This is a genomic window from Nocardiopsis sp. NPDC058631 (assembly GCF_042716955.1).
Lineage (GTDB): Bacteria > Actinomycetota > Actinomycetes > Streptosporangiales > Streptosporangiaceae > Nocardiopsis.
Map to the genome: position 1 here is coordinate 1 of NZ_JBHXQY010000023.1, position 54,589 is coordinate 54,589.

Here is a 54,589-nt window from a genome sequence, read left to right on the forward strand (position 1 = left end):
ACCCGCAACCCGTGGGACCTGTCCACCACCCCTGGCGGCTCCAGCGGCGGGTCGGGCGCCCCCGGCGCGGGGGGGGGGGGGCCGCGGGCCCCCCCCGCCGCCGCACGCCTCACGGGGTCGGGGCCACCTCGGAGAACCCGAGCCGCAGCCGGTGCCGCCCGGGGGCCAACCGGTGCGCGGGGAGCACGCCCGGACCGCAGGACGCCGAGCCGATGCCGTGGTGTTCCAGGTCCAGGTGCAGGTGGATCCGCCCGTCCGGCACCAGCTCGTGCGGGTGCCGGGCCGCGTCGAGGGCGGCCGTCCCCCATCGGCGGACCGAGAGTCCGAAGACCGGGTCGCCCTCGATCCGCAGGCCCGACCCGTCCGCCGCCCGTAGGACGGCCCACCTCACGTCCGCACGGTTGCCGTTCTCCTGGGGCCGCAGGTAGGGGGTCTGGAGGCCGTCCACCGAGCTGGTGAACCGGCCGACCCTCGCGGCCTGGTCGACGTCGCGGTAGGCCTCGCCGGGGCCGCGCCCGAACCACTCGACCCCGCCCAGGAAGGACGGCACGGCCATGCGCACACCGAAGCGCGGCAGGGGGCAGGGCCACTCCCCCTCGGCCTCGGCCTCCGCCGTCAGGACCAGGCGTCCGGCCTCCGCGGTCCAGCCGTAGGCGACGAGCATCCCGAAGTCCCCGCCCGCGGGGGCCAGCCGCTCGCGGACGAGGTAGGCGTCGCCGTCCCACCCCGCAGAGAGGCGGCGTGCGGTGAGCCGGTCGAGCCCGGCCTCCCGCCAGGGGCCCTCCACGGACACGCCGTGGCGTGCCTGGTCGTTGTCGGTGGGGGCGCGCCACAGGTCCACCACCGGGGACTCCACGGGCAGCCCGCCGACGGAGCGCAGGGCGCCGGTCCCGGCGTCGAGGATCCCCGGCCCGAGGAGGACCAGGGCGCTGCCGTCGTCGGCGGTGCCCGTGCCGCCACCGGACAGCGGCGGGACGGCGGCGCCCGGCACCCGTTCGGTCACGGCGAGCGCGGGCTCCCCGGCGTGGAGGCGCGCCTGGCCCCAGGCGAGTTCGTGCCCGGCCGGGGCCCACGGCTGGTCCGAGCCCAGGTGGACGGACACCGTCAGCCACGCCTCACCGCCGCCCGGCGGCCCGGGTGCCTCGGGGAGGGGCACGCGGGTGCCCGCGCCTGGGCCGAGCACCGGCACGGCCAGCTCGCCCTCCCCGAACGGCACGCCCTCCTCCTCCGCACGCCACCGGAAGACCAGTCCGGACGTGTCCCGGAAGTCCCAGGTGTTGGTGACCTCCACCGCCCCGGCGTCCGGGTCGGGCACGACCCGCACGGGCTCGACGGTCTTCTTGTAGGCGTGCAGCCCGGGGCTGGGGGTGCGGTCGGGGAGGAGGAGTCCGTCCGCGACGAAGTTTCCGTCGTGCACCACCTCGCCGAAGTCGCCGCCGTAGGCGAACCACTCGGTGCCGTCCGGTTCGCGGCGGCGGATCCCGTGGTCGATCCACTCCCAGACGAACCCTCCCTGGATGCGCTCGTGCCGTGCGAACAGCTCCTGGTACTCCTCCAGCCCGCCCGGCCCGGCGCCCATGGCGTGCGCGTACTCGCACAGGATGAACGGCAGCCCCCTCCGGTGGGGGTCGGCCCCGGGGTCGCCGGTCGCCTCCTCCTCCCTCCGGCCGATGGCGTCCACCTCGTCGTGCGGCGGGTACATGCGCGAGTACACGTCCACGTAGGAGCTGTCCCGGTCGCCCTCGTAGTGGACCGGTCGGGAGGGGTCGTGTCCGCGCACCCAGGCGGCCATGGCCTCCAGGTTGCGACCGGTTCCCGACTCGTTGCCCAGGGACCACAGGACGACGCTGGGGTGGTTGCGGTCCCGCCCCACCGTCCGGGCGATCCGGTCCAGGTAGGCGTCCCGCCAGCGCGGGTCGTCGGAGGGATTGCCGCGCCATCCCACCAGCTCGAAGCCGTGGGTCTCCAGGTCGCACTCGTCCACGACCCACAGGCCCAGTTCGTCGCACAGGTCGAGGAAGTCGGGGTGGGGAGGGTAGTGGCTGGTGCGCACGGCGTTGACGTTGTGCCGTTTCATCAGCAGGACGTCCTCGCGCATGGTCTCCCGGGGCACGGCGCGGCCGTGGTCGGGGTGCCACTCGTGGCGGTTCACCCCCCGCAGCAGCAGCGGTCGCCCGTTCACGCGCAGCAGGCCGCCGGAGACCTCCACCGTGCGGAAACCGACGCGCAGCGGGGCCCGCTCCCCCGGGGCGGCGACCACCGCGTCGTAGAGGCGGGGCACCTCGGCCGACCACGGCTCCACCGCGCCGACCCCGTGTTCCACACCGGCCGCGGCGTCCACCAGGCCCAGCTCGGGGACGCTGACCAGGGCGTCGGGCGATCCCGCGACGTCGACGCGCAGGGTGCCCGTGCCGTCGGTGTGGTCGTAGCCGGCGTGCACGGTGACGTCGCCGAGGCCCTGTTCCGGGAGGGCGAGCAGGGTGACGTCGCGGAAGATCCCGGACAGCCACCACATGTCCTGGTCCTCCAGGTAGCTGGCGGCCGACCACTGGTGCACGCGGACCGCCAGGGTGTTGCGTCCGGGGCGCAGCAGGCGGCCGACGTCGAACTCGGCTGCCAGGCGGCTCCCGGTGGAGAAGCCCAGCTCTGTGCCGTTGAGCCACGCCCGGAAACAGGAGTCCACCCCGTCGAAGCGCAGCACGGCCGCCCCCTCCGGCCAGTCCCCGGGCAGGTCGAACTCCCGCCGGTGGTCGCCGGTCGGGTTCTCGTCCGGCACGTGCGGGGGGTCGACCGGGAAGGGGTAGACGACGTTCGTGTAGGCGGGGGTCCCGTGGCCGTGCAGCTGCCAGTGGGCGGGTACGGGCAGCGCCTCCCAACCGGAGTCGTCGTAGTCCGGCGCCTCGAAACCGTCGGTGCCGGCGGGGGCCCCGGGAAGCAGCCGGAAGCGCCACGTGCCGTTGAGGTCCAGGGTGGGCGCGTCGCTGCCGAAGCGGGCGCGGGGCGCGCGGGCACCGGCGGAGGGCGCGAAACCCTCCAGGTGGGCGGGCTTGCGGGTCGCGGGCACGTCAGACCTCCGTCAGGTGCAGGAGCAGGGCTTGGGACGGGTTGAGGTTGGGCAGCTGCACCCCCGAGCGGGTGAGTACCGCGCCGGACACGGTGGCCTCCCCCTCGGCGAACCATGCCGGGAGCGCGTGTTGCAGGGTCGAGGGCTCCCCTGCCTCCGGGCGCCACACCAGCCTGTAGACACGGTCCTCGCGCAGCCCGGGGAGCCGCACCCGCCCCGGGAGGGCGCGCGCGGACGTGGCCGTCCGGGCGTAGCGGAAGACCGCCTCGCCGCCGTCGGGGGAGACCACCCCGTCGAGCTGTTCGGAGGGGTCGGGCGAGTCGGCGTGCACCGGGTCGCCCGAGTGCAGGAGGGGGCGCAGCTCCTTGTAGAGGGCGATCCACGACGTCAGTGCGGCGAGTTCGTCCTCGGTGCACCGCGTGACGTCCCATTCGATGCCGGCGTGGGACAGGAGGGCGGCGAGGCAGCGAAACGACAGGTCCGCGACCCTGCCGGTGGTGTGGGACCCGGGTCCGCCCACGTGGCTGCCGACCAGTTCGGGAGGGAGCAGCAGGGAGGTCCAGCGCTGGATGGCCAGGCGTTCCAGGGGGTCGTTGCAGTCGGAGGCCCACACGCGGTCGGTGCGTTCCAGGATGCCCAGGTCGACGCGGCCGCCGCCGGAGGAGCACGACTCGATCTCCAGGCCCGGATGGCGTTCGCGCAGCCGGTCGAGGAGCTCGTAGACGGCGAGGGTCTGGCGGTGCGTGCCCGCCGCGCCGGTGGGGGCGTGCACGGGTTCGAGCAGGTCGCGGTTGTGGTCCCACTTGAGGTAGTCGGGCCGGTACTCGTCGACCAGGGCGTCCAGGTGCTCGAACACGTACTGGAAGGCCTCGGGCCGGGACAGGTCGAGGAGCTGCTGGTTGCGGCTCGGCGGTGGCAGGTGACCCCCGGCCGCGAGGATCCACTCGGGGTGGGCGCGCAGCAGGTCGGAGTCGGGGTTGGCCATCTCCGGCTCGACCCACAGGCCGACCTCCATGCCCAGGGAGCGGACGTGGTCGAAGAGGGGGTGCAGGCCGTCGGGCCACACCCCGGTGTCCACGGTCCAGTCGCCGAGCCCGGCGGTGTCGTCGCGGCGGCCCCGGAACCAGCCGTCGTCCAGGACGAACCGCTCGGCGCCGATACGGGCGGCCGTGTCGGCCAACCGCTTGAGCTTGTCGAGGTCGTGGTCGAAGTAGACGGCCTCCCACGTGTTGAGGACGACCGGGCGCGGTGAGGAGGGGTGTCCGGGCCTGGCCCGCAGCCAGCGGTGGACGCGTGACGACATCCCGTCCAGCCCCCGGTCCGACCAGGAGAGGAACACCCAGGGCGTGGAGTAGGACTCGCCCCTGGCCAGCCGGACCTCGCCGGGGTGCAGGAGTTCGCCGCCCGCAATGACCGCGTCGGAGTGCCCGGCGCCCTCGGGCAGGCGTTCGGCGAGGTGGACGTGGTCGCCGCTCCAGGCGGTGTGCACCCCCCACACCTCGCCGTGCCCGAACCCGAACCCCGGGGACCCGGCGGTGAGCAGCAGCGGGGCGTCGTGCCCGGTGCGGCCACGGCGGGAGGCGCGCATGCGCGTGCCCATGGAGAGGTCCTGGCGCTGGGGCGCGCGTTCGCGGCACCAGCGCCCGGTCAGGTCGAGGACCTCGGCGGCCTCGCGCGGCAGGGGCATGGTGACCCGGAGGGTGTCCAGGGTCCACGGGTCGTCGTCGGTGTTGGTGACCGTGTTGCGGGCGCGGACCAGACCGGAGGCCTCCAGCCTCAGCTCGCAGCACAGTTCCAGCCCGCCGGTCGCGGCGAGGACGGTGACCGTCCCGCCCGGGGCACCGCCGGCCGGTTCCGTTCCCTCCGGGGGGTCGACGGCCACGGACCGGACGGTCCAGGTGGGGAAGGTCGCCCGGCCCTCGTGGTGTCCGGCGATGCCGGGGTGGCCGCGCCACCCCTCCCCCTGGGTGGGCACCAGCGACACCCAGGTGGGGACGTCGATCCCGTTGTGGGCGGCGGGCGGTGCCGAGGCGGCGGCGAGCCCGGTGTCGTCGGGCAGGTCCGCGCCCCAGTGCAGGACGTGGGGCAGCCCCTCGTCGGGGATCCCGAGGACCAGCGCGGTCCCGGCCGCGTTCAGGCGAACGGTGCGGTACGTCATCCCTTGCTCGCTCCCAGAGTCAGTCCGGCCACGAAGTGGCGTTGCAGCGCGAAGAACACGACCAGTGTGGGCAGGGCGACCATGACCGACCCGGCCGACAGCAGGTTGTAGTCGACGAAGAACGCGCTCTGGAGGTTTTGGAGCGCGGTGGTGATGGGCAGCTTGTCGCCGCTGGACAGCAGCGCGAGCGCCCAGAAGAAGTCGTTGTAGATCCAGGTGACCAGCAGTGTGGCCAGGGCGGCGAGGCTCGGGCGGCACAGCGGGAGCACCACCTTCCAGTACTGCTGGAAGACGGTCGCCCCGTCCACTTTGGCGGCCTCCAGCAGCGACGTGGGCATCGCCTTCATGAAGTTGCTCAGGACGAACGTGCAGAAGCCGATCTGGAACGCGGTGTGGATGAGGACGACCCCGAGGTGGCTGTCGTAGAGCGACCCGGACTCGCTGATCCAGTAGGGCAGGGGGATGGCGTTGTAGAGGCGGAACAGCGGGACGAGGAGGGCCTGCGGGGGGAGGAGGTTCGCGGCGAGGAACACCGCGAGCATCACCAGGTTGAAGCGGCGCGAGTAGCTGGAGAGCACGAACGCCGCGCACGACGACAGGAACAGGGTGAGCAGCACCGCGGGGACGGTGATGACGAGGGAGTTCAGGAAGTACCCCGGCAGTTCGCCCTGCGTCCAGGCGTTGGCGTAGTTGTCGAGGGTGAACCCGCCCAGGGACAGGTAGCCGTGCAGGGCGGTGTAGTCGTAGTCGCGGAACGAGTTCACCACCGCCCACAGCACCGGGAAGAGCCAGGCCAGCGCCGTCACGACGAGGAACACGTGCAGCAGCGCCCGTGCCGGGCGGAACCGTCGGCGGGCGGGGCGTCCGGGCGCGGTGCGCCGGGCCTCCCGGTCCCGGGGTTCGGGGAGGGTCGTGGCGGTCACCTGTGGGCCCCTCTCAGCATGGTGGACACGTAGACGACGATGAACACCAGTGAGATCACCAGCATGATCACGGCCAGCGCGGAGCCGAAGCCGACCCTGCTGGCCTCACCGATGACGTTGGAGGTCACCAGCGCGGATATCAGCTCCAGGCCGTTCCGGCCGCGGTTGATGATCCACACGATGTCGAAGGCGCGCAGCGCGTCGATGACGGTCACGACGACCACGACCAGGTTGATGGGCAGCAGGGCCGGGAACACGACCTGGGTGAAGGTGCGCACCGGACCGGCGCCGTCGATGGCGGCGGCCTCGCGCAGGGACGGGTCGACGGCCTTGAGCCCGGCCAGGTAGAGCAGCATGATGTAGCCGGTGTGCCGCCATCCGGCCGCGACCAGCACCGCGTACAGGTTGATGTCGGGGTTGCCGAACCAGTCGACGGCGGGCGCGTCGGTGACCAGGGCGAGGAACGCGTTGAGCAGGCCCTGGTCGCGGGAGTAGATGAGCTGCCAGACGAACCCGACGAGGGCGAGCGAGAGCACCACCGGCAGGTAGAAGATGCTCTGGTACACCGACCCGCCGCGCATCTCCCGGTCGAGCAGCACCGCCAGGAACATCCCGAGCAGCGTGGGGACCGTGAACAGGGCCACCAGCCACACGAGGTTGTTGCGCAGCGCCGGTTCGAAGGGCGGGTAGATGGTGAACGCGTCCGTGTAGTTCTGGACGCCGATCCACTCGATGGTCTCCAGGCCCCCGATGCCGTCCCACCGGGTGAACGACAGCAGGACCGTGGCCGCCGCGGGCAGCCACACCAGTCCGATCACGAGCAGGGCGGGCACACCCAGCATCAGGGCGAGGGTGGCGCGGTCGCCGCGCCCGTGGCGGGGGCCCGTTCCCGGGCGCCGGGCGCGGCCGGTTCGCCGCGTCGGACCGGGGGGCGGGGCCGCGGGGCCGTCGGACCGGACGGCAGGGGGCGGTGGGGGGGCGTTCGACGCCATGCCTGTCTCCTTCACTTCTGGTTCACCGGCCGAAGATCGACAGCTTCTGGCGCTGGATCGTGTCGGTCAGGTCGGCGATGTCGTCGGGTTGGCGCAGGAAGCGCTGGAGGGCGGGGATCATGACGACGGACGCGAAGTCGGGCCGGGTGTCCCGGTCCATGTACTGGGTGAGTGCCCGGGCGCCCGCGACCATGTCGTTGACCTTCGCGTCGAGTGCGCTGAACCCGCCGGTACCCGCGTCCAGGTGGGTGGGGAGCGCCTGCGGGTCGATCGCGGTGTAGATCTCCTGGGCCTCCAGGGAGCCCAGGTGGCCGAGGAGTTCGCGGGCCCCCTCCGCGTTGCGCGGGTTCCCGGAGACCATGAACCCGTCGATGGGGGCCTCGACCACGTCGGCGCCGATCTCGGGGTCGAACTCGGGGAAGGCGAAGCAGTCCAGGTCGTCCAGGTCCTCACCCTCGGGGAAGACGTGGGTGATGAACATGCCGCACAGCATCATCCCGGCCTCGCCCCGGACCAGGGCCGTCTGGGCCTCGTTGATCCCCCGCCCCAGGGGGTCGGGCTGGTGGTGGGGCAGGAGTTCGGCCCAGGCCCCGAAGACGCTCCTGACCTCGGACGAGTCCCAGGAGTGGTCGCCGTTGAGCAGTTCCAGGTGGAACTCGGGTCCGTTGAGGCGCAGGTTGAGGTGGTCGAACATGCCCATCGCCGGCCAGCCCTCACGGATGCCGGAGGCCAGGGGTTCGAGCCCGTCGGCGCGCATGCGCTCGCACAGCCCGACGAACTCCTCCCGGGTGGCGGGGACCTCGTAGCCGTGGCGCTCGAACACGCTCCTGCGGTGGAAGACCGCCCAGGGCGCGGTGGAGTCGGGGACCATGTACTGCCTGCCGTCGGAGGCGGTGCACAGGCTCCTCACCTGGTCGGTGAAGGCGTCCTCGAAGTGGCGGGCCCAGACGTCGGAGACGTCGCTGATCAGGCCCCGTTCGGCGAAGAAGCGCATCCGGTATCCCGCGAACCATCCGATGACGTCGTCGGGGGTGCCCTGGAGGTAGTTGTTGATGCTCTCCTGGAAGGAGGTGGAGTCGAAGGTGTTGACCTCGACGGTGCGGCCGGAGGCGGCCTCGTACAGCCCGAGGCTCTCCTCGACCGCCTCGCGCTGGGCGGGGTTGGCACGGTTCGAGGCCATCGTGACCATGGTCGGGTCGTCGCGGCTCGGGGTGCCGCACCCGGCGAGGCCGGGCAGGGCCAGAAGCGCCCCGGCCCCGGCCAGTCCGCCCAGCAGGGCGCGGCGCCGCAGGCCCGGTGGCCCCGGAGGTCTGTGGTGCATCGAGGGCTCCTCCGAACGAGGTGTGAAGACGATCACATTCCTCCATATGTTCGGGATGCCATCCCCACTTGTCAACACTTATCAACGTTTCTGAACAGAGAACCGCGTTCGATCGGCCCTATTGACACCAACGTGGAACCTGCAAGACTGGAACAAACAAGTTCCAACATTTTCAATCATCGCTTGGGGGATGGATGCTGGCCGCGCAACGGCAGGAGCTGATCCTCGAACAGGTCAGGCGGACCGGGGGCGTCCGGGTCGCCGATCTCGTCGAGAGCCTCGCGGTGTCGGACATGACCGTCCGGCGCGACCTCGACGCCCTCGAACACCGCGGCTCCCTGCGCAAGGTGCACGGCGGCGCCGTCGCACCGGAGGGCGCCCGCACCGAGGAGCCGGGCTTCGAGGCCAAGTCCACCCGCCAGGAGGACGAGAAGCACGCGATCGCCCGCGCCGTCGCCGACCTGGTCGAACCGCACAGCGCCGTCGGCCTGTCGGCGGGCACCACGACGGCCCTCGTCGCCGAGTACCTGGCCCACACCCCGGGTCTGACCGTGGTGACCAACTCCCTGCACGTGGCCGAGGTGTTCCACCGCACCTCCCGGCACGACCAGACCGTCGCCCTCACCGGCGGCTTCCGGACCCCCTCCGACGCTCTCGTCGGACCGCTCGCGCTCGCCTCCATCCGCGGACTCAACCTGGACACGCTGGTCCTGGGCGTGCACGGCATGCAGGAGCGCGCCGGGTTCACCACGCCGAACCTCATGGAGTCCGAGACCAACCGCGCCCTGGTGGACGCCGCCGCCAGCCTCGTCGTGGCCGCAGACCACAGCAAGTGGGGCACCGTCGGGATCAGCACCATCGCGCCGCTGGACCGCTGCGACGTGCTCGTCACCGACTCCGGGCTCCCCGACGCGGCACGCGCCGCCCTCACCGAACAGGTGGGCCGCCTCGTGGTCACCGATGTCCGGCCGCGAGAGGAGCGGGGATGAGGAGCGTTTCGCGGGACGGCCCGTCGGAGCACCACCGCGAAGGGCCCACCGGACAGCCGGGCGCCGGCCGCACGGAGCCCCCGCACCCGGTACGCAGGACCTCCGCGAAACTGGCCGACGGCCGGGAGATCGTCTACTTCGACGAGGGCGGCGCCGTCCGCGAGCCCGCGCCCGACCCGCGCGACCTGCCCCCGTCCGCCACCGGGTCCGAGATGCGCCTGGACCCGCTGCTGCGCGAATGGGTGCTCGTCGCGTCCCACCGGCAGGGCCGCACCCACCTGCCATCCAGCGACGAGTGCCCCCTGTGCCCCTCGTCCGGCGGACGGACCACCGAGATCCCGGCGTCCTCCTACGACGTGGTCGCGTTCGAGAACCGCTTCCCCTCCCTCGTCGCCGACGACGGCCGGGAGCTGGAGGAGGTCGGCGAACTGGAGCCGTCCCGCCGGGTGGGCGCGGGCCGCTGCGAGGTCCTCGTGTTCGGGTCCGACCACCACGCGTCGTTCGCCGACCTCACCCCCCGGCGCGCACGCACCGTGATGGAGGCCTGGGTCGACCGGACCCGCGCCCTGTCAGCGCTGCCCGGCGTGGAGCAGGTGTACTGCTTCGAGAACAGGGGGCCGGAGATCGGGGTGACCCTGCACCACCCGCACGGCCAGATCTACGGCTTCCCCTTCGTCACCCCCCGCACCCTGCGCACCCTCGACTCCGCCGAGGAGTACCGGACGCGCACCGGCGGCGACCTGTTCGCCGACGTCCTGCGGGCCGAGCAGGAGGCGGGGAGCCGGATCGTCGCGCGGACCGAGCACTGGACGGCGTTCGTCCCGGCCGCCGCCCGCTGGCCCGTGGAGGTGCACCTGTACCCGCACCGGGCGGTGCCCGACCTGCCGGCCCTCACCGGTGCCGAACGTGACGACTTCGGGCTCCTGTACCTCGACGTCCTGCGCCGCCTGGACTCCCTGTACGACACGCCCCTGCCCTACATCTCGGCCTGGCACCAGGCCCCCGTGCGGGACCCCCGGCGCGGTCTGGCCCGTCTGCGCCTGGAGCTGTTCTCCGTCCGGCGCGCGCCGGGCAAGCTCAAGTACCTCGCCGGAACCGAGTCCGGCATGGGCGTGTTCATCAACGACGTCGCACCAGAGACCATCGCCCAGCGCCTCAGGGAGGTAGCACGGTGAAACTGCTCGTCACCGGCGGAGCCGGATACATCGGCAGTGTGGTGACCGCACTGCTCCTCCGGGCCGGACACGGGGTGACGGTGCTGGACGACCTGTCCACCGGGCACCGCGACGCCGTGCCCGAGGGCGCCCGGCTGGTGGTCGCCGACCTGGCCGACGCCGCCGACGTGCTGGACCCGTCGGTGGAGGCCGTGCTGCACTTCGCCGGGAAGTCGCTGGTCGGCGAGTCCGTCGACTCCCCCGAGGTCTACTGGCGCACCAACGTGGCCGGTTCCCTCGCCCTCCTGGACGCGGTCCGACGCCACGGCGTCCGCCGGATGGTGTTCTCCTCCAGCGCCGCCACCTACGGCGAGCCCGCCTCCCACGCGCCGATCGAGGAGACCGATCCGGCCGTGCCCACCAACCCGTACGGGGCGAGCAAGCTCGCCGTGGACCACATGCTGGAGTCCTGGGCCCGCGCGTACGGGCTGGGCGCGGTGAGCCTCCGCTACTTCAACGTGGCCGGGGCCCACCTGGGCCTGGGCGAACGGCACGACCCCGAGACGCACCTGGTGCCGAACCTGCTCCGCGTGGCCGCCGGGGAGAAGGAGCGCGCCGACGTGTACGGCACCGACTACCCGACCCGCGACGGGACGGCGGTGCGCGACTACCTGCACGTCGCCGACCTGGCCGACGCGCACCTGCGTGCCCTGGAGCGCGTGGTGCCGGGGACGTTCCGCGCCGTCAACCTGGGCACGGGAGGCGGGCACACCGTGCGCGAGGTCCTCGACTCCGTCCGCAGGGTCACCGGCCGCCCCGTCCCGGCGGTGGACTCCCCCCGCCGCCCCGGCGACCCTGCGGTCCTGGTCGCCGCCAACGGGCGCGCCCGAAGCGAGCTGGGGTGGACGCCGACCCGCACGCTCGACGAGACCGTCGCCGACGCGTGGGGGTTCGCCCGCTCCCTCCCCCGCACGTAACCCCGCAGGGCCTCCGACAGACGAGAGGACACCACCACATGAGCGACGTGTCGTCCGCGTTCCGCGCGGCGTTCGGCCACGGCCCGGAAGGGGTGTGGACCGCGCCCGGCCGCATCAACCTCATCGGGGAGCACACCGACTACAACGACGGGTTCGTCCTCCCCTTCGCCCTCCCCCTCGCGCTGACCGCCGCCGCGGCCCGGCGCTCCGGCGGCACCGTGCGGTTCCGGTCCCGGCAGGCCGCCGGGGAGTTCGGCGCCCCGCTGTCCGACCTGGTCCCGGGCGCGGTCGAGGGGTGGGCCGCCTACCCCGCCGGAGCGCTGTGGGTCCTGAGGGACGAGGGGTACGCCGTGGACGGTCTGGACCTGCTGGTGGACAGCACCGTCCCGACCGGTGCGGGGCTGTCCTCGTCGGCCGCGCTCACGTGCGCGGTGGTCATGGCGGCGGCCTCCCTGCACGGCGCGGAACTCGCCCCCGACCGGGTGATCCGGCTGGCCCAGCGGGTGGAGAACGACTTCGTGGGGATGCCCTGCGGAATCCTGGACCAGTCCGCGTCCATGCTGTCCACCGAGGGCCACGCCCTGTTCATGGACACCCGCACCATGGGCACCGAGCACGTGCCCTTCGCCCCCGGCGCGCACGGGCTCTCCCTGCTGGTGGTCGACACCCGCGCGCCGCACCGGCTGGTGGAGGGCCACTACGCCGACCGCCACCGGGCCTGCCGGGAGGCCGCCCGCTCCCTGGGGGTGGCGGCCCTGCGCGACGTCACCGACCTGCCGGGGGCCCTGGCCGCCCTGCCCGACGAGGTGTCCCGCCGCCGGGTGCGCCACGTGGTGACCGAGAACGCGCGGGTGCTCGACGCCGTCGCGCTGCTCCGCTCGGGTGACGTGCACGCGGTCGGCCCACTGCTGACCGCCTCCCACGCCTCCCTTCGCGACGACTACGAGGTCACCGTGCCCGAGGTGGACACCGCCGTGGACGCCGCCCTGGCCGCCGGCGCGCTGGGCGCGCGGATCACCGGCGGGGGGTTCGGCGGGTGCGTGATCGCCCTCGTCGCGGCCGACGCGGCGCGGACCTGCGTGAAGACGGTGCGGGAGGCCTACCGGGAGCGGGGTTTCGCCGAACCGGCGGTGTTCGAGGCCGTCCCCTCCGCCGGGGCCCGCCGCGTGGTCTGAGTCCGTCCGTCCCGTGGGAGGGGGTCCGGTCGACGGGGCCGGGAGCGCTTCCATGGACAATGGCGGCTGACCGAGAACAAGGGAGAACTGCATGGGCCTCAGGTTCGGACTGCTGGGCACGGGCTACTGGGCGGCGGAGACGCACGGCGCCGCACTGGACGCGCACCCCGACGCCACCCTCGCGGGGGTGTGGGGCCGCGACCCGGCCAAGGCCGCGGCGCTCGCCGACCGCTACGGCACCCGCGCGTACGACGACGTCGACGCGCTGCTGGCGGACGTGGACGCCGTGGCGATCGCCCTGCCGCCCGATGTGCAGGCCGACCTGGCTCTGCGTGCGGCACGGGCCGGGAAGCACCTGCTGCTCGACAAGCCGGTGGCGCTGTCGGCCGCGGCGGCCGGCGAACTCGCCGCCGAGGTCACCGCGCGGGGGTTGGCGTCGGTGGTGTTCTTCACCAACCGCTTCTCCGACACCGTCGAGGACTTCGTGCGTTCGGCCGCTGCCGAGGGCGGGTGGCACGGCGTCCGGGCGACGTTGTTCGCGTCGATCTTCCAACCGGGCAACCCGTACGGCGCCTCACCCTGGCGCAGGGAGCGCGGCGGTCTGTGGGACGTGGGCCCGCACGTGCTCTCGGTGGTGCTGCCGGTGCTCGGACCGGTCACGCGGGTGACGGCCATGTCCGGTCCCCGGCACACCACGCACCTGCTCACCCAGCACGAGGGCGGGGCCGTCGGCTCGTTCGCGGTCACCCTCGACGCCGCACCGGAGGCGAAGGCCTTCGAGATCGTCCTGCACGGCGAACGGGGCTGGGTCCCTGTGCCGGGCGGCGACCGGACGGCGGTGGAGGCGTTCGGGGTGGCGATCGACCGCCTGTCGGCCCAGGTCGGCGGGGCCACCGACGAACCGTGTGACGTGCGCTTCGGCCGGGACGTGGTCGCGGTTCTGGAGGCCGCCGAGAGGTCCGTGTCCCTCGGCCGGGCCGTGGACGTGGCCACCGGGTAGGAACCCGGTGGCCCGGCCCCGCCCCGGTCGGCCCGACCGGCCGGGGCGGGGGCCTAGGCCCTCCCCCGCGTGTTCTTGGAGTACATACCGTCCGCCAGGTAGACGATTCCGGCGGCGAGCAGGACCTGGATGACCAGGATGAAAAGGAACTGCGGCCAGATCATCGCCCCGATCCAGCCACCGAGGAAGGCCGCGACGATGCCCAGGAGCAGGGTGAGCCAGATCGGCAGGTGCTGCTTTCCGGGAACGATGAGGCGGCCCAGCGCTCCGATGATGAGGCCGATGACGATCGCACTGATGATTCCGGTGATCTCCACAGGTTCCTCCCAAGTAGGTGCCCTCCCCTGTTCCCGCCGCTGATCAGGGAAAACGCGGCCATCCCATCCCCTGAACGACTCTTTTGCCGCATTTTTGCCCCTTGGTTCTGCACGGCAGCGCCGGAGTCGGGCGACCTCGCGGGGCGGCGGGGACACGGAAGCAGGGGTCCCCGGGAGGGTGGCGGCACAGGTGGCACCGGCGCCGCACGCCGGCCGTCTCGGGGCCTCCCCGGATGGTTCTGCCGTCCGCAGAAGGGCCCCGGCTCCCTCCCCTGCGGACCGGGGGCGGCGTACGCTCGGGGAGACCGCCGTTCACCCACCGGGAGGCCCCGATGACCGACGTCCTACACTCCCTGGACGAGGCCCGGCGGGGTCACCGCGCCGAGGAACCGCCGGAGCCGCTCATGCGCGACCTCATCGGCGACCTCCTGCGGTGGACCCGGACCGAGCAGGGCCGGACCCTGCGCGAGGTGGCGGAGGACGCCCAGGTCTCGCTCCCCTACCTGTCCGAGATCGAGCGCGGCCGCAAGGAGGCCTCCTCCGAGGTCCTCGCCGCCGTGTACCGCTCCCTCGGCCTGAGCATGTCCGACGTGCTCGGCGCCCTGTACCAGCGGACCGTGGCGGCCCCGCTCCAGCGAACGGGTGCCCGCCCGGTCGAGCACCGGCCCGTGCGGGCGGTCCCCGCCGGCGCGCCCGCCCACCGGGCCGACATCATGTCCCTGGCCGCCTGAAAGCGGCCCCCGGGGCCGCACGCGGCGGCCTCGGGGCCGGCCTTCCTCACACCGGGGCGGCCTCCACGGCCCTCGGCGCGGTCTCGCGCGTGGTGATGATCCCGTCCACCAGCCCGTACTCCTGGGCCTGCCGGGCGGTGAAGATCTTGTCCCGGTCGGTGTCGGCGCGCAGACGCTCCACCGACTGCCCGGTGTGCCTGGACAGGATCTCCTCCACCTGTGAGCGCACCCGCAGGATCTCGCCCGCCTGGATCTCCAGGTCGGCGGCGACGCCCTGGCCCTCCCCCGAGGGCTGGTGCAGCAGGACCCTCGCGTGCTCCAGCGCCAGCCTCTTGCCCGGCGCCCCCGCCGCGAGGAGGACCGCCGCCGCGGAGGCGGCCTGGCCCATGCACACCGTGGCGACGTCGGCGCGCACGAACCGCATGGTGTCGTAGATCGCGGTCAGTGCGGTGTTCGAGCCGCCCGGGGAGTTGATGTACAGCTGGATGTCGGCGTCGGCGGACTCGTAGTCGAGGTGGAGCATCTGCGCCATGACCACGTTCGCGACGTCGTCGTCGATCGGCGTGCCCAAGAAGACGATCCTCTCCGACAGGAGCCGGCTGAAGACGTCGAAGGACCGTTCGCCGCGGGGGGTGCGCTCCACCACCATCGGCACCGTGTACCGCCCGCTCATCGCGTTCCTCCCGTCGTGCCCGTGGCGAAGCCGGGGGCGTGCGCGCCCAGCCGGATGCCGCCGCCGTCGACCTCGGACACGGACGTGACGACGTGGTCGACGAACCCGTAGTCCCGTGCCTGCTCCGCCGTGAACCAGGCGTCGCGGTGCTGGTCCCTGGAGATGGCCTCCTCCGTCTGCCCGGTGTGCCGGGCGATCAGCCGGATCATGGTCTGCTTGGTGTAAGCGAGGTTCTCCGCCTGGATGGCGATGTCGGCGGCGGTCCCGCCGAGCCCCCCGCTGGGCTGGTGCATCATGATGCGCGAGTGCGGGAGGCTGTAGCGCTTGCCGGGCGCGCCGACGCAGGCCAGGAACTGGCCCATGCTCGCCGCGAACCCCATGACCAGGGTGGACACGTCGTTGGGTACGAAGTTCATCGTGTCGTAGACGGCCAGACCCGCGGAGACGGATCCGCCGGGGCTGTTGACGGCCAGCGTGATGTCCTTGTGCGGGTCCTCGTCGGCGAGCAGGAGCAGCTGTGCGCAGACGCGGTTCGCGCTCGCCTCGTCGACCTGGGTGCCCAGCATCACGATGCGGCTGCGCATCAGGCGTGCCGCCATCTGGTCGTCGAAGGCCGTGCCCGCCACCTCGTGTGAGGCGGTGGGCCGTGCGTGGATGGACATGGAGCCCTCCTCGTCCGGTTCTGCCGGTGCGGGGCGGTCGCCCGTCCGGCCGGTGGTTCCAGCCTGCGGCGGCGGACCGGGCGGCTTCCACTGTTTCGGCCCGCCGCAGATCTGCCCCTGGCAGACACCGGCCCGCGTGCCCCGGCCGCCGGCGGGTCTCGCCCCGGTGGCCTCAGGAACGGGCGAGGCGGTCGACCACCCCGTGCACACCGGCGCGGATCCGCGCCTCGGGCATCCCCCGCACCCGCCGCTGGTGCACGTAGAGCGCTGCCTCCAGCGGTGTGAGCAGCGCGTCGGCCAGGTAGGCGGGGTCGGCGTCGGGGCGCAGCTCCGCGACCAGGGAGACCAGGTGCGCGTGGTGAGCGGCGTAGGCCCCGCTCCGGTAGCGGGCGTCGGCGGAGGCGGTCTCGGCGACGGCGAGGAGTTCGGCCTGGTCCTCCAAGCGGTCCACGAAGGCGTCGGCGAAGGCGTGCAGCCGGTCGAGGGCGGGCGCGCCCGGCCCGAGGGGCGGGGGTCCTTCGAGGAAGTTCCTCTGGAACTCGTACTCCTGGGAGTCGACCATCGCGTGGGTGAGTCCGGCCAGGTTGCCGAAGCGCCGGTAGACCGTGCCGACGCCGGTGCCCGCGCGGGCGGCCACGGCCTCCAGGGTGAGGCCGTCCGCTCCGTGGTCGGCGAGGAGTTCGCGCGCGGCGGCGACGAGGGCGCGGCGGTTGCGCGCGGCGTCGGCGCGCTCGGGACGCCCGGCCCCCGCCATGGGAAGCGCCCGGCGCCGCGGCGCGGGGCCGCTCACGGGGCCGTCTCCGGGGGTTCCTGGTGACCTGCGAACACGCGGCGATTATAGCCAGGCCCCACCGCCCCCTTGTAAGTGGAATTAATTCCACTTAGTATCGGCCGCGTGGGGGCCCTCCCCGCTCGTACCACCACCGCATCCACGCATCAGGGAGCCCGGCATGGCCCACGACAGCACTCGGACACCCCTCGCCGGACGGGTCGCACTCGTCACCGGCGGCAGCCGCGGTATCGGCGCCGCGATCGTCCGCAGGCTCGCCGCCGACGGCGCCGACGTGGCGTTCACCTACCTCAACGCGAAGGAGCGCGCCGACGCGCTGGTCGGTGACGCCGAGTCGAACGGAGTCCGCGCCCTCGCCCTTCGCGCCGACTCCGCCGACCCGGAAGAGGTCCGCGGCGCCGTGGAGCTCGTCCACGCACGCCTGGGAGGCCCGGACATCCTGGTGAACAACGCCGGAATCGCCGCCTTCGGCCCCTTCGACGACGCCACCGTGGCCGAGTTCGACCGGGCGATGGCCGTGCACGCCCGCGCCGCGTTCGTCGCCGCCCAGGCCGCCGTGCGGCACATGGGGCCGGGCGGCAGGATCGTCAGCATCGGGACCAACCTGAGCGAGCACGCGTCCCTGCCGCAGACCGTCCTGTACACGACGAGCAAGGCGGCCCTGGCGGGGCTGACCCGCTCGCTGGCGCGGGAGCTGGGACCCCGGGGAATCACCGTGAACCTCGTCCACCCGGGGTCCACCGACACGGAGATGAACCCGGCGGACGGGCCCGACGCCGAGGCCGAGCGGGCGCTGACCGCGCTGGGGCGCTACTCCGCCCCGGAGGACGTGGCGGCGTCGGTGGCCCACCTGGCCGGTCCGGGCGGGCGCAGCATCACCGGGACCTCGATCCTGGTCGACGCCGGGGCGAACGCGTGAGCGCGCCGCACCCACCCGAGTGGCTTCCGCTCTCCTGGCTGCTCCTCCTGGTCGCCGCCGCCCTGGAGGTGGTGTGGGCGCTGGCGATGAAGGAGTCGCACGGCTTCACCCGGCTGTGGCCGAGCGTGCTGGCGGTCGGCGCCGCCGCGACCAGCTTCACCCTGCTCTCCCTGGCACTGCGCGACCTCCCCGTCGGCACGGCCTACGCGGTGTGGGTCGGCCTCGGCGCGGCCGGGGTGGTCCTGGCCGGGATCGCGGTCCTCGGCGAGGCCGCCGACCCGCTGCGGCTCGGCTTCGTCCTGCTGATCCTGGCCGGCGTCGCGGGACTGCACCTCGTGGAGGGGCGGGAGCCCGCCCCCGCCGCGGCGCACGCGTCGCGCGAGGGGCCACCGGAGGTTTCCGGCTGAGCCCTTCCCCCCTCGGCCCCGGGTGCGCACGCAGCGCCGACCGGTTCCTCGCTCCGCAGGAGCCGGGCCCGCGCGGGCGGCCCGGGGTCAGGTGTCGTCCACCGCCGCGCGCAGGTCCCGCAGGAGCGTGAGCACGACGGGCCGCAGGGACGGCCTTATGGCGTCGAAGACCTGCCGCTGCTTGCGCTCCATCTCCTTGCGCCGGACGGCGAGGACTCTCTCACCCTCCTCGGTGATGGCCACCACGGTGCTCCGCTCGTCGCGTTCGGAGCGACGGCGCGCCATCATGCCCTTGCGCTCCAGCTGTTGGATCATGCGGGTGGCGGAAGGAGAGGAAACGCCCACGATCTGGGCGACGGCGCCGACGCTCGGGCTGTCCATGCCCCGTACCGCCTCCATGAGCAGGGCCTGCGTCAACGTGAGTTCCTCGGCTCCCCGGTGTCCGTGTCCGCTGCGCGAGCGCGCGTGGATCGCCGCGTTGATCAGTTCGGTCCAGGCACGCTGGAACTCTTCGAGCTCGGCACTGGGCTGCTCGGCACTGGGTTCGTGGGTCTCGTCGGGCACGAAACGGTCCTCGCAGGCTGGGCGGGCGTCGCGGGTCCTCCGACCCGCGCGGTGGTTTGACGTTTGTGTAGTCTAACTATTAAATAGCTTGGGCACGCAAGTTCATAAGCATCCATGCCCCCTCAAAACGTGGTGACACCCCGTCCATGCGTCCAGATCTGGACGAAGAGGTCCGCCGTAGGGGGCAGTGGACGTCCGTCCGGCACCGGGCGGGCCCGGACCGGTCCGGGAGGGGCGCATTGACAACAGTGCTGATCGCGCATTTCATCGCAGCGGCGATCGCACCCTTACTGGTGCGCCAGTGGGGCCGCAACGCCTTCTTCGCCCTCGCCGTCGTCCCCGGCGCGTCCACGGTCTGGGCCCTCTTCCAGACGCCCACCGTCCTGCGCGGCGGCGAGCTGTCGACCGCCGTCGAATGGGCCCCCGAGTTCTCGCTCCGGCTCGGCCTGTACATGGACACGCTCGGCCTGGTCATGACGCTCATCGCCGCCGGCGTGGGCACCCTGATCCTGGTCTACTGCGCCCGCTACTTCCACGACTCCGAGCCCGGCCTGGGCCGCTTCGCCGGGGTGTTCGTCGCCTTCGCCGGGGCCATGCTCGGCCTCGTCCTCGCCGACGACCTCATCCAGCTCTTCGTGTACTGGGAGCTGACCACGGTCTTCTCCTACCTGCTCATCGGGCACAACACGGAGCTCAAGGAGAGCCGCCGCTCGGCGATGACGGCCCTGACGGTCACCACGTTCGGCGGCCTGACCATGCTGGTCGGCATGATCGTGCTCGGCGAGACCGCCGGGACCTACGTGATCTCCGAGATCGTCGCGGCCCCGCCCTCGGGCACCGTGGTCAACGTCGCGCTCGGCCTCGTGATGATCGGCGCGATGTCCAAGTCGGCGCTGTTCCCGTTCAGCCTGTGGCTGCCCGCCGCCATGCGCGCCCCCACGCCGGTCTCCGGCTACCTGCACGCCGCGGCCATGGTCAAGGCCGGCGTCTACCTGGTCGCCCGGCTCACCCCGGCCTTCCCCGACTCCGCCGTCTGGACCTACTCGGCGATGTTCTTCGGCGTGCTCACCATGCTCCTCGGGGGCTGGAAGGCACTGCGCCAGTACGACCTCAAGCTCGTCCTGGCCTACGGCACCATCAGCCAGCTCGGCTTCCTCATCACCCTGCTCGGCACCGGAACCCGCGCCGCCGCCCTGGCCGGTATCGCGATGCTCATCGCCCACTCGCTGTTCAAGGCGCCGCTGTTCCTCGTGGTCGGAATCATCGACCACAGCACCGGAACCCGCGACCTCCGGGAACTCTCGGGGTTGCGCACCTCCATGCCCGCGACCTTCTGGATCTCGGTCGTGGCGCTCGCCTCGATGGCGGGCCTGCCCCCCACCCTCGGCTTCGCCGCCAAGGAACTCGCCTTCGGCGCGTTCACCGAGGGCGGCCCCTTCGCGACACCCGTCCTCGTCGGCCTGGTCGTGGGCTCCACCCTCACGGTCGCCTACAGCCTGCGCTTCCTGTGGGGCGCGTTCGCCGTCAGGGAGGACGTCCCGGACACGCCGGTGCACGCCCCCGGAGCCCTCTTCCTGGCGCCCGCCGCTGCCATGGCCGCGCTCAGCCTCCTGGGAGGACCGCTCTCCCACACGCTGGACGTCCTCCTCGCCCACTACGCGGACACGGTCCCCCTCGCGCCCGGCGCGTACGCGACGCACCTGGCGCTGTGGCACGGCTTCGAGCTCCCGCTCCTGCTGTCCGCGGTCTGCGTCATCGGCGGCCTGGTGCTGTTCTACCTGCGCCACCAGGTCGTGTGGATCGGCACCCGCACCTCCTTCGTCGAACCCGACCGGGTCTACCGCCGGATGCTCGCGGCGCTGGAGAACCTCGCCCTGCAGGTCACCGGCCGGACCCAGCGGGGTTCGCTCCCGGTCTACCTCGGCACCATCCTGGTCTCCCTCGTCGTCGCGGCGGGCTGGTGGATGGTCAGCGGGCGTATCTGGGAGGGCCCGCACCCCGAGGTCCGCCTGTGGGACACCCCGGTCCAGGTCATCCCCGTGTTGATCGTCGCCGGCACGGCCCTGCTGACGCTGTTCGTGCGGCGGCGGCTGTTCGCGGTGATCCTCGTCGGTACCGGCGGCTACGGCATCGCCGCCCTCTTCTACCTGATGGGCGCGCCGGACATCGCGCTCACCCAGTTCCTCGTGGAGACCGTCAGCCTGGTGGTCTTCGTCCTGGTGCTGCGCCGGCTCCCCTCCCACTTCTCCGCGCCCGCCCTGCGCGGCCGCCGGATGTGGAACATGGCCATCGGCGGCGCCACCGGGGTCCTCGTCGCCGCGATGACCTGGTTCGCCCTCGCGGGGCGGCAGGCGCCCTCGGTCTCCGAGGGGTACCCCGCCGCGGCCGAGGAGTCGGGCGGCTACAACATCATCTCGGTGCTGCTGGTCGACGTCCGCGCGTGGGACACCATGGGCGAGATCGCGGTGCTCGCCGCCGCGGCGGCCGGTGTCGCCAGCCTGATGTTCGTGCGCCGCCGCGTCCAGCCCCGCAAGGCGCCGGGCGGCGTGATGGCGGTGTCCGTCACCAAGGCCCCCCAGCCGGCCACCGGCCAGGACAGGATCGACCTGGGCGCGCTGCGGATGGCACCGGACAGCCTCCACATCAAACCCCGGTGGAACAACGCCTGGCTGCCGGGGGCGGACGCCCTGCCCACCGAGCGCCGGTCGGTCATCTTCGAGGTCGTCTCGCGCTTCCTCTTCCCGGTGATCATGGTGATCTCCGTGTACCTGCTGCTCACCGGCCACACGGCCGTCGGCGGCGGCTTCGCGGGCGGCATCGTCGCCGGTCTGGCGTTCATCGTCCGCTACCTCGCCGGGGGCCGGTACGAGCTGTACGCCACGGCGTGGGTGCAGCCGGGCGCCCTGATCGGCGCGGGGCTGGCGCTGGCCACCGGCACCGCGCTGGGCGGGGCCGTCTTCGGTACCGACGTCCTCGCGGGCGGCGACGCCTACATCGACTTCTGGATCCTGGGCGAAGCCCACGTCACCGTGTCCCTGCTGTTCGACATCGGCGTGTACCTGCTGGTGATCGGCCTGATCCTGGACATCCTGCGCAGTCTCGGCGCCCGTATCGACGAACAGATCGAACGGGACGCCGCGCGCGCGGAGGAGGAGGCCAGGGCCGGAGCGCCCGCACGGGCCGAGGAGGTCGCCTCGTGAACGAGTCCCCCAGCCTGATCCTCGTCATCCTCATCGGCGTGCTCGTCGCGGTCGGGGTCGTGCTCCTGCTGGAGCGCAGTCTGACCCGTGTCCTGCTCGGCTTCATCGTGATGAGCAACGGCGTCAACCTGATGATCCTGTCCATGGCGGGAGAACCAGGCGAACCGCCGATCCTGTGGCTGGCCGAGCCGGAGGAGATGACCGATCCGCTGCCGCAGGCGATGGTCCTGACCGCGATCGTCATCACCCTCGGCATCACCGCGTTCCTACTGGCGATGGCGTACCGCAACTGGCAGCTCGAAGGCAACGACGAGGTCCAGGACGACGCCGAGGACATCAGGATCGTGCAGGGCGAGGGCCGCCGCGCGGTGCGGCAGCGCTTCGCCAAGGAGCGCCGCAGGCTCCAGGCCGACATCCGCCGCCAGCGCGCCGAACTCCAGGCGACCATCGCCGCCGCCGACGCACAGGAACTGGCCGAGCAGGCCCGTATCAAGGCGGAGATCGCGGCGGCCCAGGCCGAACTGGCCCGCTACGAGGTCGAGGCCGAGGACAGCGGACCGGACGAGCAGTCACAGGAGACCATGCGGCGGCTGACCGACCGCGCGGAGAGCATGACCGCCCAGGTACAGGAGCTGCGCGGGCGCATCCGCCTGGGCCGCAGGCGGCTGCGCGAGCACCGCCGGGCCGACCGGGCCGCCGAGCGCGAACTGTGGCGCGAACTGCGCCGCCGCATCCGCTCGCAGCGGCGCCAGGCACGCCAGACCATGTCGGCCGAGCGCGAGCGCCTGGCCCGTGCCGAGGACAGCGACCTGCAAGGGAGTGACTGATCATGGATGGGGAATACCTCGTCGGTTTCGTGCACTACCTCATTCCCCTGCCGGTGGTGCTCCCGCTGTTCGCGGCCGGGGTCAAGCTGGCGCTCGGCATCCGCTGGCCGAGGGTCCAGCAGTGGCTGAGCGTCATCTCCCTGGCCCTCGTGCTGCTCATCGGCTTCGCGCTGATGCTGGGCGCGTCCGAGTTCGGCCCGCAGGCCGTGCAGGTGGGCGGGTGGGAGGCGCCGATCGGCATCACCCTGGTCGCCGACCAGCTGTCCGCCCTGATGGTGACGGTCTCGGCGGCGATCACGCTCGCCGTGCTCGTCTACTCGATCGGCCAGGGCATGGCGGGCAAGGCCGAGGTCGCCCCGCTGTCGGTCTACCAGCCCACCTACCTGATCCTGGTGGCGGGCGTCTCCAACGCCTTCCTCGCCGGCGACCTGTTCAACCTGTACGTCGGGTTCGAGATCCTGCTGACCGCCAGCTACGTGCTGCTGACCCTGGGCGGCACCCAGTCGCGGATGCGGGCGGGCGCCATCTACGTGGTCGTGTCGCTGGTGTCGTCGGTGCTGTTCCTGATCGCCATCGCGCTGATCTTCGGCGCCACGGGCACGGTCAACATGGCGCAGCTCGCCGAGCGCCTCCCGGAGGTCGCCCCGGACCTCAGGGTCGTCCTCCAGGTGGTACTGCTGTTCGCGTTCGGCATCAAGGCGGCGGTCTTCCCCCTGGCCGCCTGGCTTCCCGACTCCTATCCGACCGCCCCCGCACCGGTCACGGCGGTGTTCGCGGGCCTGCTCACCAAAGTGGGCGTGTACGCGATCATCCGCACGCAGACGCTGCTCTTCCCCGGCCTGATCCTCAACGACCTGCTCATGTGGGTGGCGCTCGCCACCATGGTCATGGGCATCCTCGGCGCGGTCGCGCAGACCGACATCAAGCGCCTGCTGTCGTTCACGCTGATCAGCCACATCGGCTACATGCTGTTCGGTGTGGCGCTCGGCAGCGAGCACGGCCTCGCCGGCGCGGTGTTCTACGTCGCGCACCACATCACCGTGCAGACCACGCTGTTCCTGGTCACGGGGCTCATCGAGCGCCGCGGCGGATCGACGTCGCTGGACCAGCTGGGCGGGCTGGGCAGGATCGCGCCGGTGCTGGCGGTCCTGTTCTTCATCCCCGCGATGAACCTGGGCGGCATCCCGCCGCTGTCCGGTTTCCTCGGCAAGATCGGCCTGCTCCAGGCCGGCATCGAGGCGGGCACCCCGCTCGCGTACACGCTGGTCGCGACATCGGTCCTGACCAGCCTCCTCACCCTGTACGTGATCGCCCGGGTGTGGAACTACGCGTTCTGGCGGACCCCCTCCGAAGGCATGGTGGCCGAGCCCGGCACCGTGCTGGAGGACGTCGAGACCGACGACACGTCGACCGCGGCCCTGGGCCCGGGCGAGGCGGTCGGCCCGTCCTCGCGCCTGGGCGACACCTCGACCCTGGCCGGCCCCGTCGTCACGTCGGTCGTCCTGCCCAAGAGCATGGTCGGCGCCACGGTCGCCCTGGTCGCGTTCGGCCTGGCCCTGACCGTGTTCGCGGGCCCGCTGATCCGGTACTCGTCGGAGGCCGCGGTGGAGCTGACGGCCCGGGCCCCCTATATCGAGGCGGTTCTGGGAGGCGACCGATGATCGAGCTGAAGGCGAGGAAGAGGAGGGGCATGGCCGCGCTGCGGCGGCGCCTGGGCAAGGTCCAGGTTCCGGTGGCGCTCGGCATGACCCTGGTGTGGCTGCTGCTGTTCAACGGCTTCCGGCCGCGCTTCGAGTCCCTCGGCCTGCTGGTCCTGGGGTTCCTGGTGTCGGTGCTGATCATGCTGGTCTTTCCGCTGCCGCCGATCACCCCGGGGTTCCGGTTCCGGCCGCTGCACCTGGTCCGCCTGCTCGTGTACGTGTTCGCCAGGATGGCGGTGGCCAGCTTCCGGGTCACGGTCCAGACCCTCTCCCCGGGTCCCGTGCGCAGCTCGGTGGTCGCGGTCCCGCTGCGCACCGGCTCCGACCTGATGCTGGTCTGCACCGCGATCGCCAGCTCGATCATCCCCGGCAGTGTGATCGTCGAGGTCGGCCAGCCGGACCACGTCCTGTACGTGCACCTGCTCGGCGCGGACGACGAGAGGAGCATGGCGGAGGGCCGGAAGGACATCTGGAACCTGGAGGAGCGGATCGTGATGGCCCTGGGCACCCGTGAGGACATCGAGGCACTCCGTTCGGACCGGACAAACGCCGCACGGGGGGAGGACGCGTGAACTTCCTGTGGACCACCATCGGCCTCCTGCTCGCGGCGGCCGTCCTGCTGGGCGTGATCCGGATGCTGATCGGCCCGAGCATCCTGGACCGGGCGCTGTCCGTGGACGTGCTGCTCGCCTCGGCACTGACCGGGATCGGCGCCTACGCGGCCTTCAACCGTGACCCGACGGTCCTGCCGACCCTGCTGGTGCTGTCGCTGCTGGGCTTCATCGGATCGATCAGCATCGCGAAGTTCGTCGCCCGGCGGCCCGAGGAGCACGTCGCCGCGCCGGCCGAGCCGGTGGACCCGCCACCGGAGGAGGGGAGGTCGTCATGAGCGACCAGCTCGTCACCGTCCTGGACTGGATCGCGATCCTGTGCCTGCTGGTCGGGGCCTTCTTCTCCCTCGTGGCCGGGATCGGCCTGATCCGCTTCCCCGACCTGCTCGCCCGCATGCACACCACGGCGAAGCCGCAGGTGCTGGGGCTCCTGCTGGTCCTGGTCGGGATCGGCATCCGGCTGATCCCCGAGGAGACCAACGTGTTCAACATCGGGACGCTGCTCCTGGTGGGCCTCTTCCAGATCGTCACGGTCCCCGTGGCCGGCCACATCGTCGCCCGGGTGGGCTACCGCACCGGGCGTATCCGCGAGGACCTGATCGTGCGGGACGAGCTGGCGGAGAAGCTGGCCGCCAAGCAGCGGGCGGCCGTCGGTGAGGAGACCCCCGGGACCCAGACCTGACCGGGTGCGGTCCGGAAGAGGTGACCGGACCGCACCGGGGCGGGGGGACGGCCCCGGGAGGTCGCCCTCCCGGGGCCGTTCCGCGTACCGCCCGCCGCGCCCCAGCGGGCGGCCCCGGGTGCGCGCGGACGGCCGTCCGCGCGCGGCTCACTGCGCGGGGCGCTCGGCCCCGTCATCGGCCATCAGCCTCGAACGGATGAGGAACCGGCGGCCCGTCGGCGCCTCCAGGGAGAAGCCCGCGCCGCGCCCCGGGACGACGTCGATGGTCAGATGGGTGTGGCTCCACAGGGCGAACTGCGAGCGGGACATCCACACCGGCACCGGTTCGGGCGTACCCGCGTCCAGGTCGCCCAGGCGGACGTCCGAGTCGCCGGTGCGGAACTCCCCCGCCGGATAGCACATCGGTGAGCTGCCGTCGCAGCACCCGCCGGACTGGTGGAACATCAGCGGTCCGTGTTCGTCGCGCAGCTCGCGGAGCAGGGCGGCCGCCGCCTCGGTGACGGCGACCCGCTCCGGCTCCGTGCCGCCGGGGGTGTCCATCAGAAGAGCCCCAGCGCCTGGTCCGAGTAGCTGACCAGCAGGTTCTTGGTCTGCTGGTAGTGGTCGAGCATCATCTTGTGGTTCTCGCGGCCGATCCCCGACTGCTTGTAGCCGCCGAACGCGGCGTGTGCGGGGTAGGCGTGGTAGTTGTTCACCCACACCCGGCCGGCCTGGATGTCGCGGCCGGCCCGGTAGGCGGTGTTGCCGTCGCGCGACCACACCCCCGCCCCCAGCCCGTACAGGGTGTCGTTGGCGATCCTGAGGGCGTCGTCGTAGTCGTCGAAGCGGGCGACGGACACCACGGGGCCGAAGATCTCCTCCTGGAAGATGCGCATGTCGTTGCGGCCCGCGAACACGGTCGGGGCGACGTAGTAGCCGCCGGACAGGTCTCCGCCGGGGTCGACCCGCTCGCCCCCGGTGAGGAGCTCGGCGCCCTCCTGCCGGCCGATGTCGATGTAGGAGAGGATCTTCTCCAGCTGGTCGTTGCTGGCCTGGGCACCGAGCATGGTGGCGGTGTCGAGCGGGTTCCCCTGCACGATCTTCCCGACCCGGTCCAGGGCGTCGCCCATGAACCGGTCGTAGACCGCGTCCTGGACGAGCGCGCGGGACGGACAGGTGCAGACCTCGCCCTGGTTGAGGGCGAACATCGTGAACCCCTCCAACGCCTTGTCGTAGTAGGCGTCCTCGGCGGAGGCGACGTCGGCGAAGAAGATGTTGGGGCTCTTGCCCCCGAGTTCCAGGGTGACCGGGATGAGGTTCTCCGACGCGTACTGCATGATCAGGCGCCCGGTGGTGGTCTCACCGGTGAAGGCGACCTTGCGCACCCGGGCGCTGCCGGCCAGCGGCTTGCCCGCCTCCACGCCGAAGCCGTTGACGACGTTGAGGACCCCGGGCGGCAGCAGGTCGGCGAGCAGCTCGACCAGCAGCAGGATGGACGCCGGGGTCTGCTCGGCGGGTTTGAGGACCACGGCGTTGCCCGCGGCGAGCGCGGGCGCGAGCTTCCAGGTGGCCATGAGCAGGGGGAAGTTCCAGGGGATGATCTGCGCGACCACGCCCAGGGGCTCCTGGAAGTGGTAGGCGACGGTGTCGCCGTCGATCTGGGAGTTGTGGCCCTCCTGGGCGCGGATCACCCCGGCGAAGTACCGGAAGTGGTCCACGACCAGGGGGAGGTCGGCGGCCAGGCACTCCCGGACGGGCTTGCCGTTCTCCCAGGACTCGGCGACGGCGAGCCGCTCCAGGTTCTCCTCGATCCGGTCGGCGACCCGGTGGAGGACGAGGGCCCGCTCGGCGGGCGAGGTGCGGCCCCAGGCGGGCGCGGCCCCGTGGGCGGCGTCGAGGGCGAGTTCGACGTCCTCGGCCCCGCTGCGGGCGATCTCGGTGAAGGTCTGTCCGGTGACGGGTGTCGGGTTCTCGAAGTAGCGGCCCCGGACGGGCTCGACCCAGGTACCGCCGATCCAGTTGCCGTAGCGCGGGGCGTACTCGACGATGCTGCCGGGCTGTCCGGGGGGTGCGTAGACCGTCATGGTGGCCTCCTTCTTCACGCGGGCACGGGCCGTGGCCGGGTGACCGCTTCCGGGAGAGATCTGAGGGCCGTGACGCTAGTCACCACGACGTTGCGACCACGTTGCGGGCGCGTGCGCCGGAGTCAGCGGCCGAGCCAGCGCAGCCTGCCTCGGAGGGCGGCGTGGCGGGGGGACGCCGGGTCGAGGGAGCGCAGCGCGGCGGTCACCACCCGGGGGTCGTCGCGCCACTCCGGGTGCTCCGACCAGGCCAGGAGCACGCCCGGCGGGGCGTTCGCTCCGAGTACCTCGCACACCTCCGCCTGGAGGCCGTCCCGGATCTCCGCCACCCCCGGCGCCTCCGAGCGCGGAAGGACCGGCCCGGTGTAGAGCTCCAGCGCCCTCCCGTAGGCGCCCTCCGCCAGGTGGCGCCGTACCTCGTCGATGTCGGTGGCCGGGGTGCGGAGCAGCCGGTAGGGGCGTGACGCGAGCAGCCCCGGCCCGAGCAGGCGGCGCAACCGGGACATCTCCGCGCGGACGGTGACCGGTGAGCCGTCGCGCTCGTGCAGCCGGGCGCCGAGCGCCTCACCGGTGAGGCCGCGCGGGTTGCGGGCGAGCAGGAGGAGGATCTCGGAGTGGCGGTTGCTCAGTTCCATGTCGCGGCCGTCGAGGACGAGTCCGGCCCCTCCGCGTCCCAGGACCCGCAGCACCGGTCCGGGCGACGGGGCCGGCTCCGCGTCCGTGGCCGGGTGCGCTCCGTCCCCCGCGTCGGGGAGGGGCGCCCCGAAGGACCCGGGGGCGGGCCGGGGAGGGGGCAGGCGCCCGCTGAGCCGCAGGGCCCGCAGCTCCATCTCCACGGCGGCGGCCGCCGTGCGCACCAGCGCCAGGGCCTGCGGGGAGGCGAGGTGGTGCTCCCCCGTGATGTCGAGGACGCCCAGGACCGCTCCCGTGACGGGGTCGTGCAGGGGCGCGGCCGAGCAGCTCCAGCGCTGCACCCCCCTGGAGAAGTGCTCGCTCGCGAACACCTGGACCTCGTGGCCCAGCGCGAGGGCGGTGCCGGGGGCGTTGGTCCCGGCGGACCGCTCGTGCCAGTTGGCACCCTCCACGAAGTGCATGCCCTCCGCGCTGTCGCGCAGGCCGTGGTCGCCCTCCACCCACAGCAGGCGGCCGGAGGCGTCGCCGACCGCGACGATCTGCGGTCCGGGGGACACGTCGACCAGGAGCCTGCGCAGCAGCGGCATGGCCGCGGCCAGGGGGTGGGCGTCGCGGTGGTCGCGCAGGGCGTGGCCGGTGAGCTCGACCCGGGGCAGGGTGGTGTCGGGGTCGACCCCGTGCAGGACGCTGCGCAGCCAGGACGCGCCGACGACGGTGCGGACGGGGCCGCTGACGCGGCCGGAGTCGGTGAAGCGCTCGTGGGCGGCGGCCACGTCCCGGCGCACGGCCTCGGGGTCGGCGTCCCACGACCACGCGTTCCACGTCCCGGACATCACGGCGCTCCCCTTCGTCGGGACGTCGGCGGACCGCCCCGACACCCCCGATTGAATCCGTGCCCGCCCGTCCTGACAAGGGGTTCTGCGCGAACGGCCGGGGAGCCGTCTCAGGCGGGCCGGGGGCCGTGTCCGGCCGGGAGGTCCGGCGGTGCGTCCGCCAGGGCCGCGAGCGCGATGGTCATCGCCACACGGGCCTGTGGGTCGTGCAGCGGCAGGTCCGCGACCGCGCCCATGCGGCGCAGCCGGTACCGCACCGTGTTCGGGTGCAGTTCCAGCAGCTCCGCCGACCGCCCCAGGTCCCCGTGCACGTACAACCACGCCCGCAGGGTGCGCGCGTAGTCCGTCCCGTGCTCGGCGTCGTGGCGTACCAGGTCCATGACGGGGTTGCGGGTGGGCAGCCTGCCCGCCTCCGCCACCAGCCGCAGCCGGCGCAGCAGCACCGCGTGCCAGGCGTCGTCGTAGACCACAGGTCCGGCACCCCCCGCAGAGCCGGGCCCGGTTCCCGGAAGCCCACGCGTCTCCCGCCCCTCCCCGGCCCCCGGCACCCCTTGGCCGTGCAGGGTCAGGCACTCGTCCGCCTCCTGCCTGCTGGCCGGGAGCCCGGACGGGTCCGCGGTGCCGCCCACCCCGGCGACGACGCCCAGCTGGTCCGGCAGCCCGCGCACCGTCGACCGCACCCACTCCACGGCCGGTGAGGGGTCGCCACCGCACGGAAGCACCGTGTACACGGTCGTACCGAGCAAGGTGCTGCGTCCGGGGCGCGACCATCCGAAACCGGTGGTGACCTGCTCGAACAGGTGCAGGATGGCCGCCTCCGGCTCGGTTCTGGCCCGCGCCTGGAAGGCGATCACCCGTAGGCCGGTGGCGAGCAGGCCCAGGCGGCCGGCCGCCTGGGCCGGATCCGCCGAACCCTCCAGCAGGTCGATCACCGACTCCGACTCCACCTGGCGTTCCAGGTCACTGCTCACCCTGGCGCGCAGCATGTGCAGCCCCACGGTGTGCGCCCCCTCCCTCAGGGCCCGGGACCGCTCGGCGTCCAGCGGGGCGTCGCACACCACCCACAGCGAACCGAGCAGTTCGCGCCCCACCCGGATCGGCGCGGCCGTGCGCCCGCCCAGTCCGAGTCCGGGCACGCCCGGCACGAAGCGTGGCTCGGCGGAGGAGGCCAGTCCGGCGAACACCCCGTCGGCGGCGAGCCTCTCGCGGACCCGCGCCGGGACCGCCCTGTCGATGACCGTGGCCCGGCGCACCCGGTCGGTGTCCCCCTGGGAGGCGGAGTAGGCGACGACGCGGGAGGCGCGGTCCTCGATCGTGACGGGCCCTCCGACCTCGGCGGCGACGGTGTCCGCGAGGGTGAACAGGTCGCTGGGCCCGCGTCCGGCCTCGGTCTCGCGCCCCTCCAGTACGAGCCCGTAGACGACGCCGGAGATCTGGCTCCACGAGACGGCGGGGTCGACGACGAGGAGGGCCAGTCCGCGCTCCCGAAGGTGTGCGCGCACGTCGTCCCCGGGCTCCGTGGCGGAGCGGAGCAGGACGGCGGTGGCGCGTGCCTGCTCGGCGAGGTGGACGGCCTCGGCCGCGGAGTCCACGCCGACCGCGAGGAACGCGTCGCCCAGGGGCGGGGTGTCGTCGGTGGGGTCGTGCATGGCGACGCTGCGCAGTTCCCTGCGGCGCAGGCCCTCCGCGCCGACCAGCCGGGCTCCGTAGCCGCCCAGCACGTTGACGAGCCGGTCGAGGTTGATCATCTCCCGCTCCCCTCCCACCGTGATGTTGTCGCTTTTCCACAAAATCAGGCCACGGGAATGTCGGATCAGGATAACCCTGCCTCCCGTTGCCGTGGACAGACTCGGTGATGAGCGGCAGCACCCCCTCGCCGGCCCTCGCTGTGTTTCTCCACCCACGGACCGAGCCGTGGCGTGGGCCCGTGAAGACAAGGAACGTTCCCATGACCAGGACCACCGACCGATGGATGACCAGGGAGGGCTACGAACGCCTCCAGGAGGAGCTGCGAGTGCTGCGCGGCCTCCCCGACGACGACCCGGGCACCACCGGGGCGGACCGGGGCGCGGGGAGCACAGTCCCCGCGCCCCGCTACATTCACGACCCGGCGGTGCGGCAGGCCCGCGTCCACACCATCGAGCGCCTGCTCAGCGAGGCCGTGGTGGACGAGGCCGCCCCCGACGACGGGATCGCCGCGCCGGGCAAGGTGCTCACCATCCGCTATGACGGCGAGGACGGGAGCGAGGAGTTCCTGCTGGGCCTGCGCGACGCCTCCGTGGCAGACGGGATGACCGTGTACTCGCCGGAGTCGCCGCTGGGGGCGTCCCTGCTGGGCGCCCGGCGGGGTGAGCGGCGCACGTTCACCTCCCCGCGCGGCGCGGTCATCGGGGTCACCCTGCTGGGCGCGGAGCCGTACCGGGCCTTCGTGGCGGGCTGAGCCCGCCGGTCCCACCGACCGGGACGGCCGCCCCCACGGGAAAGCGGGGCGGCCGTCCCGCGCGTCACGTACCCACCGGTCTCGGAGTCGGGACGAAGGGTCGCCACGCCATCGCCGCTGTAGCGACGTCCGGCGCTCAACCGCTGTCCACGGGCCAGAACTGGACACGGAGGACGAAGACGAGGCACAACCGCCGGTGCTCCTGGTACCAGAGCATCAGGCGTCCTTCCGCGTGGTCCAGAACTCGGGACACACCGGAGTCCTCGATCGGGGGATCTCCGAGATATCTGACCGAAGCGGCTTCGGCCAGACGCTGGGAAAGCTTCTCGACCTCCCGTTGGTCGACCGGGCGCAGACCTCCGACCACGTGTTCGGCGTCGGGAAGGTACTCCCAGAGAGTGTTTTTGAAGGCTTTCGGGTCGGCGAGCGGCCGTCCAGGCGATCTCTCGCAAGACGATGTGCGAAGTTCAGCCTGGTTGTGCTTCACGAGCGCAGAGGCGCGGCGAGAGGAAGCCTGGTGGACGCGAGTCCGGAAGGATTCAAAAACACGACCCGGGTCCAGTCCGTCACCTACGGACCCGCAGGGTAGCTTCACCGAGCATCTGTGAGATCTCCTTCGCCGCGTCCCGGGCGGCGTCGACATCAGCTGCCCTGCCCACGATCTCCTCCAGCTCGCGGAGACGGTCGGCACGTCGAGGATAGCGCCGGAGCTCGACGAACACCGCCCATCGGAAGAGAAAGGTGTGCATGGGAACAGTGCTGTCGGTCTGTACCGCTTCCTGCCACACCTGATGGAACTCGGCGTCGAAACGAACAGCCTCCGCCAGATCGAGCCGGGAAACCGCAACCCGCAGCGCCTGCTCCGTCATGGGGGTATCGGGAACAACGGTTCGTCGTGGCCGACAGAGCTGACAGCGGCTTCTGAACCCATCTTTTCCCCCGTCCCGGGCTCGAACAGAGGCCCCGGAGCAGCAGTCCATCCCAGTGACGCGGTGAGGGCCCCTCGTGGAGGCTCACACGCACCTCAGTCGCCCATGCGCACCGGAGGCCCATTCCCGCGTGCGGGGGGAGCACTGAGAAGTCGTTCAGCCGTACAGTTCCTTGGGGGTCCGTCCCCGCGTGCGGGGATCGTGCCTTCGCGCGTTGGATGGTGCGGCGCCGTGACGGACCGGAAGGGCTTGCCGTCCCGAACCCCTCCCCCGTGATCTTGTACCTCTGGCGGGCGTAGGCGCCCAAACCGCCTACAAGTACAAGATCATCGAGGTGAGAGCCCCCTCGGGTCACACCGGTAACGGTTCCGGTCGACCTCTCAGTAGCCGCCCGGACCGGGCTGGTTCGGCTGGCCGGGGTAGCCGCCCTGGCCCGGGTAGCCACCCTGACCGGGCTGACCGGGCTGACCGGGCGGGAAGTAGCCGCCCTGGTCGCCCTGGCCGGGGTAGTAGTAGCCGCCCTGACCGGGGTGACCGCCCGGGACCGGCGGCGGGCCGACGGGCGCGTGCGGGTCGGTCGCCTGGAACCACGCCTTCGAGTCCGCGTTCTCGACCAGGAACAGCACGACCATCGCCATGATCAGGCTGAAGGCGGGGTTGGAGTCGGTCAGGAGGCTGAGGGCGCCGTTGGCCACCGCGAGGCCGACCACGACGCGCAGGAGCATCCGCGCCCGGGGGCCGCCCTTGCCCATCTGCGTGATGACGTAGACCTCGAAGGCGGTCAGGAGGATGCCGAGGACCAGGACCGCCACGAGGGCCGCCATGGGCATGCCCATCTCGGCCTCGACCTCGGCGGTGGGCAGCGAGGTGAGCGCGATGACGCTGAGGAAGGCCACCCCGTAGAGGAGGGAGGCGATGACCGCCCGGATGATCAGGACGACCCTGACCGCCTTGAGGGTGGTCGGCATGGGAGGTCTGGGGGCAGGGGGATACATGGGGGAGGGTTCCTTGTCGTCGGGGCCATAGACGTGTGGGTCCGCGGGTGTCGCAGGGGATACGACTCCCCGGCGCGTCCGATGGTTCCCGGCCCCTCCGCCCGGCGGCTCCTCCCCCGGTCCGGTCCCGGCCCCCGGAGGCCGTCGCGGAGCCGTGGTGGGGCTGCCACCGGGTGGTTCGGCCCGCTCTCCGACCTCGCGACCATATGTGACGTGCATCACCCGTCAGCCCCGTGGCCTCCTGAAACACTTCCGCACCGGAGGCACCCACTGTTACTCCCGTTGACTTCAGTGTTACTAACTGATCACTTAGTTTCCAGTCTCTGACCCGCTACCAGGGAGACCTCATGATCGATCGCAGGCTTTTCCTCGGGGGCGCCACCCTCGCCGTGGGGGTCCCCCTCCTCGGCGGCTGCGCCTCGGGAGCGACCCAGGCGTCACTCGAATCGGACTCCTCGTCCCTGGCCAATCCGGGAGCGCTCCCGGTCAGCGTCGCCAACAACACCGGCCGGTTCTCCGACGGGGAGGTCCTCGTCTACGTCGTGGGGACCGACCTGACCACGAACCAGCACGTGTGGGTCGACGCCTCCGGGACACCCCACCCCGTCAGCGAGGACGACAACACCGACGACGGGTACACCGACTACTCGATCCCGCTCGACGCCCTCGGCGGCATGACGCTCCCCTACATGTCGGGGCGCATCTACCTCTCGCTCGGCGGCAAGCTCGGCATCCGCATCGTCACCGGAGGCGACGGCACCCCCGCGCTCCAGCTCCCCGCGGGCTGGGTCGAGAACGACCACGGCTTCGACGTGCTGCACGACTCGGTCGAGTTCACCCACAACGACGCCGGGATGTTCTGCAACACCAGCATGGTCGACCAGTTCAGCGTCCCCATCGGTATCCGGCTGACCGGCGACGCCGACCAGACCACCGGCATGTTCCAGCCGGGCGGACGGGCCGCCGTGTTCGAGACCCTCGCGGCGGACCCCGTCTTCTCGTCCCTGGTCCACGAGGACCTGCGGGTGATCGCCCCCGGGCACGCGCTCGACCAGGGGCTGTTCCCGTCGGACTACTTCGACCCCTACATCGACGAGGTCTGGTCGCACTACGCCTCCACCGACCTGACGGTCACCACGAACACCGGGACCTTCACCGGCCGGGTGCAGGGTGACCAGCTCGTCTTCGACGGGGGCGTCGCGCCGATCTCGCGGCCCTCGACCAGGGACGTCTTCTTCTGCGACGGGAACCTGGCCGCCCCCAACGACGGGATCACCGGCCCCGTCGCCGCCATCGTGGGCGCCGCGTTCAACAGGGGGACCCTGCTGACCGCCGCGCAGCAGCCGACCAACGACCCGGCCGGCTTCTACCAGGCGGAGATCGCCAACCACTACGCCGCTGTCTTCCACGAGAACACGGTGGACGGCAAGGCGTACGGCTTCGCCTTCGACGACGTGGAGGACTTCGCGTCCTACATCCAGGACCACGGTCCCTCCGCGCTGGAGATCACCCTCACGGCGTTCTGAGGCCGCGGCTCGCACCGCCCGCACAGGCGGGCGCCTCCGGGCCCGGATCGGATCCGGGGAGTCGCGTGACGGCGGCTCCCGTGCCCGCCCCCGGGGTCGAGCCCCCGACGCCCGGTCCACCGACCGTCGCCGGGACCCGTTTTCGCGGGTGGGGCGCGAAACGGGTCCCGTCGGTGCGGTGGACCGGGACCGGAAACGCCCCCGCGCCGTCCGGCACGGGGGCGTCCCCCTGCCCCCGGCCGGACACGGACCCCGGACCGCTGCCTCGCCGGCCGGAGGAGGGATCGTGGACGGGCTCGGTGTTTCGGCTCAAGAGGGCTGGACGGGCGGGGAGGAACTGTCCGAGATCATCGAGAGACGGAGACCGACCGGATGACAGGAGACAGCTGTGGGCAGATCAGTTCTGGTGACCGGAGGGACCCGGGGCATCGGGCTCGGTATCGCCAAGGGGTTCGCGGCGGCCGGGGACCGGGTGGTGGTCGTCGGGCGCGACGAGGCCAGGGCCCGCGAGGCCGCGCAGGGGGTCCCCGGTGCGCAGTGGGCGGTCGGCGACATGGCGAAGGCCGCTGACTGCGCACGCGTGGTGGAGCAGGTCGTGGAGCGCGCCGGCGGTCTGGACGTGCTCTGCGCCAACGCCGGCGTCTTCCCCTCGTCCCCGCTGGTGTCGATGGGCGAGGACGAACTCGACCAGGTCATCGACACCAACCTCAAGGGCACCGTGTTGATGGTGCAGGCCGCGGTGGAGGCCCTGACGGCCTCCGGCCGGGGGCGGGTCGTGATCACCTCCTCCATCACCGGGCCGCTGACCGGATACGCGGGCTGGTCCCACTACGGCGCCACCAAGGCCGCCCAACTGGGGTTCATGCGCAGCGCCGCCCTGGAGCTGGCACCCCGAGGCATCACGGTCAACGCCGTGCTGCCCGGCAACGTGCGCACCGAGGGCTTGGACGAGCTGGGGGCGGACTACCTCGACCGCATGCGCGCGGCCATCCCGGTCGGACGTATCGGCGAGGTCGAGGACATCGCCGCGGCCTGTCTGTTCCTGGCAAGCGCCGGGGCCTCCTTCATCACCGGCCAGTCCCTCGTGGTGGACGGCGGCCAGGTGCTCCCCGAGGACGGTCAGGCCTTCGCCCGACCGAGCTGAGGCCGCGCGAACCCTCACCGCGCCGCACCGGGGCCGGGGTAGGGAATCACGCCAACCACAAACCCGCCCGGGGCGGGGGCGCCGGAACCCGTGGCGCCCCCAGCCCGGACACCGCCCGTGGGATGCTTTGCGGCTCGCTGTGGCTTCGGGAGCGTCAGACCGTCCGGGGGTGCGCCCCACGGCGAGCCGCGATGAGCGCCTCGATGCCGTCGAGGAGCAGGTCGAGTCCGAATCCGAAGTCACCGTCGTCGATCCAGTCGTCACCGCCGCCGAAGGCGCCCTCTCCGACCGCCGCGGCGAGCGCGGGGTAGTTCTCGGGATCGAGGACCTCAGCGAGGATCGCGCTGTACTCCGCCAGCCCGGCGACCGCCTCCTCACCTGGGGGCTCCTGCCCGACCGCGCCCAGCGCGAGGCCCGCATGGCTGACGGCGTAGCCGGTGAGGGTGCTGGCGACGTTCATCCTCTCCCCCGTGCCCAACCCCGTGTCGGCCAGGGCGGCCAGCCCCCGGTCGAGCCAGAGCAGGGACCTCGGGCCCATGGGCGGGGCGAAGCTCGTGATGTGCAGCAGCCACGGCCGGTCGAGCAGGAAGTCGCGGTTGGCGCGGGTCCAGACCGTGAGGTAGTCCCGCCAGCCCGTTCCCTCCGGTTCCGGGGGCGCGGGTACCGCCGCGTCGGCCATGGCGACCAGCAGTTCGTCCTTGCTGCCCACGTAGCGGTACAGCGACATCGTCGCCACGCCCATGCTCCGGGCGACGCTGCTCATCCGCACCCCGGCCAGGCCCTCGGCGTCGGCGATCCCGATGGCCGCGGCCGTGATGCCCTCCAGGCGCAGGCTCGGGCGCGGCCCGTGGCGGGACACCGGGTCGCGTCCCCACATCCGTGCCACCACAGGGGGTAGCACCGGTCCCTCCGCCATGGCTTCTCCGTTCTCTCCCCCGGGTCACCGCTCGCAGGACGATCGGCGTCGCGGTGTCCGGTCTTGCCCCGAGGATAGGACGCAGTACTCTGTATCGGGTACAGTGTATGGAGTACTCAATTGGATACCCCCTGGAGCCCCCTCAATGACCGACACCCGGGCCACACCGACCCCCTCCCCCGCCCCGCCCCCGCCCCGGGGGCCGACGAAGGACTCCGAACGCGCGCTCGCCCCCGACCTCGCACGCGGAGCCATGCTGCTGCTCATCGCGCTGGCCCACACGACCGGCCTCTTCTTCGTCTCCGCGCACGGCGCCGGGCAAGCGATGAGCGGTGTCGGACGCGCCTTCGAGATCGCCATGTCCACGCTGGTGGACGCACGCGCGATCCCGATGTTCGCGATCATGTTCGGCTACGGACTGGTCCAGATCGCGCGACGGCAGGACGCCGTCACCGGCTCCCCCCGGGCGGCGCGCGCGGTCCTGCTGCGCCGCAACGGTTGGCTGGTCGTCTTCGGGCTGGCGCACGGCACCCTGCTCTTCTCCGGCGAGATCCTCGGTGCGTACGGCGTGCTGGGCCTCGTGTTCACGCTCGTACTCCTGCGCCGCAGCGACCGCGTGTACCGCGCCCTCCGGTGGATCGGAGGCGTGCTGCTGGTGTACGTGCTGGGTCTGGGCGGCCTGGTCGCCTGGGCCGTCGCCACCGGCTCCGGGGAACCGGTGCCGGCGTCGGCCCTGGAGGAGGCGTCCTCCCTGAGCGCGCCGACCTACGCGGCCTCCGTCCTCGCACGGCTGGGCGAGTGGCCGGTGCACACCGGGCTCATCGTGGCCGGGTTCCTGCTGCCGGTCTGGTTCGGCGCGTGGGCCGCGCGGCACCGCGTGCTGGAGGCTCCCGCGGCCCACCGCCGGATGCTGTGGGCGGGCGTCGCGGTCGGTTTCGCCGTCGGTGTCGCGGGCGGCCTGCCGATGGGCCTGTTCAACGCGGGTGTGCTGCATGCCGACGCGTTCGCCGCGACGTGGATCCAGATGCTGCACCAGGTGTCCGGGGTGTTCGGCGGCATCGGCTACGTGTCGCTGTTCGGGCTGATCTCCCTGGGGCTGTCGAAGGCGGGGGCACCCCGGGAGAACGTCGTCGTCGGCGCACTGGCCGCGCTCGGGCAGCGCTCGCTGAGCGGTTACCTGTTCCAGTCGGTCGTGTGGGTGGCCCTGGCCTCGCCGTACACGTTGGCGCTCGGCACCCGGTTCGAGCAGCCGACCCTCTTCGCGGCCGGTTGTGCGGTGGGGGTCTGGCTCGCCACCCTCGTCGGCGCCGACCTGATGCGGCGCCGCTCCCTGCGCGGCCCGGCCGAGGTCCTGCTCCGGCGGCTCACCTACGGCCGCTGAGATGACCGCCCCGGGGTCCTGGCTCTCGACAGCGTGACCGCCCGGACCGCGCCCTTCCGACCTGTCTCTGGTGCAGGGCCGGGTTTTCGCAGGAGAGCGTCATCGGGATGTGGAACGGCCCCGGCTCGGGCCGGGGCCGTTTCTCGTCCGCACATCAGAACTGGTCGGAACCGGTCACCTGCCCGATCGGGAACGAGTGGCGGGAAGCGGCGCAGATCGTCTCCAAGGCGTGGACGGGAACGTCCTCGGTCGAGTAGCTGACACGGAGCACCTGCACCACCCACTCACCCGGGACGTCCAGGAGGTCGGCCTCGTACGGTGTGGCCGGGCGCGCGGTCAGGGTCTCGGTGGCGTGCCCGAACCGGTGGCCCATGTCCTCAATGGCGGCCTGGAGAGTCGGCAGGACGAAGCCCTCGCCGTCCAGACGGGTGTTCTCGCCGAGGTCCGCGCGGAAGTACGACGTCGATATCCGTACGGGAATCTCGTTGGCCCAGAACATCTTGCGCCGGGCGATCACGTTGTCACCGGGCTCGACGCGCAGGCCGAGGGCGACGTGTTCGTTCGCTGGCTCCTGACCGACGAACAGCATCTTCCGCTCCGGCTTGAGTCCCTGCTGCTGGGCTTCGGTCAGATACAGGGACTTGGACCCGCGCGTGGCCGGAGGGGTCGGCAGAGCGCGCTCGACCAGGACACGCGGGCGCGGGTCCAGCGGCCCCGTCGGTGCCTTGTGTCTGGGCTCCTCGGTACCGGCCTTCTTCATCTGGCTCACACGGCCGGGCGACACTCCGAGGTGTCGTGCAATGTCTTCCTGACGGAGACCGGACTGTTGGGCTTCGATGATCGCCGCGCGCCGGATCCGGGACAGCTCCACGCTCTGACCTTGCAAGCTGGTCATAGCAGCTGACGCTGCGCGGGCTCTCTCAAGCGGGTCGGGCATGGCGGCGATGTCATGCAATGTCCGTGCGTCCATGGCAAATCCTCAGGTCGGGTGCTCCACTGCGGACTTTAGCCCCCCTATTGCGTCGAGCGAAAGGGCGGGTTACTGTCATCACACGCGAGGGTTTAGCCCCTATAAAGACAGCGGTTCGACGCTGCCTTGTGGGCGGTGGAGCAGTTGGCGGTCACACCTCCAGTGTGCCCCAGCTGCCAGAGCCCGAGTGTGACACCGCGTGGCCTGCGGCTTGGCGGTCACAGCTGCGCGGTGTCCTCGTCCTGATGACCTGCCGGACTTCCCATCCGGCGCTCGACCAGGAGGTGTGCGCCCTGTGCGCTACCTGAACTTGTCGGCCCTGGTGGCCGCCCGACACATCGCGCCGGAGGCCGTGCGCCGCCGACGACCGCGCCGGGCGGCCCGGGTCCGGGCCTACGCCCCCGCCCGCTTCACGTCCTGCGCCACGGACCCCCGCGACGTCCCGGACGCGGTCATGAACGGTCTCCACCGCCCGGAGGTGAGGGCGGCATGATGCCCCCGCACTGCGCCGAGATCTCCCTGGACCGGAGCGGCATCCCCCGCTCCTGCGTCATCGAGGCGGGTCACGAGGGCGACCACATGGACCGTCAGGGCCGTACCTGGGAACCCCCGGGCCTCGTCCTCGTCCGCCTGCGCGACGCCTGGGGCGGTACCCACCGCATCGTCTGGACCGGACGCATGTGGATCGCCACCTCCCACCGCCGCGACGTCCACTGGCGCACCGAGGTCGAACCCACCCCCGCCCAACTGGAGGAGAGCCTCCACGCCCACTCCCGACCGCCCACCCGGCCCCGCACGGGGAACACCCCGTGAGCCGGCCGCGACGGCCTCCGGCCCGCGTGTGCGCCGCCGACGCCCCGCTCACCGCCGAGGAACAGGCCGCCTACGACCGCCAGGGCGAGCTGATCGCCATGGAACTGCGCTGGGAGGCCGCCCTCCGGGCCGCCGGGTACGAGGTGCCCGCCATCATGGACGGTGTCCGCTGGGGCAACGGCGACAGCAGCCGCACGGACGGCGACCGGGACCGCCAGGACGAGTGACCGCCCCGGCCACCCGCGCCGGGGGGCACCGGACGAAAGCCCGGTGACCCCGTCTCCGACACACCGGCCCACCCGGGTGGGCCTCTCCTCGTATCCCGATCCACCAGCACCGGAAACCGCTATGGACAAGATCTGCCCGAACTGTTTACAGCCCTGGCCCGACTGCGTGTGCGTGGTCCCGATCAGGCAGGACACCACTCCTGGCACCGTGTCCTGGTGCCCCTGGCCGCACCCGGTCCTGTCCCAGCAGCTCGGACGGCCGCTGCTGAGCCCTTTCGACACGGCGCCCGCGTCGGAGCACCTGAAGGAGTTCTGCCGGGACTGCGCCCAGCCCTGGCCCTCCTGTACGTGTGAGGGCAGACGCCTCTGACCCCCGGACACGGCGCAACCGCCCCCGCTCTCCCGGCCGGGAGAGCGGGACCCCCACACGTGGTCCGTCACCCGGCCGCACCGGCCTCCGGCTCGGACGCCCTCGCGGCGGCCAGGCCCAGCGGTCCGTCGGGCGCGGGGACGAAGTGGCGGGCGACGTCCTCGTCGGTGACCGCCTCCAGGGTGTCCGGCACCCACTTGGGCGAACGGTCCTTGTCGACCACCTGCGCGCGGATGCCCTCCACCACGTCGGGTGAGGCCAGCGCCGCGCAGGACACCCGGTACTCCTGTTCCAGGACCTCCTCCAGGCCGGGCAGCTCCCGGGCGCGGCGCAGCGCGGCCAGGGTCACCTTCACGGCGGTGGGAGACTTGGCGGCGATGGTGTCGGCCGCCTCCGCCGCCCCCCGGTCCCCGTGGGCGCGCAGCCGCTCCACGATCTCCTCGGCGGTGCCGGCCGCGTAACAGGAGTCGATCCAGTGCCGTCGGCCGCGCAGGTCCGGCGCCGGCGCGGTCTCGGCGAACCGGCCCACCGCGTCGGCCACACCGTCGGCGGAGGCCGCTTCCGCGAGCGCGGCGGCCAGGTCGGGCAGCCGGTCGGAGGGCACGAAGTGGTCGGCCAGGCCCAGGTACAGGGCGTCGCCCGCGCCGACCGACCCCGCGGTGAGCGCCAGATGGGTGCCGGTCTCCCCCGGGGTCCGGGACAGCAGGTACGTGCCGCCGACGTCGGGCACGAAGCCGATGGTGGTCTCGGGCATGCCGACGACGGTGCGCTCGGTGACGATCCGGACGGACCCGTGCGCGGACACGCCCACGCCGCCGCCCATCACCACGCCGTCCATGAACGCGGCGTAGGGCTTGGCGTACCGGGCGATGTGCGCGTTGAGCAGGTACTCGTCGCGCCAGAAGGCGGCTGCGCGCCGGTCACCGTCCCGGGCGCTGGCGTGGATGGCGCGGATGTCACCGCCGGCGCACAGCCCGCGCTCCCCGGCCCCGTCGACCAGGACCGCGGCGACCGCGTCGTCGCGCTCCCAACCGGCGAGGGCGTCACGGAGGGCGTCCACCATGGCGTGGTCGAGGGCGTTGATGGCGCGCGGGCGGTTCAGGGTGAGGCGGCCGAGGCGGCCCTGGACCCTCGCCAAAACCGTGTCCCCGGCGGCTCCGGTGGCGGACATCAGGCGGCCCCCGTCAGCCCGCGAGCGATGATCAGGCTCATGGTCTCGTTGGTCCCTTCCAGGATTCGGTGCACCCGTAGGTTACGGACGATCTTCTCGATGCCGTACCCGGTGAGGTGGCCGCGGCCCCGTGGAGTGGGGCCTGGTCCGTGGTCGTGAACCCGGTCCCGGTGGCGGGCGCCCCGGACACGGCGGCGTCCTCCTCGACCCCGGAGGGCCGGTGGGAGGTGGCGGTCCTCGTGCGGGGGAGGGCGGGGAGCGGAGGGCGGGGAGAACGACGCCGCCATGCCCGCGGTCGGCCGGGGGCCGGTGCCGTGGGCATGGCGGCGGGCGGTGTGCCGGTGTCGGCGCTCACCCCGCCCCGGGGACACGAGGGCGCGCTACGCGCCCCCCGCCCGGTCGCCGGGGTGGTGGGCCCGGCCCTCGGGGTGTTCCTCCGCGCCGGGCCCACCCGTCCCGTGCACGGGTACGACGGGTGACCGCCGCCCGGGGCCCGCCCTGCGGCGGGGCAGCCCCCGACTCAGGAGGCCGCCTGCCTTCCGAGGTCCCCCAGCATCAGATGGGCCTCGTCCAGGCGGTCGCCGAACGCCTCCGGGGTCTCGGCGAGGCGCATGGCGGTCAGCTCGCAGGCCATGGCGGCGTGGGCTGCGAGCACGGCGACGCTCTGCGCCGTGCCGACCTCCGTGAGGGCCCCGGCCAGCCGGATGGCCCGCTCGTGCCGTGTGAGGAGGTAGCGGGAGCGCAGTTCGGTGCTCTCCCGGAGCAGGCGCGCCAGGACCGCGGAGTGCGCGGGGGACAGGGCGGTGTGCGGACGGGCGGCGGCGTCGGCCTCGCGGAGCAGCCCGACCGCGGCGTGCAGGTCGTCGCCCAGCGGCTGCGACGCCTTCTCCCGCACGTAGGCGCACATGCGTTCGACCTCGGCGCCGTCGTCGGCGAACAGCACCTGCTGCTTGTCGCCGAAGTACCGGAAGAAGGTGGTGCGCCCCACCTCCGCGCGCTCCGCGATCGAGGCGACCGTGACGTTGTCGAATCCGTGTTCGGCGAAGAGTTGGAAGGCTGCTGACACGATCATGGCTCGGGCCTTACGCCGTTTGCGGGCGTGGAGCGTGTCCGGGGGGTGGTGCATGAGGCGACCCTATCGAGTGGGAACCTGGTTCTCGCTGGTACGCGGGACCATTGGGACGGTAGTCCTGAAACGCACAGTGAGGACCATGGGAGCGGGAAGTCGTCTGGCCTGTTCTTCGTGGGGAAGGCAACCGCGGGGCACAGGCCGGAGCCCGCGCGGGTGCACCGGTTGGCCCGGAATTTTATTGCAGAGGAGTCTTGGTCGGACACCCGCCTTCCGCTGGGTTCGGAACACCTGCCAGGAAAAGGTTCCCCTCTCACGGCGCTTATGCCCCCGAGGGGCGAACCATTTCCGGTCGGAACTCATTAAACACCGAAGGTAAATCGTTCAGGGTCCTCACCATTGACCCCTGCCCACCGACCGGGACCCGGCACGCCCTTGCTTGCACACGGAATGTCACTGCCCCGTGCCAGAGTGGGATCCTCGGTCGATTCCTGGAGTTGGTCATGGCATATCTGCTGGTCATCGGGACGCGCAAGGGGCTCTTCACGGCCCGGAGCGAGGATCGGCTGGACTGGGAGGTGGAGGGGCCCCACCGGCTCGACTCCGCCGACTACGCCAGCATGAGCGCCGTCTACGCGGTCGGGACCGACCCGCACAGCGGGCGCCTGCTCGCCGGAGCGGAGAGCTCGCACTTCGGACCCAGCGTCTGGTACAGCGACGACCTCGGCCGGACCTGGCACGAGCCCGTCTCCGTGCCCATCGCCTTCCCCGACGACACCGACACGTCACTCGTCCGCGCCTGGCAGTTCGCCTTCGGCGACGTCCCCGGCACCGTGTACGCGGGGGTGGAGCCGCACGCGCTGTTCAGGTCGACCGACGGCGGGCTGAGCTTCGAGCTCGTCCGAGCGCTGTGGGACCACCCGCACCGGGCCAACTGGTTCCCCGGCGCCGGCGGCGCGGCCATCCACACGGTCCTGCCCGGCGTCCTCGGCGCGGGCGACCGGTCCCCCGACGCGATCACGGTGGCCATGTCCACCGGGGGTGTCTACCAGACACGTGACGGCGGCGCGAGCTGGAATCCGGCCAACCGGGGCATCTCGGCGGTCTTCCTGCCCGAGGACGAACCCGAGTACGGCCAGTGCGTGCACAAGGTGGCCGTCACCCCGGACGGGTCGATGTACGCCCAGAACCACCACGGCGTGTACCGCAGCGCCGACCCCGACGGCGAGGGGTGGACGTCCGTGGAGGAGGGGCTGCCCACCAACTTCGGGTTCGCCGTGGTCGCCCACCCGCACCGTCCGCTCAGCGCGCTCAACTTCCCGGTGGTCAGCCAGGAGGTGCACCTGCCGCCCGGTGACCGGCTGGCCGTGTACCGGACCGACGACGGGGGCGGGAGCTGGCGGCCGGACGTCCGGGGCCTGCCGGAGGACCCCTACTTCGGGATCGTGCTGCGCGACGGAGCCTGCACGGACGGCGCCGACGTACCCGGTTTCTACTTCGGCACCCGCTCCGGCGACGTGTACGCCTCCGTCGACGGCGGGGACGGCTGGCACCAGGTGGCGGCCCACCTGCCCGACGTGCTGTGCGTCCGCGCGACGGAGGTCTGAGATGCGCGTGACGGTGCACCTGCCGGGGCTGCTGCAGGCCGACGCCGAGGGCGCCGCCCACATCCCGGTCGAGGTCGGCGACGACACCCCGCTGGGCGGGGTCCTGGACGCGCTCGCCGCCCGCTATCCGGGCCTGGACCGGCGCCTGCGCGACGAGCGCGGGGAGCTGCGCCGCTACGTCAACGTGTTCGTGGACGGCGACGAGTGCCGTGGTGCGGGCGGGCTGGCGGCACCGGTCACCGACGGCGCGAACGTGCGGGTGCTCCCCTCCGTGGCGGGAGGCTGACCACACCGGTCCCGCGCGCGTCCGGCCCGGCCCCGCGCGCTGCGAGGGACCGGGCCGGACGGGTTGTCCACAGGTCGTGGTCGCCCCTACCGGGGCGCGTCCTCCTCCGGTTGACTTGATACAGGGGGTCCCCCGGACCCGCCGACACCGTGCTGCCCCGACTCCGCCTCGGAGCCGTCCGCGCCGTACCGCCCCACCTTCGCGCCGAGAGCCGCCCCGGACACCGGCACCGACCCCTGCGCGGCCCCCGCCCCCACCCCGGGACCCGCGGCCGTGCCCGCGTCCGTGCCCGCGGTCCCCCGCCGCATCGGCATCGGCCGCAGATAGGTCAGGCTCCGCCACACCCACTCCAGCGGGCCCAGCCGGAACCAGCCGGTCCACACATGCGCGAAGGCCACCGCCACGACGAAGTAGGCGACCGCCAGCCCGTACTGCGCCAGCAGCGGAATCGCGGTCTCCAACGGGCCCATCACCGCCAGGAACACCGCCGTGCTGCCCAGGTAGACCGTGAGCGTCATCCGACCGAGCGGGGCGAGGGCGCCCAGCAGCCGGGACGCCGTCCGGCCCCGGCGCACGAGCCACCACACCAGGCCCAGGTAGAACAGCGCGCCGCCCCCGCCCATCAGCGTGGACGCCAGGGACACCAGCAGCGGCGACCCCGGCGGGACCACCGGCATGCCGTCGTCCCCGAGCACCGGTACGCCGTCGGCGCCCATCTCCATCGGAAAGAACACGTCGGCGGCGAACATGGCGCCGTACCCGAGGACCTGGACGGCCAGCCCGGTCCACAGCATGAGCGTGGGCAGGCGCGAGGCGACGAGCTCTCCGCCCGGCGCCAGTTCGGGGCGCCGCGCCAACCACACGCCCACGCAGAAGAGCCCGAGGGTCTGCGGCACGTGGAAGAGCGGCGCGGTCAAGGGCTGCCAGCCGAGCGCGGAGTCGAGGAGGAGGTCGGCGAACGGCGCCGCCGCGAACAGCGCGAGGGCCGCGACCGCCGGCCGTCTCGCGGTTCCCCCGGTCAGCCACGGCATCAGCGGGGCCAGCAGCAGCGCTGCCAAGGCGTAGTGGGTGAGGATGTCGCCGTCGAAGACCAGCAGGTGCGGTACCCCGAACAACAGGCCCAGTACGGCGTAGCGGCGCAGCATCACGGCCGTCGGACGGCCGCCGCGCCGGACGGCGGAGCGCCAGGCGAGCACCGCCCCGACCCCGAGCAGAACCATGAGCATCGCCCTCGCCTTGCCCGACACGAGCAGGCTCAGCCCGGTGTCCACGACGGAGGTGAGGATCGTGCTTTCGCGCTCGCCCGTCATCTCCGCCGGGAAGACGACGGAGGGCGCGTTCATCAGCACCACACCGATCATCGCGAGCCCGCGGACGACGTCGAGGTAGGCCACGCGCCGCGGCGCCCCCGCCCCCTGCCGCTCCACGGGCGCCGGCGCCTCCCCTGGCGCGGGGCCCCGTTCCGGCCGCGGCGCGTCCTCCCGGGACCGGTCCTGGACCGGATGCGGCCCCGGGCCTCCGGCGGCGCCCTGCTGTACGTCGGTCACGTCTGTTCCCCTCGTGTGCGGATGTCCAGACTCGCGCCGGAGGCCCTCCGCGCACATCGACCGAACAGCCGAACGGCTCCCCCGGGTACCTGGTCCTTTCGACCGAGGCCTGCCGGGGCGGCGGCGCCTAGCCTGGGACGCATGGCGTCGAACAGGTCTTTCTCCCCGTCCCACAGCCCCCTGCCGGGATTCGACGGCGTGGTCGCCCGACTCGCGCCGTGGGCCGTGGCGGGGATGCTGGCGGTGGTCTGGGGCTTCGACCTGGTCCGCACCATCGGAATGCAGGACTCTTCGGGCTGGATGGGGCCGCCGCACTCGTCCATGGACTACGTCCCGGTGGTCTCGGGCGCGCTCATGGCGGTGTTCACCTTCGTCGCGCTCCACCCGCGTGCGGGCCGGGGGCTGACCGCCTCCTGCGGGGCTGCCGCGCCACTCGTGATGGTCGTCGCCTCGGCGCTGCTGTTCCCCCTGCCCAAGGGCATGTTCGGGTACGCCTTCGCGCCCTCGGAGGTCATGTCCCTCCTGGTCCTGCTGTCGCTGGCGGCGCTGCGCTGCCGTCCCTGGCAGATCGCCCTGGTCGCTCTGGGCGCGTTCGCGGCGGCGCTCACCGACTACCTGCGGGAGCCGATGAGCCTGGCTTTCTTCTCAGCGTCGCTGATGCTCGTGATGGCGGGCCTGGCCCCCGGCCTGTACCTGCGGTGGCGGGAGTTGCAGAGGCGGTCCCACGTGGAGCGGGCGCGCGCCCAGGAGCGGCTGGCGATCGCCCGCGACCTCCACGACGTGGTCGCGCACGAGGTGACCGGCATCGTCGTCCAGACGCAGGCGCTGCGGCACGTCGCCGACCGCGATCCCGGGGCGGTGCGGGCCGTGCTGCCGGAGATCGAGGCCGCGGGCGCCCGCGCGCTGGAGTCCATGCGGGGAATGGTCTCCCGTCTGCGCGAACCGGACGACGTCCCGCTCGCCCCGGACATCGTCGAGGGGCTGGCCCGGCTGGAGTCCGCCTCCGACGTCCGTCCCCGTGTGACGGTCAGCTGCGCGGGAGACGTCAACGGCCTGCCGTCGGCGGTGGGCACGACGGTGCTGCGGATCGTCCAGGAGGCCGTCACCAACGCGCTGCGGTACGCCCGCGGCGCCACCCTCGTGGAGGCGGTGGTCGAGACGCGCCCGGACGGGGTCCGGGTGGAGGTCCGCGACGACGGCCGTGAGACGGCCGGTTCGGTCGGCGGCGGGTTCGGCCTGGTCGGGATGGCGGAACGGACCCGGCTGCTCGGCGGGGAGCTGTCGGCGGGGCCGCGTGGCGGCGGCCCCGGATGGGGAGTGCGGGCGTGGCTGCCGCTGGAGGGGGACGCATGACGATCCGGGTACTGCTCGCGGACGACCAGGCCATGGTGCGGACGGGGTTCCGGTACATGCTGGACGCCGAGGACGGCATCGCTGTGGTGGGCGAGGCCGGGGACGGACTGGAGGCGGTCCGGCTGGCGCATGAGCTGCGCCCGGACGTGACGCTCATGGACATCCGCATGCCGGGCGTGGACGGGTTGGAGGCGACCCGGCGGCTGGCGGGCCCGGGTGCGGCGGATCCGCTCCGGGTGGTCGTGGTGACCACGTTCGACCTGGACGAGTACGTGCACGCGGCGCTGGCCGGAGGGGCGGTCGGCTTCCTGCTCAAGGACGCGGGCCCGGCCCTGCTGATCGAGGCGGTGCGCGCCGCCGCCCGGGGCGACGCCCTGGTCTCGCCCAGGATCACGGTGCGCCTGCTGCGCCACTTCGCCGCGACGGCTCCCCGGTCCTCTCCGGAGGACGGCGGGCTGACCCCCCGGGAGCTGGACATCGTGCGTGCGGTGGCGCGGGGGCTGACCAACACCGAGGTGGCCGCGGAGCTGTTCGTCACGGTGAGCACCGTGAAGACCCACCTGGCGAGTGTCCAGGGCAAGCTCCGGGCGCGGAACCGGGTGGAGATCGCCGCCTGGGCCTACCGGAGCGGGCACGTCATCTGACGGGCGGTCCCCCGCCCGTCCCCGCTGTCCGTCGGCCCATCGGTGATTCGACCCGAGTTCGGCCTCCGGCACGGTGTCGCCTTCGCACCGGCGCGGTCCTCCCCGATGATGAGCGGGAAAAACACCCGACCGTACCGACTGCGAGGTTTGCCCATGGCCACGATGCGTGCCGCCCGGCTCGACGTGAGGACCCGGACCCTGGAGGTCAAGGACGTCCCGCGGCCTGTCCCCGGCCGGGGACAGGTCCTGGTCCGGGTGAGGGCGGCGGGCGTGTGCCTGTCCGACGTCCACCTGGTCGACGGGACCCTCCGGCCGCTCCATCTGGAGGGCGACGAGGTCACCCTGGGGCACGAGGTGTCCGGTGTGGTCGAGGAACTCGGCCCGGACGTCGTGGGCACCGCGGTCGGCGACCGGGTGGCCCTCCAGGCGGGCCAGATCGACCGGGCCGGGAGAACCCTCACCCGGGGGGTGGACTACGACGGCGGCTGGGCCGAGTACGCGCTCGCCGACCAGGAGACCCTCGTCCCCCTGCCCGACGACCTGCCCTTCGACCAGGCGGCGATCATCCCCGACGCGGTGTCCACGCCGTGGGCCGCCGTCACCTCCACGGCGGACGTCGGTCCGGCGGAGGCGGTCGGCGTGTGGGGCGTGGGCGGTCTGGGCGCGCACGCCGTGACACTGCTGCGACTGGTGGGCGCGGCCCCGATCATCGCGGCCGACCCGGACCCGCGGGCCAGGGAGCGTGCCCTGGCCTTCGGGGCCGACGCGGCCCTGGACCCGACCGCACCCGGCTTCCTGGCGGGGGTCGGCGAGCTGACCGGCGGGCGGGGCCTCGATGCGGCCTTCGACTTCGCGGGTGTCCCGGTCGTACGCGAGCAGGCCCTCCGGCTGCTCGGCGAGCACGGCCGCCTGGTCCTCGTCGGCCTGACCGACAAGCCGTTGGAGATCAGGGACGGCACCCGCTTCAGCTACCTCAAGCAGCAGGTCCTGGGCCACTACGGTTCCGAGCCGGAGCACGTCGCCGAACTGGTGGAGCTGGTGGGCGCGGGCCGCCTGGACTTCGCCGCCTCGATCAGCGGGACCTTCGGCCTGGAGGAGGCCCCCGAGGCCGTGGAGCAGCTGGGGAAGCGGATCGGTTCCCCGGTCCGGCTCGTCCTGGAGCCCTAGCGGCCCGTTCCGGGCGTGAGACCGCGGGGACGGAGGAGGGGTCTACCAGTTCGAGGGGGCGTAGTCCTTGAGGAAGCACCCGTGCAGGTCCTCGCCCAGCTCACCACGGACGATGGGGTCGTACACGCGTGCGGCCCCGTCCTCCAGGTCGAGCGGCGCGTGGAAACCGGCCTCGGCCATCCGTGGCTACCAGGGGTGCACCGCTGTTCGACGGAAACACGCCCCCACGTACACACATTGTGCGTACGATCTGGGGTATGACCACCGCCATGAAGGCAGAGAGAATCCACCTGAGAGTCGATGACCAGCAGAAGGCTCTGCTTGAGGCCGCGAGCACCGCCTCGGGAGACACGGTCTCGGCCTTCGTCCTCAGCGCAGCCACCGAAGCGGCAGCGAACGTACTGGCGGACCGACGGGGCTTCACGTTGGACGAACAGGAGTGGACTGCCTTCGACTCGGCCCTGGAGCGCCCCGCACGCGACATCCCCGGGTTGCGAGAGCTACTGGCCGGACCCAGCGTGCTCGACGAGAACAGCTCGCGGCGTCATGAGGACGACATGTGAAGCCGAGGTTCGGATCGGTCGAGCCGCTCACCGCACGTCACACGACGGCCGGCTTCGATTGCGGATCACGCGCTCAATCCGGCTGGTTGACCGAACACGCGCTCCAAGCGCACCGCTCAGGTGGATCACGCGTCTATGTCGTACGTGACGCAGCCCCGGAGACGGACGGCCCTGTGGTCGGCTACTACGCCTTGGCCGCTGGAAGCATCGCTCCCTCTGTGACTCCCAACCGACTCCTGCGCGGCGCCGGCAGGTACCACCAGCCCGTTGTCATCCTGACCCGGCTGGGAGTCGACACCCGCGTCCAGGGGACTGGACTCGGCAAGGCCCTTGTGGTCGATGCGCTACGCCGGGTCGCAGTAGCTTCCGAAACGATCGGTGTCCGAGCTCTCCTCATCCACTGCGAAAGCGAATCGGCACGACAGTTCTACCTCGGCCTCGCCCGGTTCGAGCAGAGCCCGAGCGATCCGATGCACCTCGTACTGCTGATGAAGGATCTCCGCCGCGCACTCGCCTGATCCGTGAGTCCAGCACTCGAACAGCCGCTCCCCAACGCTCCTACCAGTTCGAGGGGGCGTAGTCCTTGAGGAAGCACCCGTGCAGGTCCTCGCCCAGCTCACCACGGACGATGGGGTCGTACACGCGTGCGGCCCCGTCCTCCAGGTCGAGCGGCGCGTGGAAACCGGCCTCGGCCATCCGCTCCTTGTCCGGGTGCGGCCGCTCGTCGGTGATCCAACCGGTGTCGACGCTGGTCATGAGGATGCCGTCGGACTCCAGCATCTCCTCGGAGCTGGTCCGCGTGAGCATGTTGAGCGCGGCCTTGGCCATGTTGGTGTGGGGGTGGCCCGGGCCCTTGTAGCCGCGCCCGAACACCCCCTCCATCGCGGACACGTTCACGATGTAGGCGCGCCTCGCGGACGTCGCCGCGAGTGCTGGGCGCAGACGGTCCACCAGCATGAACGGCGCACTCACGTTGCACAGCTGCACCTCCAGCATCTCGACGGGGTCGATCCCGCCGATCCGCCGCGTCCAGCTGTTCTCGGCCGCGAGATCGGGGACGAGCCCTCCGGCGTCGATCGCCGTCCCGGCCCGCACCCGGTCCAGCGACGCCGAGCCCGTGGTGAGCGCGAGCGAGGTGAGCATCTGCGGGGTGAGCGCGTGCGGCGCCACGTGGCCCTCTCCGGGCTCCGTCCCGTCGGCGTCCCCGGCGCCTTCCAGCGCCCGCGGCCGCACGCCGCCCAGCACCAGCGGCCGGGGCAGCCCCCCGCCCGTGAGCGGCTCGGCCTCCGCCTCGATCAGCGGCCCGTACGACCCCGGTGACCTGCGCACCGTCTGGGCGGCGTTGTTGATGAGGATGTCCAGCGGCCCCTGTTCCACGACCGAGTCGGCCAGGCGCACCACCTGGGCGGGGTCGCGCAGGTCGATGCCCACCACGCGAAGCCGGTGCAGCCACTCGCCGCTGTCCGGCATGGCCGCGAAGCGGCGCACGGCGTCGTTGGGGAACCGCGTCGTGATGGTGGTGTGCGCACCGTCCCTCAGCAGCCGGAGGGCGATGTACATGCCGATCTTCGCGCGACCGCCGGTGAGCAGGGCACGCCGGCCGCTCAGGTCGGTACGGGCGGCGCGGCGCTCCTTGTTGAACGCCGCACACGTCGGGCACAGCTGGTGGTAGAAGGCGTCGACCTCGCGGTACTTCTGCTTGCAGATGTAGCAGGGACGGGCCTTGCGCAGCACCCCCGCGAGTGCGCCCCCGGCCCCGCTCGTGAGGGCGCGGCCGTTGGTCTCGTCGTCGATCCGGTCGGGCGCGGCGGTGGCGGTGGCGGCGAACACGGCCTCGTCGTGGGCCTTCTGGGCGGCCTGCCGCTCCTTGCGCCGCTGCTCCTTGACGCTCTTGAACAGCTTGGCGGTGGCCCGTTGCAGGAGGGCCGAGTCCGGGTGGTCGCTGGGCAGGTCGCCGACGCGGGCGAGGACGTCCAGGCACACGGCCATCCGGTCCGCGGGGATCTCCTGCTCCTGCCCGGCGGCACCTCCGGCCGCGGTCACCGGGGGGGTCACGTGCGCACCGGGGGCCGTCCCGTCCGCCCGTGCGGCGCCATGCGCCGTTCCCGTCCTCGTCTGCGTCATCGTCTCCGTCACCGCTCCGCTACCGTCCTGGGGCCCGCGCTCACGGACCCGGTGGCGCCCGACTCGGGGCCATCAGGAACCTTATGCGCACTCGCACACCACGCGGGGCACAATCCAGTCGTAGGGACAGGTGACCATGGAGGATGACAGAGACGACGCATGGGACGTACCAGGCCCATGGGTAAGGGGAGATCCGTGATCCAGCCGAGCGCCGCCCCGGAGGCGACCCCCACCGGATCCGAGCTCGTGGTGCTGCTCGACGAGGAGCACCGACCGGTGGGGGTGGCCGACAAGTCCACCGTGCACACCGGGGACACCCCGCTTCACCTGGCGTTCTCGTGCTACGTCCTGGACGCCGACGGTCGGGTGCTGCTCACCCGGCGGGCCCTCGGCAAGACCACCTGGCCGGGTGTGTGGACGAACAGCTGCTGCGGCCACCCCGCGCCGGGGGAGGCCTTCGAGGACGCCGTGCGCCGCCGCGCGGAGCAGGAGCTGGGGCTTGCCGTCACCCAGGTGCGGTCCGCGCTGCCCGAGTTCCGCTACAGGGCCGTGTCCGCCGAGGGCATCGTGGAGAACGAGTTCTGCCCGGTGTTCTGGGCCCGCGCCGAGGGCGTCCCCGACCCGAACCCGGAGGAGGTCGCCGAGTACGCGTGGGTGGAGTGGTCGGACCTGGTCGCGGTCGCCGGGCGCACCCCGTGGCTGCTGAGCCCGTGGGCCGTCGAGCAGATCCCCGGGCTCGACGCAGGGGGGCGGGGCAGGGCACAGGGCCCGGGGCGGGTCGCGAAGGCGTAGGGACACGGCGCCGGAGGAGACGGAGTTCCCCGCCCGGGTGCTGAAGGCCGCCCTCCCGGGGTAGGACCCCGGTGGGTGCCCCCCTCTTCCCCTGGAGCTGAAACCCATGTCCGAACCCCCCGCCGCGCGGCCGCTCCGCCCGACCGCCCTCGTCTTCGACGTCCTCGACACCCTCTTTCCCGTCGCCCCCCTGGAATGGCGCTTCCGGGAGGCCGGGATCCCCCGGGTCCTCATGACCCGGTGGTCGGACCACCTGCTGCGGGACTCCTTCGCCCTGGCCCTGACGAGCGGTGAAGGCGGGCACGGGGCCGACCGCTCCTTCGAGGACGTGGTCCGGGGCGCCCTCCGGGACATCACCGGCCACCAGATCGCCCCGTCGGCCGAGGACGCGATCGTCGAGGGCATGGCCGGACTCGACCCCCGCCCCGAGGCCCAGGCCGCCCTCGCCGCCGCCCGCAACGCCGGGATCGGGGTGGCGACCCTTGGCAACCACGACGACGTCCTGCCACGTACGCTGCTCGCGCGGGCGGGCCTGCTGGACCTGGTGGACCACGTGGTCGCCGCGCGCCCTGTGAGCGCCTGGAAGCCCGCCCCCGGCGCCTACCTCGCCGCCGCCCGCGCCCTGGAGGTCCCCCCGGGGCGGCTGGGCCTGGTCAGCGGCCACGGATGGGACGTGGCCGGTGCGCGCCTGGCCGGGCTGGTCACGGGGTGGTCGGGGCATCTGGAGGGACGTTTTCCGTCGCTGTTCGCCCCGCCGGACGTCTTCGGCCGGGACCTGGCCGAGACGGTCGACCGGCTGCTCGACCTGCCCTCCGCTCCGGTGCCGTAGGGGGTCAGCCCTCCCAGGACTGGTCGTACTCGGGATGGGCCCGGTAGACCGCGGCCAGGTACTTGACCGCCAGTCTCCAGGCCAGCAGCTCGGACCAGGGGTCTCCGCCGACGGCGGCCCCGTGGGGCTCGGGGGTGAGGCTGCGCATGCTCGCGTGGTGCGCGTCTGCGTACCCGCGGACGATGTTGCGTTTGGCCGCGACCTCCGCCAGCGCCCGATCCCGGCCGCGTGCTCCTACGGGAACGGCCTTGGACGCGCGTTCGTCCTCGTCCAGACGCGCGTTCAGGAACTCGACGATGGTCACCGGACTACTCCTCTTCTGTCCCCCCGCTGCTCTGCACAGGGGTCAGTATCTGCCATGAAT

At 72.5% G+C, this 54,589-nt stretch carries 57 protein-coding genes; 32 read left to right on the top strand and 25 right to left on the bottom strand.

Annotated elements, in window-relative coordinates:
* Positions 1–109: 109 nt before the first annotated feature.
* From ACFWTE_RS10450 to ACFWTE_RS10470, 5 genes are read right to left on the bottom strand one after another with little or no spacing between them, the layout of a single operon-like run.
* A complete protein-coding gene (locus ACFWTE_RS10450) occupies positions 110–3,064 on the bottom strand; it encodes a glycoside hydrolase family 2 TIM barrel-domain containing protein (RefSeq protein WP_378779048.1) in 2,955 nt (984 codons plus the stop codon).
* A gap of 1 nt (position 3,065) precedes the next feature.
* Positions 3,066–5,222, bottom strand: a complete 2,157-nt coding sequence (locus ACFWTE_RS10455) for an alpha-galactosidase (RefSeq protein ID WP_378779049.1) — start codon at positions 5,220–5,222, stop codon at positions 3,066–3,068.
* Positions 5,219–6,145, bottom strand: coding sequence for a carbohydrate ABC transporter permease (locus tag ACFWTE_RS10460; RefSeq protein WP_378779050.1), 927 nt, complete (start codon positions 6,143–6,145; stop codon positions 5,219–5,221). Before ACFWTE_RS10460 ends, ACFWTE_RS10455 begins: the two co-directional genes overlap by 4 nt.
* A complete protein-coding gene (locus tag ACFWTE_RS10465) occupies positions 6,142–7,137 on the bottom strand; it encodes a carbohydrate ABC transporter permease (RefSeq protein WP_378779051.1) in 996 nt (331 codons plus the stop codon). Before ACFWTE_RS10465 ends, ACFWTE_RS10460 begins: the two co-directional genes overlap by 4 nt.
* Before the next feature lie 22 nt (positions 7,138–7,159).
* Complete coding sequence (locus ACFWTE_RS10470; protein WP_378779052.1) at positions 7,160–8,458, bottom strand: ABC transporter substrate-binding protein; 1,299 nt, start codon at positions 8,456–8,458, stop codon at positions 7,160–7,162.
* A 194-nt stretch (positions 8,459–8,652) separates the two neighbouring features.
* Here ACFWTE_RS10470 and ACFWTE_RS10475 point away from each other — a divergent pair, with 194 nt between their 5' ends.
* The 5 genes from ACFWTE_RS10475 (at position 8,653) to ACFWTE_RS10495 (ending at position 13,753) form a co-directional block, all read left to right on the top strand.
* Positions 8,653–9,447 (top strand): DeoR/GlpR family DNA-binding transcription regulator, encoded by a 795-nt coding sequence (locus ACFWTE_RS10475; RefSeq protein ID WP_378779053.1) that lies wholly within the window; start codon positions 8,653–8,655, stop codon positions 9,445–9,447.
* Positions 9,444–10,622 carry a galactose-1-phosphate uridylyltransferase gene (gene galT / locus ACFWTE_RS10480; protein ID WP_378779054.1) on the top strand — a complete coding sequence of 393 codons (1,179 nt, stop codon included), beginning with the start codon at positions 9,444–9,446 and terminating at the stop codon, positions 10,620–10,622. Before ACFWTE_RS10475 ends, galT begins: the two co-directional genes overlap by 4 nt.
* A complete protein-coding gene (gene galE / locus ACFWTE_RS10485; RefSeq protein WP_378779055.1) occupies positions 10,619–11,578 on the top strand; it encodes a UDP-glucose 4-epimerase GalE in 960 nt (319 codons plus the stop codon). Before galT ends, galE begins: the two co-directional genes overlap by 4 nt.
* Before the next feature lie 38 nt (positions 11,579–11,616).
* Entirely contained in the window at positions 11,617–12,753 is a 1,137-nt protein-coding gene (gene galK / locus ACFWTE_RS10490; RefSeq protein ID WP_378779056.1) for a galactokinase, read from the top strand.
* Positions 12,754–12,844: 91 nt separating this feature from the next.
* Positions 12,845–13,753, top strand: a complete 909-nt coding sequence (locus ACFWTE_RS10495) for a Gfo/Idh/MocA family protein (RefSeq protein WP_378779057.1) — start codon at positions 12,845–12,847, stop codon at positions 13,751–13,753.
* A 53-nt stretch (positions 13,754–13,806) separates the two neighbouring features.
* Here ACFWTE_RS10495 and ACFWTE_RS10500 read toward each other — a convergent pair whose 3' ends face one another.
* Positions 13,807–14,070 (bottom strand): GlsB/YeaQ/YmgE family stress response membrane protein, encoded by a 264-nt coding sequence (locus ACFWTE_RS10500; RefSeq protein WP_378779058.1) that lies wholly within the window; start codon positions 14,068–14,070, stop codon positions 13,807–13,809.
* A gap of 332 nt (positions 14,071–14,402) precedes the next feature.
* On the opposite strand from ACFWTE_RS10500, the gene ACFWTE_RS10505 reads away from it, so the two are divergent.
* Positions 14,403–14,801 carry a helix-turn-helix domain-containing protein gene (locus ACFWTE_RS10505; protein ID WP_378779059.1) on the top strand — a complete coding sequence of 133 codons (399 nt, stop codon included), beginning with the start codon at positions 14,403–14,405 and terminating at the stop codon, positions 14,799–14,801.
* A 46-nt stretch (positions 14,802–14,847) separates the two neighbouring features.
* Here the strand turns inward: ACFWTE_RS10505 and ACFWTE_RS10510 are convergent, their stop codons facing one another.
* The 3 genes from ACFWTE_RS10510 to ACFWTE_RS10520 all read right to left on the bottom strand — a co-directional run bounded on the left by ACFWTE_RS10510 (position 14,848) and on the right by ACFWTE_RS10520 (position 16,926).
* Positions 14,848–15,474 carry an ATP-dependent Clp protease proteolytic subunit gene (locus ACFWTE_RS10510; protein ID WP_378779060.1) on the bottom strand — a complete coding sequence of 209 codons (627 nt, stop codon included), beginning with the start codon at positions 15,472–15,474 and terminating at the stop codon, positions 14,848–14,850.
* Entirely contained in the window at positions 15,471–16,136 is a 666-nt protein-coding gene (locus tag ACFWTE_RS10515; RefSeq protein ID WP_378779061.1) for a ClpP family protease, read from the bottom strand. The genes ACFWTE_RS10510 and ACFWTE_RS10515 overlap by 4 nt, the downstream gene beginning before the upstream one ends.
* Positions 16,137–16,308: 172 nt before the next feature.
* Positions 16,309–16,926, bottom strand: a complete 618-nt coding sequence (locus ACFWTE_RS10520) for a TetR/AcrR family transcriptional regulator (RefSeq protein ID WP_378779062.1) — start codon at positions 16,924–16,926, stop codon at positions 16,309–16,311.
* Positions 16,927–17,086: 160 nt separating this feature from the next.
* Here ACFWTE_RS10520 and ACFWTE_RS10525 point away from each other — a divergent pair, with 160 nt between their 5' ends.
* Together ACFWTE_RS10525 and ACFWTE_RS10530 are read left to right on the top strand one after the other, a co-directional pair.
* Positions 17,087–17,845 carry an SDR family NAD(P)-dependent oxidoreductase gene (locus tag ACFWTE_RS10525; RefSeq protein ID WP_378779063.1) on the top strand — a complete coding sequence of 253 codons (759 nt, stop codon included), beginning with the start codon at positions 17,087–17,089 and terminating at the stop codon, positions 17,843–17,845.
* Positions 17,842–18,252, top strand: coding sequence for a DMT family transporter (locus ACFWTE_RS10530; protein ID WP_378779064.1), 411 nt, complete (start codon positions 17,842–17,844; stop codon positions 18,250–18,252). Before ACFWTE_RS10525 ends, ACFWTE_RS10530 begins: the two co-directional genes overlap by 4 nt.
* An 87-nt stretch (positions 18,253–18,339) precedes the next feature.
* On the opposite strand, the gene ACFWTE_RS10535 is transcribed toward ACFWTE_RS10530, so the two are convergent.
* A complete protein-coding gene (locus ACFWTE_RS10535; protein ID WP_378779065.1) occupies positions 18,340–18,816 on the bottom strand; it encodes a MarR family winged helix-turn-helix transcriptional regulator in 477 nt (158 codons plus the stop codon).
* Between the two features lie 248 nt (positions 18,817–19,064).
* Here ACFWTE_RS10535 and ACFWTE_RS10540 point away from each other — a divergent pair, with 248 nt between their 5' ends.
* The 6 genes from ACFWTE_RS10540 to mnhG are packed head-to-tail and all read left to right on the top strand — an operon-like array spanning position 19,065 to position 25,836.
* On the top strand, positions 19,065–22,016 hold the full coding sequence (locus ACFWTE_RS10540) for a Na+/H+ antiporter subunit A (RefSeq protein WP_378779112.1): 2,952 nt from the start codon (positions 19,065–19,067) through the stop codon (positions 22,014–22,016).
* The gene (locus tag ACFWTE_RS10545; protein ID WP_378779066.1) at positions 22,013–22,843 is read left to right on the top strand and encodes a Na(+)/H(+) antiporter subunit C; all 831 of its coding nucleotides are present in this window, start codon (positions 22,013–22,015) and stop codon (positions 22,841–22,843) included. Before ACFWTE_RS10540 ends, ACFWTE_RS10545 begins: the two co-directional genes overlap by 4 nt.
* A 2-nt stretch (positions 22,844–22,845) precedes the next feature.
* Positions 22,846–24,504: a Na+/H+ antiporter subunit D gene (locus ACFWTE_RS10550; protein ID WP_378779067.1), complete on the top strand. Its 1,659-nt coding sequence runs from the start codon at positions 22,846–22,848 to the stop codon at positions 24,502–24,504.
* Positions 24,501–25,115: a Na+/H+ antiporter subunit E gene (locus ACFWTE_RS10555; RefSeq protein ID WP_378779068.1), complete on the top strand. Its 615-nt coding sequence runs from the start codon at positions 24,501–24,503 to the stop codon at positions 25,113–25,115. The genes ACFWTE_RS10550 and ACFWTE_RS10555 overlap by 4 nt, the downstream gene beginning before the upstream one ends.
* A complete protein-coding gene (locus tag ACFWTE_RS10560) occupies positions 25,112–25,432 on the top strand; it encodes a monovalent cation/H+ antiporter complex subunit F (RefSeq protein WP_378779069.1) in 321 nt (106 codons plus the stop codon). Before ACFWTE_RS10555 ends, ACFWTE_RS10560 begins: the two co-directional genes overlap by 4 nt.
* A complete protein-coding gene (gene mnhG, locus ACFWTE_RS10565; protein ID WP_378779070.1) occupies positions 25,429–25,836 on the top strand; it encodes a monovalent cation/H(+) antiporter subunit G in 408 nt (135 codons plus the stop codon). Before ACFWTE_RS10560 ends, mnhG begins: the two co-directional genes overlap by 4 nt.
* A gap of 147 nt (positions 25,837–25,983) precedes the next feature.
* Here mnhG and ACFWTE_RS10570 read toward each other — a convergent pair whose 3' ends face one another.
* From ACFWTE_RS10570 to ACFWTE_RS10585, 4 genes are all read right to left on the bottom strand, one after another.
* A complete protein-coding gene (locus ACFWTE_RS10570; protein WP_378779071.1) occupies positions 25,984–26,376 on the bottom strand; it encodes a DUF779 domain-containing protein in 393 nt (130 codons plus the stop codon).
* Positions 26,376–27,899 (bottom strand): aldehyde dehydrogenase family protein, encoded by a 1,524-nt coding sequence (locus ACFWTE_RS10575; RefSeq protein WP_378779072.1) that lies wholly within the window; start codon positions 27,897–27,899, stop codon positions 26,376–26,378. Before ACFWTE_RS10575 ends, ACFWTE_RS10570 begins: the two co-directional genes overlap by 1 nt.
* A gap of 122 nt (positions 27,900–28,021) precedes the next feature.
* A complete protein-coding gene (locus ACFWTE_RS10580; protein ID WP_378779073.1) occupies positions 28,022–29,362 on the bottom strand; it encodes a GAF domain-containing protein in 1,341 nt (446 codons plus the stop codon).
* A gap of 110 nt (positions 29,363–29,472) precedes the next feature.
* Positions 29,473–31,110: a PucR family transcriptional regulator gene (locus ACFWTE_RS10585; RefSeq protein WP_378779074.1), complete on the bottom strand. Its 1,638-nt coding sequence runs from the start codon at positions 31,108–31,110 to the stop codon at positions 29,473–29,475.
* Positions 31,111–31,310: 200 nt separating this feature from the next.
* Between ACFWTE_RS10585 and ACFWTE_RS10590 the strand changes: the two genes are divergently transcribed.
* Entirely contained in the window at positions 31,311–31,802 is a 492-nt protein-coding gene (locus ACFWTE_RS10590) for a GreA/GreB family elongation factor (RefSeq protein ID WP_378779075.1), read from the top strand.
* Positions 31,803–32,368: 566 nt separating this feature from the next.
* On the opposite strand, the gene ACFWTE_RS10595 is transcribed toward ACFWTE_RS10590, so the two are convergent.
* Both ACFWTE_RS10595 and ACFWTE_RS10600 read right to left on the bottom strand, forming a co-directional pair.
* Positions 32,369–32,671 carry a hypothetical protein gene (locus ACFWTE_RS10595; protein ID WP_378779076.1) on the bottom strand — a complete coding sequence of 101 codons (303 nt, stop codon included), beginning with the start codon at positions 32,669–32,671 and terminating at the stop codon, positions 32,369–32,371.
* Positions 32,672–33,111: 440 nt separating this feature from the next.
* The gene (locus tag ACFWTE_RS10600; RefSeq protein ID WP_378779077.1) at positions 33,112–33,699 is read right to left on the bottom strand and encodes a hypothetical protein; all 588 of its coding nucleotides are present in this window, start codon (positions 33,697–33,699) and stop codon (positions 33,112–33,114) included.
* Between the two features lie 374 nt (positions 33,700–34,073).
* On the opposite strand from ACFWTE_RS10600, the gene ACFWTE_RS10605 reads away from it, so the two are divergent.
* Both ACFWTE_RS10605 and fabG read left to right on the top strand, forming a co-directional pair.
* Positions 34,074–35,252, top strand: a complete 1,179-nt coding sequence (locus tag ACFWTE_RS10605; protein ID WP_378779078.1) for a beta-1,3-glucanase family protein — start codon at positions 34,074–34,076, stop codon at positions 35,250–35,252.
* Positions 35,253–35,640: 388 nt separating this feature from the next.
* Positions 35,641–36,396 (top strand): 3-oxoacyl-ACP reductase FabG, encoded by a 756-nt coding sequence (gene fabG / locus ACFWTE_RS10610; RefSeq protein ID WP_378779079.1) that lies wholly within the window; start codon positions 35,641–35,643, stop codon positions 36,394–36,396.
* 154 nt (positions 36,397–36,550) lie between these two features.
* On the opposite strand, the gene ACFWTE_RS10615 is transcribed toward fabG, so the two are convergent.
* Positions 36,551–37,312 (bottom strand): TetR/AcrR family transcriptional regulator, encoded by a 762-nt coding sequence (locus ACFWTE_RS10615; RefSeq protein ID WP_378779080.1) that lies wholly within the window; start codon positions 37,310–37,312, stop codon positions 36,551–36,553.
* 145 nt (positions 37,313–37,457) lie between these two features.
* Here ACFWTE_RS10615 and ACFWTE_RS10620 point away from each other — a divergent pair, with 145 nt between their 5' ends.
* Positions 37,458–38,693: a DUF418 domain-containing protein gene (locus ACFWTE_RS10620; RefSeq protein ID WP_378779081.1), complete on the top strand. Its 1,236-nt coding sequence runs from the start codon at positions 37,458–37,460 to the stop codon at positions 38,691–38,693.
* A 154-nt stretch (positions 38,694–38,847) separates the two neighbouring features.
* Here the strand turns inward: ACFWTE_RS10620 and ACFWTE_RS10625 are convergent, their stop codons facing one another.
* Entirely contained in the window at positions 38,848–39,453 is a 606-nt protein-coding gene (locus ACFWTE_RS10625; RefSeq protein ID WP_378779113.1) for a UTRA domain-containing protein, read from the bottom strand.
* Between the two features lie 505 nt (positions 39,454–39,958).
* On the opposite strand from ACFWTE_RS10625, the gene ACFWTE_RS10630 reads away from it, so the two are divergent.
* The 4 genes from ACFWTE_RS10630 to ACFWTE_RS10645 all read left to right on the top strand — a co-directional run bounded on the left by ACFWTE_RS10630 (position 39,959) and on the right by ACFWTE_RS10645 (position 41,073).
* Positions 39,959–40,156: a hypothetical protein gene (locus tag ACFWTE_RS10630; protein WP_378779082.1), complete on the top strand. Its 198-nt coding sequence runs from the start codon at positions 39,959–39,961 to the stop codon at positions 40,154–40,156.
* Positions 40,153–40,476, top strand: coding sequence for a hypothetical protein (locus ACFWTE_RS10635; RefSeq protein WP_378779083.1), 324 nt, complete (start codon positions 40,153–40,155; stop codon positions 40,474–40,476). Before ACFWTE_RS10630 ends, ACFWTE_RS10635 begins: the two co-directional genes overlap by 4 nt.
* On the top strand, positions 40,473–40,703 hold the full coding sequence (locus tag ACFWTE_RS10640; protein WP_378779084.1) for a hypothetical protein: 231 nt from the start codon (positions 40,473–40,475) through the stop codon (positions 40,701–40,703). Before ACFWTE_RS10635 ends, ACFWTE_RS10640 begins: the two co-directional genes overlap by 4 nt.
* A 121-nt stretch (positions 40,704–40,824) precedes the next feature.
* Entirely contained in the window at positions 40,825–41,073 is a 249-nt protein-coding gene (locus tag ACFWTE_RS10645; protein WP_378779085.1) for a hypothetical protein, read from the top strand.
* 67 nt (positions 41,074–41,140) lie between these two features.
* Here ACFWTE_RS10645 and ACFWTE_RS10650 read toward each other — a convergent pair whose 3' ends face one another.
* Both ACFWTE_RS10650 and ACFWTE_RS10655 read right to left on the bottom strand, forming a co-directional pair.
* The gene (locus tag ACFWTE_RS10650) at positions 41,141–42,244 is read right to left on the bottom strand and encodes an enoyl-CoA hydratase/isomerase family protein (RefSeq protein WP_378779086.1); all 1,104 of its coding nucleotides are present in this window, start codon (positions 42,242–42,244) and stop codon (positions 41,141–41,143) included.
* Positions 42,244–42,318 (bottom strand): hypothetical protein, encoded by a 75-nt coding sequence (locus ACFWTE_RS10655; RefSeq protein WP_378779114.1) that lies wholly within the window; start codon positions 42,316–42,318, stop codon positions 42,244–42,246. The genes ACFWTE_RS10650 and ACFWTE_RS10655 overlap by 1 nt, the downstream gene beginning before the upstream one ends.
* A 75-nt stretch (positions 42,319–42,393) precedes the next feature.
* Between ACFWTE_RS10655 and ACFWTE_RS10660 the strand changes: the two genes are divergently transcribed.
* Positions 42,394–42,723: a hypothetical protein gene (locus ACFWTE_RS10660; protein ID WP_378779116.1), complete on the top strand. Its 330-nt coding sequence runs from the start codon at positions 42,394–42,396 to the stop codon at positions 42,721–42,723.
* A gap of 41 nt (positions 42,724–42,764) precedes the next feature.
* Here ACFWTE_RS10660 and ACFWTE_RS10665 read toward each other — a convergent pair whose 3' ends face one another.
* Positions 42,765–43,370, bottom strand: coding sequence for a TetR family transcriptional regulator (locus tag ACFWTE_RS10665; RefSeq protein WP_378779087.1), 606 nt, complete (start codon positions 43,368–43,370; stop codon positions 42,765–42,767).
* 446 nt (positions 43,371–43,816) lie between these two features.
* Here ACFWTE_RS10665 and ACFWTE_RS10670 point away from each other — a divergent pair, with 446 nt between their 5' ends.
* A complete protein-coding gene (locus ACFWTE_RS10670; RefSeq protein ID WP_378779088.1) occupies positions 43,817–44,920 on the top strand; it encodes a WD40/YVTN/BNR-like repeat-containing protein in 1,104 nt (367 codons plus the stop codon).
* Between the two features lies 1 nt (position 44,921).
* On the top strand, positions 44,922–45,206 hold the full coding sequence (locus tag ACFWTE_RS10675; protein WP_378779089.1) for a MoaD/ThiS family protein: 285 nt from the start codon (positions 44,922–44,924) through the stop codon (positions 45,204–45,206).
* A gap of 86 nt (positions 45,207–45,292) precedes the next feature.
* Here the strand turns inward: ACFWTE_RS10675 and ACFWTE_RS10680 are convergent, their stop codons facing one another.
* Entirely contained in the window at positions 45,293–46,753 is a 1,461-nt protein-coding gene (locus ACFWTE_RS10680) for a DUF418 domain-containing protein (RefSeq protein WP_378779090.1), read from the bottom strand.
* Positions 46,754–46,894: 141 nt separating this feature from the next.
* Here ACFWTE_RS10680 and ACFWTE_RS10685 point away from each other — a divergent pair, with 141 nt between their 5' ends.
* The 3 genes from ACFWTE_RS10685 (at position 46,895) to ACFWTE_RS10695 (ending at position 49,917) form a co-directional block, all read left to right on the top strand.
* Complete coding sequence (locus ACFWTE_RS10685) at positions 46,895–48,106, top strand: sensor histidine kinase (RefSeq protein ID WP_378779091.1); 1,212 nt, start codon at positions 46,895–46,897, stop codon at positions 48,104–48,106.
* A complete protein-coding gene (locus ACFWTE_RS10690; protein ID WP_378779092.1) occupies positions 48,103–48,750 on the top strand; it encodes a response regulator in 648 nt (215 codons plus the stop codon). The genes ACFWTE_RS10685 and ACFWTE_RS10690 overlap by 4 nt, the downstream gene beginning before the upstream one ends.
* 153 nt (positions 48,751–48,903) lie before the next feature.
* Complete coding sequence (locus tag ACFWTE_RS10695; protein ID WP_378779093.1) at positions 48,904–49,917, top strand: zinc-binding dehydrogenase; 1,014 nt, start codon at positions 48,904–48,906, stop codon at positions 49,915–49,917.
* Between the two features lie 42 nt (positions 49,918–49,959).
* Here the strand turns inward: ACFWTE_RS10695 and ACFWTE_RS10700 are convergent, their stop codons facing one another.
* The gene (locus tag ACFWTE_RS10700) at positions 49,960–50,097 is read right to left on the bottom strand and encodes a hypothetical protein (protein ID WP_378779094.1); all 138 of its coding nucleotides are present in this window, start codon (positions 50,095–50,097) and stop codon (positions 49,960–49,962) included.
* Between the two features lie 89 nt (positions 50,098–50,186).
* On the opposite strand from ACFWTE_RS10700, the gene ACFWTE_RS10705 reads away from it, so the two are divergent.
* Positions 50,187–50,480, top strand: coding sequence for a DUF1778 domain-containing protein (locus tag ACFWTE_RS10705; protein WP_378779095.1), 294 nt, complete (start codon positions 50,187–50,189; stop codon positions 50,478–50,480).
* 173 nt (positions 50,481–50,653) lie between these two features.
* Positions 50,654–50,998 carry a hypothetical protein gene (locus ACFWTE_RS10710; protein ID WP_378779096.1) on the top strand — a complete coding sequence of 115 codons (345 nt, stop codon included), beginning with the start codon at positions 50,654–50,656 and terminating at the stop codon, positions 50,996–50,998.
* A 40-nt stretch (positions 50,999–51,038) separates the two neighbouring features.
* Here the strand turns inward: ACFWTE_RS10710 and ACFWTE_RS10715 are convergent, their stop codons facing one another.
* Positions 51,039–52,469, bottom strand: a complete 1,431-nt coding sequence (locus ACFWTE_RS10715; protein ID WP_378779115.1) for an SDR family NAD(P)-dependent oxidoreductase — start codon at positions 52,467–52,469, stop codon at positions 51,039–51,041.
* A 330-nt stretch (positions 52,470–52,799) separates the two neighbouring features.
* Between ACFWTE_RS10715 and idi the strand changes: the two genes are divergently transcribed.
* Positions 52,800–53,396: an isopentenyl-diphosphate Delta-isomerase gene (gene idi / locus ACFWTE_RS10720; RefSeq protein WP_378779097.1), complete on the top strand. Its 597-nt coding sequence runs from the start codon at positions 52,800–52,802 to the stop codon at positions 53,394–53,396.
* A gap of 106 nt (positions 53,397–53,502) precedes the next feature.
* Positions 53,503–54,225, top strand: a complete 723-nt coding sequence (locus ACFWTE_RS10725) for an HAD family hydrolase (RefSeq protein WP_378779098.1) — start codon at positions 53,503–53,505, stop codon at positions 54,223–54,225.
* 4 nt (positions 54,226–54,229) lie between these two features.
* Here the strand turns inward: ACFWTE_RS10725 and ACFWTE_RS10730 are convergent, their stop codons facing one another.
* Positions 54,230–54,529, bottom strand: a complete 300-nt coding sequence (locus ACFWTE_RS10730; RefSeq protein WP_378779099.1) for a DUF6221 family protein — start codon at positions 54,527–54,529, stop codon at positions 54,230–54,232.
* Positions 54,530–54,589 lie beyond the last annotated feature (60 nt).

Coding starts and splice junctions, on each gene's coding strand:
- ACFWTE_RS10510 (WP_378779060.1), bottom strand. CDS start 15,474: ATGAGCGGGCGGTACACGGTGCCGATGGTGGTGGAGCGCACCCCCCGC.
- ACFWTE_RS10670 (WP_378779088.1), top strand. CDS start 43,817: ATGGCATATCTGCTGGTCATCGGGACGCGCAAGGGGCTCTTCACGGCC.
- ACFWTE_RS10585 (WP_378779074.1), bottom strand. CDS start 31,110: ATGATCAACCTCGACCGGCTCGTCAACGTGCTGGGCGGCTACGGAGCC.
- ACFWTE_RS10695 (WP_378779093.1), top strand. CDS start 48,904: ATGGCCACGATGCGTGCCGCCCGGCTCGACGTGAGGACCCGGACCCTG.
- ACFWTE_RS10470 (WP_378779052.1), bottom strand. CDS start 8,458: ATGCACCACAGACCTCCGGGGCCACCGGGCCTGCGGCGCCGCGCCCTG.
- ACFWTE_RS10550 (WP_378779067.1), top strand. CDS start 22,846: ATGGATGGGGAATACCTCGTCGGTTTCGTGCACTACCTCATTCCCCTG.
- ACFWTE_RS10525 (WP_378779063.1), top strand. CDS start 17,087: ATGGCCCACGACAGCACTCGGACACCCCTCGCCGGACGGGTCGCACTC.
- ACFWTE_RS10555 (WP_378779068.1), top strand. CDS start 24,501: ATGATCGAGCTGAAGGCGAGGAAGAGGAGGGGCATGGCCGCGCTGCGG.
- ACFWTE_RS10620 (WP_378779081.1), top strand. CDS start 37,458: ATGACCGACACCCGGGCCACACCGACCCCCTCCCCCGCCCCGCCCCCG.
- ACFWTE_RS10465 (WP_378779051.1), bottom strand. CDS start 7,137: ATGGCGTCGAACGCCCCCCCACCGCCCCCTGCCGTCCGGTCCGACGGC.
- ACFWTE_RS10475 (WP_378779053.1), top strand. CDS start 8,653: ATGCTGGCCGCGCAACGGCAGGAGCTGATCCTCGAACAGGTCAGGCGG.
- ACFWTE_RS10495 (WP_378779057.1), top strand. CDS start 12,845: ATGGGCCTCAGGTTCGGACTGCTGGGCACGGGCTACTGGGCGGCGGAG.
- ACFWTE_RS10590 (WP_378779075.1), top strand. CDS start 31,311: ATGACCAGGACCACCGACCGATGGATGACCAGGGAGGGCTACGAACGC.
- ACFWTE_RS10650 (WP_378779086.1), bottom strand. CDS start 42,244: ATGTCCGCCACCGGAGCCGCCGGGGACACGGTTTTGGCGAGGGTCCAG.
- ACFWTE_RS10665 (WP_378779087.1), bottom strand. CDS start 43,370: ATGCACCACCCCCCGGACACGCTCCACGCCCGCAAACGGCGTAAGGCC.
- galK (WP_378779056.1), top strand. CDS start 11,617: ATGAGCGACGTGTCGTCCGCGTTCCGCGCGGCGTTCGGCCACGGCCCG.
- ACFWTE_RS10725 (WP_378779098.1), top strand. CDS start 53,503: ATGTCCGAACCCCCCGCCGCGCGGCCGCTCCGCCCGACCGCCCTCGTC.
- ACFWTE_RS10605 (WP_378779078.1), top strand. CDS start 34,074: ATGATCGATCGCAGGCTTTTCCTCGGGGGCGCCACCCTCGCCGTGGGG.
- ACFWTE_RS10685 (WP_378779091.1), top strand. CDS start 46,895: ATGGCGTCGAACAGGTCTTTCTCCCCGTCCCACAGCCCCCTGCCGGGA.
- ACFWTE_RS10505 (WP_378779059.1), top strand. CDS start 14,403: ATGACCGACGTCCTACACTCCCTGGACGAGGCCCGGCGGGGTCACCGC.
- ACFWTE_RS10645 (WP_378779085.1), top strand. CDS start 40,825: ATGGACAAGATCTGCCCGAACTGTTTACAGCCCTGGCCCGACTGCGTG.
- ACFWTE_RS10675 (WP_378779089.1), top strand. CDS start 44,922: ATGCGCGTGACGGTGCACCTGCCGGGGCTGCTGCAGGCCGACGCCGAG.
- ACFWTE_RS10635 (WP_378779083.1), top strand. CDS start 40,153: ATGATGCCCCCGCACTGCGCCGAGATCTCCCTGGACCGGAGCGGCATC.
- ACFWTE_RS10600 (WP_378779077.1), bottom strand. CDS start 33,699: ATGCCGACCACCCTCAAGGCGGTCAGGGTCGTCCTGATCATCCGGGCG.
- ACFWTE_RS10595 (WP_378779076.1), bottom strand. CDS start 32,671: ATGACGGAGCAGGCGCTGCGGGTTGCGGTTTCCCGGCTCGATCTGGCG.
- ACFWTE_RS10715 (WP_378779115.1), bottom strand. CDS start 52,469: ATGGCCGTGTGCCTGGACGTCCTCGCCCGCGTCGGCGACCTGCCCAGC.
- mnhG (WP_378779070.1), top strand. CDS start 25,429: ATGAGCGACCAGCTCGTCACCGTCCTGGACTGGATCGCGATCCTGTGC.
- ACFWTE_RS10580 (WP_378779073.1), bottom strand. CDS start 29,362: ATGTCCGGGACGTGGAACGCGTGGTCGTGGGACGCCGACCCCGAGGCC.
- ACFWTE_RS10615 (WP_378779080.1), bottom strand. CDS start 37,312: ATGGCGGAGGGACCGGTGCTACCCCCTGTGGTGGCACGGATGTGGGGA.
- ACFWTE_RS10690 (WP_378779092.1), top strand. CDS start 48,103: ATGACGATCCGGGTACTGCTCGCGGACGACCAGGCCATGGTGCGGACG.
- ACFWTE_RS10705 (WP_378779095.1), top strand. CDS start 50,187: ATGAAGGCAGAGAGAATCCACCTGAGAGTCGATGACCAGCAGAAGGCT.
- galT (WP_378779054.1), top strand. CDS start 9,444: ATGAGGAGCGTTTCGCGGGACGGCCCGTCGGAGCACCACCGCGAAGGG.
- ACFWTE_RS10575 (WP_378779072.1), bottom strand. CDS start 27,899: ATGACGGTCTACGCACCCCCCGGACAGCCCGGCAGCATCGTCGAGTAC.
- ACFWTE_RS10625 (WP_378779113.1), bottom strand. CDS start 39,453: ATGAAGAAGGCCGGTACCGAGGAGCCCAGACACAAGGCACCGACGGGG.
- ACFWTE_RS10570 (WP_378779071.1), bottom strand. CDS start 26,376: ATGGACACCCCCGGCGGCACGGAGCCGGAGCGGGTCGCCGTCACCGAG.
- ACFWTE_RS10700 (WP_378779094.1), bottom strand. CDS start 50,097: ATGGCCGAGGCCGGTTTCCACGCGCCGCTCGACCTGGAGGACGGGGCC.
- ACFWTE_RS10455 (WP_378779049.1), bottom strand. CDS start 5,222: ATGACGTACCGCACCGTTCGCCTGAACGCGGCCGGGACCGCGCTGGTC.
- ACFWTE_RS10515 (WP_378779061.1), bottom strand. CDS start 16,136: ATGTCCATCCACGCACGGCCCACCGCCTCACACGAGGTGGCGGGCACG.